We start from the raw sequence: 57671 nt of genomic DNA, 5'->3' as shown, positions 1-57671 counted from the left end.
GCGAGCTGCCATTTGCGGGCCATCCGACGCTCGGCTCGGCCCATGTCTGGCTCGCGCTGGGCGGCCGGCCGAAGGGTGAGCATGTGGTGCAGGAATGCGGCGCTGGCCTGGTGAACATCAAGCGCGATGGCGCTCGTCTCGCCTTCACCGCACCGCCGCTGCGCCGCTCCGGCGCGGTCGATGCCGAACTCACAACCAAGATCGCTGCCGCGCTCGGCATCAAGCGCGAGGCGATGCGGGCCGTGCAATGGGCCGACAACGGCCCGGGCTGGATCGGCGTGCTGCTGGACTCGCGCAAGGATCTGCTGAACATCAAGTTCAACGTGCTGGCGCTGTCGCAGCAGCCGGTCGGCGTCGTCGCGCCGTGGTCTGCAGAGGACGGGAACGACGCCAACTACGAGGTCCGCGCCTTCATGTGGAGCGGAGCCGAGGACCCGGTCACGGGCAGCCTCAATGCAAGTCTGGCGCAATGGCTGATCGGCGCCGGAATTGCTCCGAAGCAATACATCGCCGCGCAAGGCACTGTGCTCGGCCGCGCCGGCCGTGTCCATGTCACCCAGGAGGGCGAGACGATCTGGATCGGCGGCGACGTCGCGCCGGTGGTGAAGGGCACGATCGACCTGTAGGCCACTGGTCGGCTTCGATCGGCAATTGGAAGCAGACCTCCGTCATGCTTCCGCATGCCGGGCGGGTCGCCTATAGTTCTGTCATACAGGCACTCTCACATGGTCGGCCCGGCGGCGGTCACGCCCGAGCAGTTGTTGTCCTGGGTGACGGCGCAGGACGGGCGCTACGAGCTCGTCGATGGCGAGGTCATGATGATGGCCGGCGCCACGATGCCATCGTCGTGAACCTGACGGCGGCGCTGCACGCACAGACCCGCGGCGGTCCTTGCCAGACCTTTACGGGCGACACCTACGTCGTCACCACCGCTTCGACCCGCCGCATGCCGGACCTGGGCGTCGATTGCGGCAAGCCTGCCGAGGACTCGCTGGTGGCGGACCGGCCGGCGCTGCTGGTCGAGGTGCTGTCGCCGACCACAGGCGGCTTCGACGTCACCGTCAAACTGGCCGAGTATCAGGCGCTGCCGTGCCTCGACTATATCCTGTTCGTCGACACTGACAGCCCCAATGTCCACCTCTATTCGCTCGGTCCGGACAGCGCCTGGACGGACGCCGTACTGAAGGGGCTCGACGTAATCATCCGGCTCGACACGCTGAACGTCACGCTCCGCCTGCACGACGTCTATGCCGGCCTGGAATTCCGTCCACGACCACGCCTCGTCGAGTAATGACCTGAGACGCCACGGCGAGAGACGAGCCGAGAACCGGATGCGGACCTATCGTGCCCGCGTCAGGGCCAGCCACAGACCGCCGCCGATCATGAAGCCGCCCGAGATGCGCGACACCAGCCGGGTGCGCCGCGCCGAGAACAGCTTTCGCGCACGACCGGCGAGCAACGCGTAGATCGCATCCGTGAGGCCGGCGACCACCATGAAGGTGACGCCGAGCAGCGCGACCTGCGGCACGTGATCGCGGCTCATGTCCATGAACTGCGGCAGGAACGCGCCGAAGAACACCATCACCTTCGGGTTCGACAGCAGCACCAGCAGGCCCTGCAGGAAGAAGCCGCCGCGCGGCGGCGGGGGCGGCGCCTCGCCCGCGGCGATGCCCTCGACCGGCGAGCGGATCAGCTGGATGCCGAGCCACACCAGATAGGCGGCGCCGATCAGGCGCACCCATTCGAACCAATAGCCCATCGTGGCCATCAGTGTCGTCAGACCCATTGCGACGATGCCGATCGCGATCGCCAGCCCGGTCTGGACGCCCGCGATGTTGATCAGCGCGGCGCGGGTTCCATGACGCAGCCCGTTGGCGATCAGGAGCGTCACGACGGGTCCGGGCAGCAGCGCCAGCGCAACGCAGGCGGCGATGAAGGCGAGATAGACTTGCAGGGACATGAGACGCCTCGGTGCAGATGATGCGCTCACTAATGCACGGCATCTCTACGGAGGGAAGCGGTGTTCGGCTCACCACGGCGACCGCTTGACATGCAACCTTTTGGTTGCATATAATTCACTGCATGGACGAGGTCTTCAAGGCGCTGGCGGACGCATCGCGGCGCGCTCTGCTGGACAGGCTTCATGCGCGCAATGGCCAGACCCTGACCGAGCTCTGCGACGGCCTCGCAATGACGCGGCAGGCCGTGACCAAGCATCTGGCGATTCTCGAGGCCGCCAACCTGGTCACGACGCTCCGGCACGGCCGCGAGAAGCTGCATTTCCTCAATCCAGTGCCGATCCATCAGATCGGCGAGCGCTGGATCAGGAAATTCGAGCGCGCCAAGCTGACCGCGCTCAGCGAATTGAAGAAGCGATTGGAGGACGGCGATGACTGATAAGAGCAAGAGCCGAGATCTCGACATCTCGCGCTTCAAGCCGGAGACCGTCTACACGATCTACATCGCGGCCCACCCGGACAAGGTCTGGCGCGCCCTGACCTCGGCCGAGTTCAGCCGGCAGTATTTCTTCGGCTTCGCCGTCGAAGCGGACCTCAGGGTGGGCGGCGCCTTCATCGTGCGCGCCCCCGACGGCTCCGAGCACATCGGCGGCGAGGTGATCGTCTGCGAGCCGCCGCAGCGGCTGACCGTCACCTGGGACGTCAACTGGCCCGGTCTTGTCGAGGCGCTCGGACGCACGCTCGTCACCTATGAGATCGAACCGGCAGGCGACGCCGTACGGCTCACGATGACCGAAGCGCACGAGCGGCCGCTGTCGGAGGACATCCTGTCCGGCGGACGCACGGGCTGGCCCGCGATCCTGTCGAGCCTGAAGAGCGTGCTCGAGACCGGTAAACCGCTGGCGGTGAAGATGGCGCCGCCCGGACGAATGCTGGCGGCGTTGAAGACGCTGGGCGTCAAGCTGCCCGGCTAATCGAGCACTAGGACACCGCCGCGATCTGGGGAATGCACGCCAGCACGCCGCCGACCTGGACCGCGTTGCTGAGCATGCCGCCCCAATGCAACCAGCGCAGCCGGCGCACGGCGCTCGTATCGCCGCAATCCCGGTCGCGGATACGGGCGTCCATCCGCTGCAGAAACCAGCGGCGCGAAAGCAGCGCGAAGGCGGCGATCGCGCCGATGCCCAGGCCGAGAACGGGACGGCCGTCCGCCAGGACAGCGATCGTGCCAATGCCGCCGGCGATCGCCAGCGCCACAAAGTAGGAATCGAACATGCCGCGCAGCAGCTGCGTGACCTGGACGATGTCGAGCCGCACCAGCAGGAAGGCCGGCGCCGCCAGCAGCAGATAGAACATCGGCAGCAGCAGGATGATCGTGGCAAACAGCGCGATGTTGTCCGGCACGCGGCCTCTCCTGATCCGAACGGCCCTGGCGCAGCCCTTCTTCCGGCCAGGTCTAGACAATCATGCGCCGGGCCGGCCGTCCGCCGCAATCGTCCTGCTCACGCCGGTGCCACGATCCGCCGGTAGAGATGCCAAGTCGCATGCCCGAGCACGGGCGCGGTGACGAGCAGGCCGAGGAAATAGGGCAACGCCGAGACGATCAGCAGCACGGTGATGACGGCGGCCCAGCCGATCATCGGCCCCGGACTGGTCACGACCGCACGCACGCTGGTGATCATCGCGGTGACGAAGTCGACGTCGCGATCGAGCAGCAGCGGAAACGACACCACGGTGAGCGAGAACAGCACCAGCGACAGTGCCGCGCCGTCGAGATTGCCGATCACGAGAAACAACAGGCCCTCATTGGTCGTCAGCACCACCGTCATGAACTCCTTGAAGCTGGAGAACGAGGCGTTGAGCCCGAGCAGCAACGCGATCAGGAGCCTGATCTGGTACATCCAGATGACGAAGAAGAACACGGTGACGAACGCCATCCAGGCGATCTCGCCGCGCGAGGTGATGGTGCGCCAGATCGCGCCATAGGTGATCGGCTGGCCGAGCTCGCGGCGGCGGCTGACCTCGTAGAGCCCGATGGCGACGAACGGACCAAGCAGGGCAAAGCCAGCGGCGAGCGGATAAGCGAGATAGACCATGCCGAAGGCGGTCACGCACAGCACGATGCTAATGCCGCCGAGCACGTAGATCAGGCCGAAGGCGAGGCCGAACAGCGGCTGCGCCTGAAAATCGCGCAGGCCCTGCGTCAGGGCCTCGGCAATATCAGCCGTGGTGATGCGGCGCACCACAGGGTCTGTTCGTCCGGACACGGATGCGGTCATCGGCGGTCCCTCCTGCATGTTCTTGTTGGGGATGATGCTAACAGCGGGAGGGCGGGGATTTCAATTTCAACTTGCAGGCCGAGTCATGGGCGCCACCATTTGACGATCTTAAATTTGGGCTCGACTGGCTCCAAATCGTCATGGCCGGGTTCGTCCCGGCCATCCACGTGGTTCAGCATTCCAGGAAGGACGTGGATGCCCAAGCCCGGGCATGACGGAGCAACTAACCGCCAGACTTGCTCGTCGGGCCCCCTCACACCGTTATGACGCGGTGCTGCCAGTAAGGCGAGGTCTGCAAGGCGCGCCATCGCGCCCACATGAAAGGGAGCCCTACCCCTTCGCCCGGAGCTCGCGCCGAAGCACCTTGCCTGTGGCCGTCATCGGCAGGCTGTCGGTGAATTCGACATGGCGCGGATATTCATGCGCGGCGAGCTTCACCTTGACGAAGTCCTGGATCTCCCGCGACAGCGTGTCATTCGCAACGAAACCCGGCCGCAACACAATCCACGCCTTGACCGCCTCGGTGCGCACCGGATCGGGAATGCCGACGACCGCGGCGAGCGCCACGGCGGGATGCTTGAGCAGCGTGTCCTCGATCTCCGCCGGGCCGATGCGATAGCCGGCCGAGGTGATGACGTCATCCTCGCGGCTCGCATACCAGAAATAGCCGTCGGCATCCTGGGTGCCGAGATCGCCGGTCAGCAGAACGTCGCCGGCGAATTTCTTCTGGGTCGCTTCGGGATTTCGCCAATATTCGATCATGGTGCAGGGATTGGGCTGGCGCACGCCGATGATGCCCCTGACGCCACGCGGCAATTCCTCGCCCTTGTCGTTGACGATCAGCACGTCGAATCCCGGCGTGGCCTTGCCCATCGAGCCCGGCCGGATCGGAAACAGTCTGGCATTGTTGCCGACCACGAGATTGCATTCGGTCTGACCATAGATCTCGTGGGCGTCGATGCCGAAGGTGGCGCGCACCCAGTCAAGCAGTTCGGCGCCGAGCGACTCGCCGCCGGTCAGGATGCTGCGCAGCTTGACGCCGTCATGTTTGGCATTGGCCTGGCGCATCAGCTTGAGCGCGGTCGGCGGCAGGAAGACGTTGCGGATCGCACAGTCGGCCATCAGTTGCATCGCGGCCTGCGGCACGAACTTCCTGGCGCGATAGCCCACCACCGGGACCGCGTGATACCAGGCCGGAAACAGCGCATCGAACAGCCCGCCGATCCAGGCCCAGTCGGCCGGCGTCCACATCACGTCGCCCGGCTTCGGCAGGAAGCCATGCACCATCTCGACATTGGGCAGATGGCCGAGCAGCACGCGATGGGCGTGCAGCGCGCCCTTCGGATTTCCCGTTGTGCCCGAGGTGTAGATGATGATGGCCGGATCGTCGCTCGACGTGGCGACGGTCGGAAAGCGATCGGAGGCCCGCTCCAGCGTCGGCCAGAATGGCCGGGCGCCGGCACCATCGCCGTCGATGACGTAGATCGTCTTCAGCTCCGGCAAGTGGTGGCGGATTGTTGCGAGCTTGGCGAGGCCGACAGCGTCGGTGACCACGACCTTGGCGCCGGAGTTCTGCAGCCGGAATTGCAGCGCGTCCTCGCCGAACAAAGTGAACAGCGGCACGGACACGAGGCCGGCACGGAAGGCCGCGAGATGGACGATCGGCAGCTCCAGCGACTGCGAGAGGAACACCGCGACGCGATCGCCCTGGGCGAGACCATCGGCCTTCAACACGTTGGCGAAGCGGCAGGAGAAGTCGCGCAATTCATCGAACGAGACGCGGCGGGCGGCGCCGTCCTCCTCGACGACGATCAGCGCGAGGCGTCCCGAACCGTCGGCATGGCGATCACAGGTCGCAACCGCGATGTTGAACTGCGCCGGAATGTCCCAGCGGAAATCGCGATACAGTTGGTCGTAGTTGCTGGTCTCGATGAGCATGCTGTCCTCCGTCATGGCCGGGCTTGGCCCGGCCATCCACGTCTTTCTTCTTGCGAACAGTCTTAAAGACGTGGATGCCCGGGACAAGCCCGGGCATGACGACGTGGAGGCAGACTTGCCGGACGACTGCCAGGAGGCTCAGCCCGACAGCGCGGCCTTCACCAGCGCGCTGGCCTTCGCAAAATCCATCTGGCCGGTGTACTTGGCCTTCAGCACGGCGATGACCTTGCCCATGTCCTTCATGCCGGCGGCGCCGGTCTCAGAGACCGCGGCGGAAATGGCCGAGTTGACCTCGTCCTCGCTCATCTGCTTCGGCAGATAGGCCGAGATCACCGCGATCTCCTCGCGCTCGCCGGCGGCCAGCTCGGCGCGGCCGCCCTTTTCGTACAGCTCGACCGATTCCTGGCGCTGCTTGATCATCTTCTGCAGCACCGCGAGCACATCGGCGTCGGTGAGTGGCGGCTTGCCCTCACCGCGAGCGGCAATGTCGGCGTTCTTGAGCGTCGAATTCACCATGCGAAGGGTGGACAGCTTGCGCTCGTCCTTGGCCTTCATCGCCTCCTTCACCGCATTGTTGATGTCGTCGCGCAGCATGATCTCGCCCTTTCGAATTCGGTTGGCGGCTGGTCTAGGCGGTTCGCCCCCGCGAAACAACTCGGTTCCGCATCCGTTCCGGCCTTGCGGGCCGAAATTGGCCCATTCTCAGCGCAAATTGACCGAAATGGCGTGTGAATCGCCCGCTTCCCGCTTTGACGCCGAGCCCTCGCCCCACTATGTAGGGGCCTCATGACACACATCGATACTGACGCCGCCTGGCCGGACCATAAACCGACCGCGCTCCTCGTGCTCGCCGATGGAACGGTGCTGGAAGGCCACGGCCTCGGCGCCGAAGGCCACGCCGTGGGCGAGGTCTGCTTCAACACCGCGATGACCGGCTATGAGGAGATCCTGACCGATCCGTCCTATGCCGGCCAGCTCATCACCTTCACCTTCCCGCATATCGGCAATGTCGGCACCAACGACGAGGATATTGAGACGGTGAACATGGCGGCGACGCCGGGCGCCCGTGGGGTGATCCTGCGCACCGCGATCTCGGACCCGTCGAACTACCGCGCCACCCGGCATCTCGACCAGTGGCTGCGCGCCCGCGGCATCATCGGCCTGTCGGGCATCGACACCCGCGCCTTGACCGCGCTGATCCGCTCCAAGGGCATGCCGAATGCGGTGATCGCTCATTCCAAGGACGGCAAGTTCGATCTCGACGCGTTGAAGAAGGAGGCGCGGGAGTGGCCGGGATTGGAGGGCATGGACCTCGTCCCGATGGTCACCTCGGCGCAGCGCTTCACCTGGGACGAGACCCCCTGGGTGTGGAACGAGGGTTTCGGCCAGCAGACCAGACCGGAATTCAACGTCGTCGCGATCGACTATGGCATCAAGCGGAACATCCTGCGCCTGCTCGCCGGCGTCGGTTGCAAGGTGACGGTGGTGCCGGCGACGACGTCGGCCGAGGACATCATGGCGATGAAGCCGGACGGCGTGTTCCTGTCGAACGGTCCCGGCGATCCCGCCGCGACCGGCAAATATGCCGTGCCCGTCATCCAGCAGGTGATCGCCTCGGGGACGCCGACCTTCGGCATCTGCCTCGGTCATCAAATGCTCGGCCTGGCGGTCGGCGCCAAGACCAAGAAGATGCACCAGGGCCATCACGGCGCCAACCATCCGGTCAAGGACGAGACCACGGGCAAGGTCGAGATCACCTCGATGAACCATGGTTTCGCGGTCGACCAGAACACCCTGCCGGCCGGCGCGACCCAGACGCACATCTCGCTGTTCGACGGCTCGAACTGCGGCATCGCGCTCGAGGGCAAGCCGGTGTTCTCGGTGCAGTACCATCCCGAAGCCTCGCCCGGCCCGCGCGACTCGCACTATCTGTTCCAGCGCTTTGCCGAACTGATGCGCGAGAACAAGCGCAGCGCGGCGTGACGCCGCCCAGTTGATCGCAAATGCCCGGGCTGGTCCCGGGCATTTTTTTGAGCTGCGGACCAATCCCGTGTCCGACGAAGCTGGAGCGTTGACCCGGCTCTGGCGCCGGGACAGCTGATCAGGCGCAGTACAACCGATACAGGGTCTGCAGGATCTCGCGAACCTCGTGGCTCGCCAGCCGGTAATAGATGGTCTGGCCATCGCGGCGCGTCGCCACCAGATCGAGCGCCCGCATCTTGCCGAGATGCTGCGACAGAGCCGCCTGCCGCAGTCCGACCTGCTCGGCCAGATCGCCGACGGCGCGCTCGCCATCGATGAGGTTGCAGAGCACCATCAGCCGCTTGGGATTGGCCATGGCCGCGAGCAGGCCAGCCGCCTCCTCCGCCTTGTCCTCGAGACCTGCCACCGAGGCGTCCCGCCGATTCCGCGCTGTCCGACTTGACATGATCGTTACTTCTCTATTTTCGTACATAAGCAATAATGCACATGACAGCTGATTGCAACGTGCGATGCCTCGAGGAATCAGGAACACATGACGACCGAATATACAGCCATTGCCGCGCTCGCTGGCGGCGCTCTCATCGGCGCGGCGGCGGTCATGATGATGGGCCTGACCGGGCGGATCGCGGGGGTGAGCGGGATTGCCGCAAGGCTGCTGCCGCCCTGGGACGGCGCGCTTGCCGGGCGCATCGCGTTTATCGCCGGGCTGATCGTCGCGACCCTGGTGGTTCGTCTCACGACCGGACGCCTGCCGCCGCTCACGCTGGACATCGGCCCCATCGCACTGATCGTCGCCGGGCTGCTGGTCGGCTTCGGCGCGGTCTGGGGCAATGGCTGCACCTCGGGCCACGGCGTCTGCGGCATCGCCAGCCTGTCGCCGCGCTCGATGATCGCCACGCTCGTCTTCATGGCCACGGCTGTCGCAACCACCTTCCTCGTTCGGCACGTGATGTGAGGCAACAATGATCGTCGTGATTCAGTTCATGGTCGGGCTGGTGTTCGGGTGCGGATTGCTGCTGTCCGGCATGTCCAATCCGGAGAAGGTGCTGAACTTCCTCGACCTCGCCGCCATCCGTTCCGGCGGCTGGGATCCCAGCCTGCTCCTCGTGATGGCCGGAGCCGTGGGGGTGACCTTCGCGGGCTTCCAGTTCGTCCGCCGGCGGCAGCGTCCGGTTCTTGGCGAGCGCTTTCACTTGCCGCCGTCGCAAACCCTGGATTGGCGGATCGCGGCCGGACCGGCGATCTTCGGCATCGGCTGGGGGCTCGCCGGTATCTGTCCGGGTCCGGCCTTCGTGGCGCTCGGCTATGGCTCGCCCGCGATCGTGCTGTTCGTGATCGCCATGATGATCGGAATGGCTGCGGCACGCATGGTCGCGGACCGGCAACCATCACTCGCGTCTGCGCTGACAGAATGAACTACGAACAGCTTGCGCCAGAGGATCAAATGTCCAACGTTCCGCACGCGGTCGACCTGTCGGTGAAGCCCGACATCACGCCGTTCTTCGATCCGGCGACCAACACCGTCAGCTATGTGGTCAAGGATCCGAGCTCGGCGGCCTGCGCGGTGATCGATTCCGTCATGGACATCGACTATGCGTCCGGCCGGATCGCGCCGACCTCCGCTGAGACCATCATTCGCCTGATCGAGGACCGCGGCTGGTCGCTGGAATGGCTGATCGAGACCCATGTCCACGCCGATCATCTGTCGGCGGCGCCCTACATCCAGTCCAGGCTGGGCGGCAGGATCGGCATCGGCGCGGACATCCGGATCGTGCAGGAGACATTCGGCAAGATCTTCAACGAAGGCACGGAGTTTCAGCGTGACGGCAGCCAGTTCGATCGCCTGTTTCACGACGGCGACAGCTACCAGATCGGCGGCATGACCGGCTTCGCGATGCATACGCCGGGCCATACGCCGGCCTGCATGACGCATGTGATCGGCGATGCCGCCTTCGTCGGCGACACGCTGTTCATGCCCGATGGCGGATCGGCGCGGGCCGACTTTCCCGGCGGCGATGCCCGCACGCTGTATCGCTCGATCCGCCGCGTCCTGCAGCTGCCGGAGACGACACGGCTGCTGATGTGCCACGATTACGGTCCCAACGGCCGCGACATCCGCTGGGAGACCACGGTGGCCGAGCAGCGCGCCCACAACATCCATGCACGCGACGGCGTCACCGAGGACCAGTTCGTCATGGCGCGGGAAGCGCGCGACCGCACCCTGGACATGCCGCGGCTGATCATTCCCTCATTGCAGGTCAACATGAAGGCCGGGCAGCTGCCGTCTCCGGATGCCAGCGGCCGGCGCTTCCTGAAGGTCCCGCTCAACGCGCTCTGAGCGACGGCCGGCCGATCCACAAGCACAGACGATCGCAGACCGCGCGGCCTTCCGCCGCTGCGCCCGGCCCGCAACGCCTCACGACAATCCGGAGCATCGCAGGATGAATTTGCCCGCCGCCGAGCTCGCGCTCGGCTCGCTCTCCGGCTCGCTGGTCGGATTCACGCTCGGCCTGATCGGCGGCGGCGGCTCCGTGCTCGCCGTGCCGCTGATGGTCTATCTGGTGGGCGTCGGCAATCCTCATGTCGCCATCGGCACCAGCGCGGTGGCCGTGGCCGTCAATGCGGCTGCCAATCTCGTCAATCACGCCCGCTCCGGTCACGTCAAATGGCCCTGCGCGCTGATCTTCGCGGCCGCGGGCATGCTCGGCGCGCTGGCCGGCTCGACGCTGGGCAAGATGGTCGACGGTCAGAAGCTGCTGTTGCTGTTCGCCCTGGTCATGATCGTCATCGGCCTGCTGATGCTGCGCAAGCGCGGCAGTGACAGCCAATTGGATGTCAGACTGTCACGCCACAATCTGCTGCCGCTGCTGGCGTTCGGGCTGGGCACAGGAACGCTGTCGGGCTTCTTCGGCATCGGCGGCGGCTTTCTGATCGTGCCGGCCCTGATGTTCGCAACGGGCATGCCGATCCTCTCAGCGATCGGTTCATCGCTGGTCTCGGTCACAACCTTCGGCCTGACGACTGCCGCCAATTATGCGCTGTCGGGGCTGGTCGATTGGACCCTCGCGGGGATCTTCCTGGTCGCCGGCATCGCCGGTGGGCTTGCCGGCGCCAGGCTCGCGGCGCGCCTGTCCACAACGCGCGGCACCTTGAACAAGGTGTTCGCCACGATGGTCTTTGCGGTGGCGGCCTACATGATCTACCGCAGCCTGCTCGCGATGAGCGGCTCGAGCTAGAGCCGAGAAACGCGCCACTTCGTCGCAGCGCGTCTCTCCGATGATGCCAAGCGATCAGCTCAGGCGGCGTTGCTGCCTTCCTGGCGGCTGGCCTCGAACAGGAACCAGGTGCGGCGCTCGGTCTCGTCGATGAAGGTCTCCAGCAGGCCCGCGGTCGCCGGATCGTCACTGTCGTCGCACAGCTCATGCGCCTTCCGCATCGCCGCGGCGATGTGCTTGTTGTCCTCCATCAACTCCCGCAGCATCTCGCGCGGCGGCACATACTCTTCGTTGTTGTCCTTGATCGTCTGCAGCTTGCTGATCTGGCTGATCGATTTCAGCGTGGTGCCACCGAGCTTGCGCACGCGTTCGGCGAGCTGGTCGGTGGTGGCGAAGATGGCGTCCGATTGCTCGTCCAGCATCTCGTGATAGTCATGAAAATGCCGTCCACTGACATGCCAATGGAAGTTCTTGGTCTTGAGGTAGAGCGCAAAGGCGTCGGCCAGCAGCGTGTTCAGCGCCGTGGAGATCTTGTTCACCGCATCCGGCGACAGATCGGTCGGCGTATCGAGTTCGGGGGCGGTCTTGTCGGTCTTTGCTTTACTCACGGCTTAACCTTCCTGTTAGAAGCAGCAATGGACACGGGTCAACGGACCCGTTAACGCTCGCTGACCCCTGCAGTTCCGTTCAAGGAACTGTGTTTGCCGGAACCCCGCCATGGACGATTGGATCGATTATTACGATTCCACGCACACGATCTATGCGAGCAAGCTGCACCGCGACCTGCATTTCCAGGTGATTGCACGCGATATCGTCGGCTACATCCCCTCGCCCGACGCCGTGGTCCTCGACTATTCCTGCGGCGAGGCGCTGTCGGCCGCAAAGGTCGCCGAATCCTGCACGACGCTGATCCTGGCAGAGCCGGCGCCGGGCGTGCGGGGCCGGCTGATCGCGCGCTTTGCCCCGAACACCAAGATCCGCGTGCGCTCGCTCGACGAGTTGCGCAACATGCAGGAAGGCTCGGTCGACCTCGTCGTCATGAACTCGGTGGCGCAATATATGAGCGAGGCCGAGTTCGACGCCGCCCTGGCCGTGATCCGGCGCCTGCTGAAGCCCTCGGGCAAATTCGTGCTGGGCGACGTCCTGCGCCCGGACGTCGGCATGCTCCGCGACGTGCTGGCGCTGCTGATGTTCGCCGCGCGCAATGGTTTCCTGAAGGATGCCCTGGTCGGGCTGGTCGCAACAGCGCTGTCCGATTATCGGCAGCTCCGCACCAAGGTCGGCCTGCAACGCTACAGCGAGGCCGACATCCTCGCCCGGCTGAATAACGCGGGCCTCAGCGCCGTCCGGGCGCCCAAGAATATCGGTTACAATCCCTGGCGCATGACGTTCGAGGCCAGACCAGCCCCTGGCAAGGCCTGACATGGAGGCGTCGGAGGCGATCGGCCGGGGACGCCGCCAAATTCAGCAATGCAGTTAGGGTTAACTGTAACACGGGCTGGCTCACGGGCCCGTGAGAGGTAAGATCGCGCTCGGCCCGGTGGCGGAAGCTACGACGCGAAGAGCGGTGCAACGCTCTTGAACCTGGTTCAAGTCCAGGCCGGGCCTCCAGATCTCGCAGCCGTCGTCCTGCCCTCTGCCCAGAGCCCGTTTTGGCCCGCCCCGCCAAATTGGCCGTTGATTTCGACCCAAAACCCTTTTCGGTCAGCGGAAACTGGTCTAAAGACCGCTCGCGCGCGAGCACAGGTCGCGCCTTGGCCTTACGGGGACGCGCGATACGCGCGCCCTTTTTTTGTGCCCAATTCCTGCCCGTTTCTTGCCCGTGAGCTTGAATGCCGAAACGCACCGACATCTCCACAATCCTGATCATTGGCGCCGGCCCGATCGTCATCGGCCAGGCCTGCGAGTTCGACTATTCGGGCACGCAGGCGGTGAAGGCGCTGAAGGAGGAGGGCTATCGCGTCGTCCTCGTCAACTCCAATCCGGCCACGATCATGACCGATCCGGAACTGGCCGATGCGACCTATATCGAGCCGATCACGCCCGAGATCGTCGCCAGGATCATCGAGAAGGAGCGGCACGTCATCCCCGGCGGCTTCGCGCTGCTGCCCACGATGGGCGGACAGACCGCGCTGAACTGCGCGCTGTCGCTGCGCCGGCAGGGCACGCTGGAAAAGTTCGACGTCGAGATGATCGGCGCCACGGCTGACGCGATCGACAAGGCGGAAGACCGCCAGCTGTTCCGCAACGCGATGGAGAAGATCGGGCTGCAGACACCGAAGTCGCGGCTCGCCAACGCCTCCGCGCTCAAGAAGCAGTTTCGCGACAAATATCTCGCCGAGCGCGAGAAGCTGTCGGGGCCCGCGCGCGACGAGCTCGACCGGCAATGGAGCTTGGGCGAGAACGAGCGCCGCAAGCGTTATCAGGAATACGCGCTCGGCGAAGCCATGATGGCGCTGTCCGAGATCGGCCTGCCCGCGATCATCCGTCCGTCCTTCACCATGGGCGGCACCGGCGGCGGCATCGCCTACAACAAGGAAGAATTCCTCGACATCATCGAGCGTGGCCTCGACGCCTCCCCCACCAACGAAGTGCTGATCGAAGAATCGGTGCTCGGGTGGAAGGAGTACGAGATGGAGGTGGTCCGCGATAAGAAGGACAACTGCATCATCATCTGCTCGATCGAGAACCTCGATCCGATGGGTGTGCACACCGGCGACAGCATCACGGTTGCACCGGCGCTGACCTTGACCGACAAGGAATATCAGATCATGCGCGACGCCTCGCTGGCGGTGCTGCGCGAGATCGGCGTCGAGACCGGCGGCTCCAACGTGCAGTTCGGCGTCAACCCGGCGGACGGCCGCATGGTCGTGATCGAGATGAATCCGCGGGTGTCGCGCTCCTCGGCACTGGCTTCCAAGGCGACCGGCTTCCCGATCGCCAAGGTCGCAGCCAAGCTCGCCGTCGGCTACACGCTCGACGAGATCGCCAACGATATCACCGGCGGCGCGACGCCGGCGTCGTTCGAGCCGACCATCGACTATGTCGTCACCAAGATCCCGCGCTTTGCCTTCGAGAAATTCCCGGGCGCCTCGACCACGCTGACCACCTCGATGAAGTCGGTCGGCGAGGTCATGGCGATCGGACGGACATTCCAGGAGAGCCTGCAGAAGGCGCTCCGAGGTCTGGAGACGGGCCTGACCGGCCTCGACGAGATCGAGATCGACGGGCTCGGCCGCGGCGACGACAAGAACGCGATCCGCGCCGCCCTGGGCACGCCGACGCCGAACCGGATCCTGCAGGTGGCCCAGGCCATGCGCCTCGGCTGGTCGGACGAGGAAATCTTCAACTCCTGCAAGATCGATCCCTGGTTCCTGGCGCAGATGCGCGGCATCGTCGAAATGGAAGACAAAGTACGACGGCACGGCCTGCCGCCGAACGCGAACGGGATGCGCACCCTGAAGGCGATGGGCTTCTCCGACGCGCGCCTTGCCGTGCTGGCCAACACGACAGAAGCCGAGGTCGCAGCCAAGCGGCACGCGCTCGGCGTGCGTCCGGCGTTCAAGCGCATCGACACCTGCGCGGCGGAATTCGCTTCGCCCACGGCCTACATGTATTCGAGCTACGAGACGCTGTTCGCAGGCAACCTCGCCGACGAAAGCGCTCCGTCCGACAAGAAGAAGGTCGTCATTCTCGGCGGCGGACCGAACCGCATCGGCCAGGGCATCGAGTTCGATTATTGCTGCTGCCATGCCTGTTTCGCGCTGGCCGACGCCGGCTATGAGACCATCATGGTCAACTGCAATCCGGAGACCGTGTCGACCGACTATGACACGGCGGATCGTCTGTATTTCGAGCCGTTGACGGCCGAGGACGTGCTGGAAATCATCGCGACCGAGCGCAAGAACGGGACCTTGCACGGGGTCATCGTGCAGTTCGGCGGCCAGACGCCGCTCAAGCTGGCGCGCGCGCTGGAAGCGGCCGAGGTGCCGATCCTAGGCACCTCGCCCGAGGCGATCGACCTCGCCGAGGACCGCGACCGTTTCAAGCGCGTCCTCGACAAGCTGCATCTGAAACAGCCGAAGAACGGCATCGCCTATTCGGTCGAGCAGGCCCGCCTCGTCGCCGCCGATCTCGGCCTGCCGCTGGTGGTGCGTCCGTCCTATGTGCTCGGCGGCCGCGCGATGCAGATCATCCGCGAGGACAACCAGCTCAGCGATTACCTGCTCGGCACCCTGCCCGAGCTGGTGCCGGCCGATGTCAAGGCGCGCTATCCGAACGACAAGACCGGCCAGATCAACACGGTGCTCGGCAAGAACCCGCTGCTGTTCGACCGCTACCTTTCCGATGCCACCGAAGTGGATGTCGACTGCCTCTCCGACGGCAGGGACACCTTCGTGGTCGGCATCATGGAGCACATCGAGGAGGCCGGCATCCATTCCGGCGACTCCGCCTGCTCGCTGCCGCCGCATTCGCTCGACGCGGCCACGATCGCCGAGCTGGAGCGCCAGACGCGCGAGCTCGCACTCGGGCTCGACGTGGTCGGGCTGATGAACGTGCAATATGCCATCAAGGACGGCACCATCTACGTGCTCGAAGTGAACCCGCGCGCGTCACGCACGGTGCCCTTCGTCGCCAAGGTGGTCGGTACGCCCGTGGCCAAGATCGCGGCCCGAATCATGGCCGGCGAGAAGCTCGCCGATTTCGGCCTGACCAAGCGCGCGCTCAAGCATGTCGGCGTCAAGGAATCGGTGTTTCCGTTCGCCCGCTTCCCCGGCGTCGACACCGTGCTCGGCCCGGAGATGCGTTCGACCGGCGAGGTCATGGGCATTGACCGCTCCTTCGAGGTGGCCTTCGCTAAAAGTCAGCTTGGCGGCGGCACGCGGGTCCCGCGCAAAGGCACGGTGTTCGTCTCCGTGCGCGAGAGCGACAAGGCCCGAATCACCGAGGTGGTGCGGATGCTGCACGAGCTCGGCTTCAAGGTCGTCGCGACCTCCGGCACCCAGCGCTACCTCGTCGATCAGGGTGTCCCGACCGAGAAGATCAACAAGGTGCTGGAAGGCCGTCCGCATATCGTGGACGCCATCACCAATGGCGATATCCAGCTGGTCTTCAACACTACGGAAGGCCCGCAGGCGCTCGCGGACAGCCGCTCGCTGCGGCGCGCTGCCCTCTTGCATAAAGTGCCGTATTACACCACTCTTTCGGGTGCTGTGGCGGCCGCGCAAGGCATCCGCGCCTATCTCGGGGGAGACCTTGAGGTCCGCACCTTGCAGAGTTACTTTTCCGAAAACTAATCGCGTCGCGCGGGCAACCGCCGGCTAAGCGATTGGCAATAATCGGCAATAAAGCCTCACGGCAGGAACTCGCCGCCCCGTTCGATGTTGGTCCGGCCTTTCATGGTCCGGTATGATCGGGGTTTCGGGCTTTGCATTGGGCCGCAAAGGCCTATTCTGAAGATGCTGATCGTGCGCGCCCCTTGCCCGCACGACTGAAGGACGAGAAGAAATGGTCGAAAAGGTTCCCATGACCTCGGGCGGCTACGCCGCGCTTGAGAACGAGCTGAAGCAGCGCCAATCGGTGGACCGCCCGCGCATCATCGAGCACATCGCCGAGGCGCGCTCGCATGGCGACCTGTCGGAGAACGCGGAATATCACGCCGCCAAGGAAGAGCAGTCTCACAATGAGGGCCGCATCGCGGAGCTCGAGGACAAGCTCGCGCGCGCGGACGTGATCGACGTCACGAAGCTCTCCGGCGAAACGATCAAGTTCGGCGCGACCGTGACCCTGATCGACGAGGACACCGAGAAGAAGACGGTCTGGCAGATCGTCGGCGAGGTCGAAGCAGACGCCAAGAAGGGCAAGATCTCCATCACCTCCCCGCTCGCCCGCGCCCTCATCGGCAAGAAGATGGGCACCACGGTCGAGGTCATGGCGCCCGGCGGGGCCAAGTCCTACGAAATCGCCAAAGTCGAATGGCGCTGAGGCGCGGCCGCATCGCGGTCACGAAACCCAGGGCCGTGCGGATCGCGCGGCCCTTTGTCGTTTCAGCCCTGGGTCGTTTCAGCCCTGGCAACGACCGAGACCGCCAGTTCGACAGTACACGTTCAATTCATCGCAGGTGGCGACACACCCGCGTGACGCAGTACCGCTCATGGGCTAATTCATGGCAGACGGCCGCCGCAACGATCGGTCCGGCCGCCACATCATGATTTTTCTGGTTGGGGGACAATCACACATGGAGCAGATGCTCTCGAAATGGCAGCCGGCTGTGCTCAGCCTGTTTCGCTTCATCACCGGCCTGCTGTTGTTTCAATACGGCGTGGCCAAGATCTTCAAGTTTCCGGTCATCCCGTACTTCGCCAACATCCCGCCTCTGATCTACACGGCAGGCATGCTCGAACTCGTGCTTGGCGCGCTGCTCATCGTCGGCCTGTTCACCAGGCCCGTCGCGTTCATCCTCTCGGGCGAGATGGCCTTCGCCTATTTCATGGGCCACATGTTCAAGACCGGAGAGCCTGTCTGGCTGCCGCTCCTGAACAACGGCACCGCGGCGATCGCGTTCTGCTTCTCCTGCCTCTACCTTGCGACCGCGGGCGGCGGCCCGATCAGCCTGGATGCGCTGCTGCGCAAGAAGAGCTGAGCTGCCGCTCCGTCGATTTCAATCCGGGGCGTCGCAACAGCCGTCCCCGGAATGACAGACCGGTCCAGGTCATGATGCGTTTTCACGGAACCGCATCATGACCTTATCTCTTTGTTTGAGCATGATCTTTTCGGAAAACCGGCTGCCACATTTGCGGATCGCGCGCTAGCTGCGCACCTTCACCTCGAGCGGCACCGCGGCAGCATATTTAGAATTGTGCAGCACCAGCGAGGTCCGGACGTTGCGCACGTGGGGCGCCGCGGTCAGGTGCGTTACGAACTCCTGAAAGGTCGCCATGTCAGGTGCCACGCATTTCAGGATGAAATCGACCTCGCCGGACAGCATCCAGCATTCCCGCACCAGGGGCTCGGCGCGAACGAACTCCTCGAAGGCCTTCAGGTCGGGATCAGCCTGACTCGACAGATGCACCGAGGCGAAGACGGTGACGTCGAAGCCAAGCTTGCGCGGATCGAGCAGACCTCGATAACCGGTGATATAGCCCTCTTCCTCCAGGGTCCTCACACGCCGCAGACAGGGCGGCGGCGAAATGCCGACGCGCTTGGCCAGTTCCACATTGGTGATCCTGCCATCGGCCTGGATCTCGCTCAGGATTTTGAGGTCGATTTCGTCAAGATTCTTGGACACGGGGCGCGGGGGGCTGGCGGGAACAAGCGGGAGACGTGATCCGCGGGTGGGTGGCAACTCTCTTAGCGCAAGCCGGTCAATTTGCGCAATTTTATTACTCTAGATTTCCCCTGTTGACCGGCTCGTGAAGGGAAAATTCGCCGAGATGCGTTGCAATTCTTGCATAGCTTGCCAGATGGCTTAGACTTGGATTTGACATTTTCGAATGGGGCTTCGGGGGCGTTCTTTGCGCATTCCGCTCGCTGCGTCGTCAATCTCCCCCTTTTCCAGCGAGTCATCGTCCCCATGCAAGCTCCGATCCATGCCAAAGTCGTCATCATCGGGTCCGGCCCTGCCGGCTACACGGCGGCGATTTACGCGGCACGGGCGATGCTTGAGCCGGTGCTCATCCAGGGCATCCAGCCGGGCGGTCAGCTAACCATCACGACCGACGTCGAGAACTATCCGGGCTTTGCCGACGTCATCCAGGGCCCCTGGCTGATGGAGCAGATGGAAAAGCAGGCGACCCATGTCGGGGCGCAGATCAAGATCGACCTCGTGACCAAGCTGGAGCTGGCGCAGCGCCCGTTCCGCCTGACCTGCGATTCCGGCGACATCTATCTCGCCGAAACGGTCATCCTGGCCACCGGCGCCCAGGCGCGCTGGCTGGGGCTCCCCTCCGAGGAGACGTTCAAGGGATTCGGCGTCTCGGCCTGCGCCACCTGCGACGGCTTCTTCTATCGCGGCAAGGAAGTCATCGTCGTCGGCGGCGGCAATACGGCGGTCGAAGAAGCGCTGTTCCTGACCAATTTTGCCTCGACCGTCACGGTCGTGCACCGGCGCGATCATTTCCGCGCCGAGCGGATCCTGCAGGAGCGCCTGTTCAAGCATCCCAAGATCAGGGTCGTCTGGGACAGCGCGCTGGACGAAATCTGCGGCGCCAGCAATCCGTCCAAGGTCACGCATGTCCGGCTCAAAAACGTCAAGACCGGCGCCGTCTCCGAACTGCCGGCCGACGGCGTCTTCGTCGCCATCGGCCATGCACCGGCGACGGAGCTCGTCGCCGGCCAACTCAAGCTGAAGCCGTCCGGCTATGTCGAGGTCGTGCCAGGCACGACTGCGACCTCCGTCCCCGGGGTGTTCGCGGCCGGCGACGTCGCCGACGAAACCTATCGGCAGGCGATCACCGCTGCCGGCATGGGATGCATGGCCGCGCTCGAGGCCGAACGCTTCCTCGCCCACGCAGCGAGCGAACGCGCCGCTGCTGAATGAACTGAAGATGCCACGATCACGGGATGGATTTACGGATATGGATTGGGACAAGCTGAAGGTGTTTCACGCAGCGGCGGAAGCTGGCAGCTTCACGCATGCCGGGGAGCAGCTCGGACTGTCGCAATCGGCAGTGTCACGCCAGGTCAGCGCGCTCGAGCAGGAACTGGCGGTCTCGCTGTTTCATCGTCACGCCCGCGGGCTGATCCTCACCGAACAAGGCGACCTCTTGTTCCGGACCGCGCATGACGTCTTCATGCAGTTGCAGGCGGCGCGGGCCAAGCTCACCGACAGCCGAGAGCGGCCGAGCGGCGATCTCAAGATCACCACCACGCCGGGCGTCGGCATCAACTGGCTGATCCCACGGCTCGGCGAATTCACCTCACTCTATCCGGAGATCCGGATCTCGCTGATCGTCACCGACGAAGAGCTCGATCTCTCGATGCGCGAGGCCGACGTTGCGATTCGCACCCGCAAGCCGACGCAGCCCGACCTGATTCAGCGCAAGCTGTTCGCGATCAGCTTCCACGCTTACTGCTCCCCGGAATATGTGAAGCGGTTCGGCACGCCGCGGACACTCGACGAACTCGACGACCACCGCATCATCATGCTTGCGGACGGCCAGGTCGCCCCGCATCTGCAGAACCGCAGCTGGCTTGTCGATGCCGGGCGTAACGGCTCCGGTCCTCGCGAAGCCTATTTCAGGGTCAACAATATCCTCGGACTGGTGCGCGCCTGCCAACAGGGTCTCGGCATCGCCGCGCTGCCCGACTATCTGGTCGAAGAAAACAGCCGGCTGGTGCAGCTGTTCGGCGAGTCCGATTCAATCCAGCTCGACACCTACTTCGTCTATCCCGAGGAATTGAAAACGGTGGCGCGCGTGCAAGTGTTCCGTGACTTCGTCGTAAGCAAAGCGCAGCGCTGGCCGGCCTGAAATTGTGCATGTCTGACATGCGACCTACATGGTTGCTGCAACGCCGTGTCGAAGCCCATACTGCAATTGTGCTGAGCGTTGGCGTTGCGCATTGTCCCCCTCCTCCAGTGGCGCGAACGCTCAGAATCCCTCTTGGAAGGTGATTGTGTCGGCCGCGTTGGCCAATACCTCCAGCCGGGCTCATTGGGCCCGGCTATTTTTTTGCTCAGCTCGTTTTCTGCTCAGCTGTTTTGCTACTTGTTTCTGCGTGTCCGCCAATGCCGCATTGACAGCATCGGCGGCTCCGCGCATGTAGGTGGCATGTCCACATTTTCGAGCGCAACGTTGTCGTCGAAAAAAGCTCCCCTTCCGGGGACATGTGGACGCGCGCGCTAGAATCGTTCGAAACTTCACCGCCGCATCACCAAGCCCCGCCGCTCAGACGGGGTTTTTTCATGTCCCGTCTCCGGCACTCAGACCCAGGGAGATGGACCATGACCACGACGCGAACGCAATTGCAGGGACTTTGGCTGCCACTGATCACGCCGTTTCGCAACGGCGCGCTCGATGAAGCATCGCTGCGTGGCCTGATCCGCCACTACGCCGCCAAGCCCATCGACGGCGTGGTGCTCGGCGCGACCTCGGGCGAAGGACTGACACTGTCTTGGGACGAGCGCATGCGTGTGGTCAGCGTGGTCCATGACGAGGTCGCCGCGGCTGGCCGGCCGCTGCCGCTCTGCCTCGGGATTGGCGGGGTGGCGACATCCGATCTGATCGAGGCGCTCGATCGCACCACCTCATGGCCGATCGATTTCTATCTGATCTCGAGCCCGCCTTATGTGCGCCCGTCGCAGCGCGGACTGCTGGCGCATTTCACGGCGCTGGCTGATCATGCTGCGCACCCGATCATCCTCTACAACATTCCCTATCGGTCGGCGGTCGGGATCGACAATGACACAATGCTCCGGCTCGCCGAACATCCGATGATCGCGGGCCTGAAGGATTGCTGCGCCAACCGCGCGCAAACGCGCGACCTGATCGCGCGCCGGCCAGCGCAGTTCCGGATCCTGACCGGGGAGGACGCTCAGAGCTTCGATGCCGTGCAGGCCGGCGCGGACGGCGCCATCCTGCTCTCGGCCCATCTGGAGACAGAGACATTTGCCGCGATCCTGCGGCACGTGAAGGACGGTCGACATGATGACGCGGCGGCGGGCTGGGCACAGGTCGAGGATCTCACACGCCTGCTGTTCACAGAGCCGAGCCCTGCGCCTGCCAAGTACTGGCTGGCGCGGACGGGTGTGATCGCCAGCGCCGAAGTGCGGCTGCCGATGGTGGAGGTGAGCACCGAGCTCGCCGCCCGGCTGGACCAGGAGATCCGGCACCGCACGGCGATGGCGCAAAGCCGCGGCGCCTGACGCGTCTCCGCCGCGTTCGTCGGCTCTGCCGCGAACGCGGCGCGGATGCGCGGCCATGGCCGCGCGCCACGGCGGAGTCGACGACAACGAGCGGCGACGACTTGCGTGGTTAATCCGAACTAACGGCCACGATCAAATGCCGCGCCGCCGGCAACCTGATGTTTAAAGATGTTCGGCTATGGATGTTGAAAACGTCAGAGAACGCGGGGGCGTCGTGGCTTTGCAGGATCATCCATACCCTGAGCAGCAGGGGTTCAGCACCGAAGACATTCTTTGGGCCGTCGGGATCTGGTCCGTCATCCTGACCCTGACGCCAGCGATCGCCTTCTATCTGCTGATGATCGCCTGAGCGTCATTTTGCGGCGCTGAGCGGCACATCGTCGGCCCTCGCGAGACTGCGGATTCCCCCGAAAGGGACGAAAGTCATCCGACACGAAAAACGCGCGGAAGTCCGCGCGTCGACGCGTGATGGCAGGCCGCGATCAGGCCGCCTGCTTGTGCATGGCGCCATTGGCCGACACGGTGCCGCGAATCGCCTTCACCGAACGCTCGATGGCCGCCCAGAGACGAGCGATCTCGGCAGCAGCCCGCCCTTCGGCGTAGTATTCGCGTACGCCTTCACCCTGCCCCAGCGCCATCAGCAGATCGGCACGGTTGGTGATCTGCCCACCCCACACCGGCGCCTTGAACTTCGCCAAGGCCTCGCGGGCGATGGTGACGATCGGGCTCTCGGCGTCGTCACGGCGTGCCGGCGCTCCGTTGAGAACGACAGCATAGGGCTTGCGCGCCGAGCGGCAGGTCTGAATGGTTTCCTGAACCGCATTGACGTCGAACACACCGGGACGGGCCGGGATGATCACCATGGTCGCGTTCTTGATCGCATCTTCGACGACGGCCGATACGGTCGGAGGCGTATCGATCAGCACCCATTCGACGCCATCGCGGCGGGCCGCGGCGACGATCGCGCTCACCGAGTTCACTGCCGTCTTGATCGGCGGCTCATTGGTGCCGCGCAGCTTGTGCCAGAGCGTCAGCGACCCCTGAGGGTCAGCATCGATGAGCAGACAAGACTTGCTCGCCTTGATCTGCGCAGCGAGATGGGCGGCCAGGGTGCTCTTGCCTGAACCGCCCTTACGCGATGCGAAAACAATAACGTTCATACCTTGGCCTCCAGATTGACCCCGGCAGCGAAAATGAATCAGCGGACTGATTCGCGGAAGATAAATTTAGCGATTGTTAAGGCGTAACTCCTGATTGCCGAAACGGATTGGTTTTTGAGTCACACCATCAGCAGAAAACACAGCAGGTCGTACCGTGTCTTCGGCAACATCTGATCCTCACCGACCGCATTTGCATGCTGAGGCTGCACGCCTGGGTGCGCATTGACCGGCTTCCTCGTCAACAACAGCCGGTCGGATGCTCATGGGCTTGTCGGCGCGCGCTGCCGACGCGGCCTGGACTGCGGCGCCCCGGACTCGGCGCGACAGGGCGGCGACAGTTCAGACTTGCGCCGGACCATGCAGGCGGTGACGCGATCGACGTCGGGAATCTCGGAACTACAAAGCCGGAAGGCGTCGCCCGTGCAAGCCTGCTCCTGTTCGGCGGTATACGCATACACGGAAACTGGAACCGTCGTCAGGACCGGCAGCGCCGCTCCCAGGACGCCCCCTCATCGTGCCTCCTCGGTTCGCCAACACTAGTTGCAATCTCGACGGATTCGCAAGCGGCACAAGTTCACGCGGCCAGATGATCCAGCAGCGCCATCATGACGGGCGCGTCGGGCATCGGCAGCACCGCATCGATGCGGTCGAGCAGGCGCGATTGCAGCAACGGATTGCGCGCCTTGCCGATGGTACCGAGGGGCCCGCGAAAACCGTGATCCTCCCAGGCCAGTTCGAGCAATGCCTCGCTGGTGAGCGCCTCGATGAGATCGTCGGCGCCCCGGTCGAGGCTGATCAGCGGATGCGCCGAGAACACCGTCGGCTTCGGATAGATGATCACGGGCTTGGCCGGCGCATTCGCCTCGACGCGCGTCCAGCGCTCCGGATCCTGAAGCACCCATTCGACCAGCTGATTCTCGTAGCCGACGATCAACGGCTGGGCGCCGCCGCCGCCGGCGATGTAATCGTCGAACAACTTGCCGGAGGATGGCGGCTTGAAGCCCATCCGTTTGAATATGGTGGCGACGTCGCCATCGATCCTGGGCAGCGCGTCGAGCGCGATCACGTCGCCGCTCAAGAGGTTCGCTGCAAGGCCAGCGAACATGAAGCCGGAGTTGGACCTGTTGGGATCCGTGGAGACGATCCGCGCGCGGCCGAACAAATCGGCAACTCCGATCTGCGCCCAGCTCTCGCCGGCGATGATCGCCTTGAGAAGCTTCGAGAGATCGGCCGTATAGCGCGGTCCGCCCGCGGGCTCGGCGATACCGGCCTTCACGAGCCCGTCGGCGATGCGATCCCAGGAATAGAGCACGATCGGCGAATTGAAGATCACCTGGTCGCGCGAGATCTTCACGCCGGCGCCGCGGGCGACCTCGACGAGCACGGATGAGGACGGCCACAGGAATTGCGGCTTCTGATCGAGCAGCGTCCGCTCGCGCACCATCTCGACCGAGCCGGCCCGGCGCGCATCGAGCACCATGCCGAACCGCCGCTCCAAGAGATTGCGCACGCGCGCGTTGGCGAGGAAGCCCTCCTTCTCGCCGCCGGCAAAGCCGAACAGCTGCTTGGGCTGGCCGAACTTGCCGGCAATCTCCGGATGCTGGCTCAGATACAGATAGCCGCCGGTGGCCGCTGCCGACGTCGCCAGCAGGCCGATCCCGAGAGCGCGGCGCGACATGGGCATCAGCCCCTCCTAGACCTTGTCCCGCCCCCGCTCGAGCGAGACGGCCTGCGGCGCAGCCGGGCCGAGATCCTCGTCGAGGGCGCTCTTGAGAAGTTTGAGCTCGATGTCGAGCTTGTCGAGGTCGGCATCCTGCAGGCTCACCGCGTAGCGGGTAAACGCCGCATCGAGCCGGTCGATCAGTTCGCGGGTCGAGGTCAGCCGCCCCGTGTCGGCGACGGGCGCATGCTCCAGCTCGGCATAGGCTTCGGCGATCTCGGCGGCGCGCGGGAGATAGTAGGTCAGAAAGCGCCTGACGCGATCGAGCCGCAGCGGGTCCTTCTCGATTGCCGCAAAGATGCGCCGCGCGATCACCGCGAGGTGGCGGACACCGTCGGCGACCTTGCGCTCACGGATGCGCCCCGCGGCTTGCTCCAACCGCTCGGCGCAGGGCGCCGCCTCGCCCAGGAGCTCGCGCGCGAGCTGCACCTTGCCGCGCGCGGCGCCGCTGGCATCGAGCAGCGGAAAGGCGGAGCGCGGCGCCAGCACCGCGATGGCGCCGCCGCCGGCGCCGAGACCGATCACGCATGCGAGCCAGAACGGCATACCGGCGCCGATAGCGAGCGCAGGGATCGCCGCGGCGGCGATGAGGCCGCCGACGATCCACCCGGTCTCTGACGACGCACTCGGCATCTAATTATATCCACGCACCGCGCGGAAGGCTTCGGTGAGATTCTTGGTGCCGTCGAAGACGCGGCCGCCGGTCAGCTTGGCCAGGGCATCCAGCTGCTTGCGGTCGGCCTCGTCGCCGAACGTCACGCCGAACACCGGCACGCGGCCGCCGTCGGCGCGCCAGGGCAGCTCGAAGGTCGCGCGCTCGCCATAGCTCTTCCCGTCGGTCATGATCACGATGGCCGCAAGATGAGAGCCCTTGTCCAAGATCGGCTTCATCGCTGACAATGCCCGCGCACCGCATGTATAGAAATCCGTTCCGCCGCCGGCGCGAAGCTCGAGAGTCTGCTTCAACAGCCCCTCCTGCTCCTGCTCGTCGCCACTGGCGCTGGAAACCCACAGGACATGATCGTTGAAGGGCAGCACCAGAATTTCGTCCTGCTTCGACCATTGCACCAGCATCTCACGCGTCCGGGCCGGCGTCAGCAGAAAACGCATCGCCTCCAGCAGCTGCGTCTCGCCGTGGCCCTGCATGCTGCCGGAGAGATCGAGGCACAGCGCCGTCAGCGACGGCCGCCGCAGCGCGTCCTGATAGGCAGCCAGCGCGATCTGGATCACCTTCGGCTCGGGCGGCCGCACCACCGTGACCGCCCGCGACGGATCGATATTGGTCGTGGCATCGCCGGCGAGCTGGGCCGCGCGGGCCAGCTCCACCCGCCGTCCGGTCTTGGCGATGCGGGCCTGGGTTTCCGGCGTCAGCAGGAAGGCCTGCAGCGCGTCGAAGAAGGCCTGGACCTCCTTGCCGCGGCCGCGCTCGACGAAGCCTAACGGCGAATCCGCCACCGACACGCCATCCTCGGGATAGACAGCGTAGAGCGGCTCGAAGCCGTCGGCCTTGAGCTTGTCGTTGGTTTCCTTGATGACCGCCTCGTAGTTCCACATCGCCTGATAACGCGCGCCGTTGCGCTCGCCCTCGCGATAGAGGTCAGCCAGCCAGCCGCTCGACCCGGAGGACCGTTCGACGCCGCGCAACAGCGCGCGCACCGTGGTAACGACGCCCTCGCGTTCGAGATCGCCGGCCTCGATCAGGTCGGGCTTGCCGATCGCCGAGGCCAGCATGGCGAGATAGGCCGAGGCGCCGGAATTGTACTGCGTCGCCGAGGTCATCAGGAATTTCAGCCGCCCGGCCTCGACGGCCGCCAGAATGTCCTTCGTGGTCACCTTGGCACCGATCCAGCCGAGCTCCTGCGCCTTGGAGCGGCGCACGCCGAGGATCACCGGCATCTGGGTGATCGACTTGACCGACTTCACCCGGCGTCCGGTGTCGAACATGTCGATCCAGATCGAGGCCGCCGGCCACACCGCATCGGCCTTCGCCTCGCCGCCGGGCTTGAGCGACAGCGCGATGTCGAGCGAGCCCTGATAGCTCATGTCGCAGGTCGCGCCGCGCGACCTGCAGAACTCCTGGACCAGCGGCTCCAGCACGTCATTCTCGGACCCCGACAGAATCGAGAATTGCGGCCCGCTCTGGCCGCAGCCTGCGAGCCAGATCGCGCTCAGAACGATCGCGAGCATCCGCCACATGGCTGCCACACTCACACCGGCGCCTTCGACAGCACCGCCTTCAACTCCGCCGTCTGCTGCGCCATGCGCTGCTCGACCTCCTCGCGCTTCTTGCGGCCCTCCTGCTGGGTGGTCAGCACGCCGGCAATGGTATCGATCAGATCGCGGTTGGTCTTGTCCAGGGTCTCGATGTCGACGATGCCGCGCTGCGACTGCTGCTCGATCGCGATCGCCTGGGTCTTCATCATCTCGGACGCCTGGCGCATCATCTCGTTGGTCGCGTCGGTGACCGTCTTCTGCAGTTCGAGCGCCGCTTTCTGCCGCTGCAGGCCGAGCAGCAGGATCATCTTCTGCTTCCAGACGGGGATCGTGAGCTCGGTGGTGGCCTGGAGATTCTCGATCAGCGTCTCGTCGCCGGACTGCACGATGCGGATCTGCGGCAGCTGCTGGATGCCGATCTGGCGGGCCTGCTGCAGATAGAAGATGCGCTTCTCCAGCCGGTCGAGCGCCTGCACCGCGTCCTGGTAGGTCTGCGCCGCCATCAGCGCGTCGCTGCCCTCCGCGGAGGCCTTCGCGGCGCGCTCCAGTTCGAGCAGCGGCCCGCGGCGATAATCATCGACAAAGGCCTTGCCGGCCGCGATATGCGCGTCGAGTTCGGCGAGCGCGGTCTTGGTCTGCTCGTGCAGGTCGTCGAGCAGCGCGATGTCGCGCCGCAACGTCTCCTTGTTGCGGTCGAGTTCGATGCAGATGCGGTCGATCTGCGAGGCAACATCGTCAAAGGCGTCGCCGAAGCGCCGCACCCGCGCCTCCATCGACGAGAACATCCGCGTAAGCAGCCCGGCATCCTTGAGCGCCGCCGGGTCGAGCTCGCGGGCCTTGCCGAGGATGTCGGACAGCAATTTTCCGGTCGTCCCCATCTCCCGGTTCTGGGTCTGGGCCAGGATGCGGTCGGCGAACTCGACGACGGAGCGCTGCGCGCGGTCACCGAACGTCACGAGGCGCGACCGATCGGAAATGTCGATCTCGGAGCGGATACGGGCGACCACGGACCGGTCGGCTTGAACCGCCGGCAGGTTGACGGTGTCGGACATCAGGATACCTCAGGGGATGGGCCAAGAGCGACCGAGCAGAAGGGCGGCGACTGTACGGACGCTTTTCAATGGTTCGATGACAGCGGACGAAAAACCGAATGCGACGCATGTTCAGGAACATGGCGCTGGCGACCATTAGCCGCAGATCGGAGCGGGCGAAGAACTCCGGCCTCGCCGCGCGACCGATGGATTCGTCGGTCAGACGGCCATTCGGTTCACCGCGAAGTCAAGGGGCTGCGGACGAGTGCGCGCGCGGCCCGCCTCGCTGCCGTCCCGGCCGCGTAAGCAATTGCGCGCCAGGCCGGAACGACAGCGGAGGTTGAGCAGACGCTGGCGAACATTGTGTCGAGCGCAATCCGATCGCCCGTCGGGGTCAAGTCCTTTGACGCGCCCAACAGACATGATTGCCGCGGACGATGTTTGGCATCCGGGACCGCTTTGAACTATCGCGGTCGGGATGACTGACGTCGACGGTGCACGGTGACGTGGTGATCTCTTCTGCCATGGCCGGGATCAATCGCCTCAAAGCGAGCCGAAGGGACCCGCAAGCCCGACCGCCGCTCGATCAATTCTGCGTAGGTGCCCAGCCGTTCCTTGCATCGATGCTGTTCAATCTGCTCGATATGGCAGGATCAGCAGAGAGCCATCACCGCTTTATCAAATAGCCGGCGCTTCTTCGTGTTTCGATGATGTGATGGCCGATCTTTCGACGCAGGCGGCTAATCGTGGCCTCTACCGCATTCGTCGTGCGTGACGAATCGTGGAATGTGCTTTCCGCGAGTTCGTGGCTGGATACGATTGCTCCTCGCTTATACATCAGTTGAGAGAGGACGGAAAACTCTCTTGCTGTGAGGTTGACCACCCGCCCGGAGACTGTCACGACCATTTTTCTCCGGTCGAGTTGCACTTCATTGGCTGTGAGCCGTGATGACAGATGCCCATAGGACCGCCGCACAATGGCTTCCAGCCGTGAAAGTAGTTCGTCCCGGACAAAGGGCAGCGGCAGAAAAGCATCTGCGCCTCGATCAATGACGTCAATCCAAGTGTCCAAGTTGGTGTTTCGACCAAGAGCCAATATGGGCAAATATCGATGAGATCGTCGCCAGCGCTGCAACAGCTCGCGGTACGCTCCACCCGACCGGACACCGAGTATCGTGGCAGAATACTCTTCGGTGTCGCCCAAGAACCATGCATCGTCTGGCGTGGAGGCGTTTTCGGCGACAAACCCCGCAGAGTGTAGCGCTGGCGCGAGCAGCCGGGTGGTCGCTGGATCGCAGTCCGCAATGAGAATGCGCATCTTTGGTGCTGGTATTGGAGGGGAGTTGTTTGATCGTCAGGTCAGGGATGGCATGCTGCGTGAGGCTCGGCAGGGCAAGAGGGTCCCGACTGGCGAGAATTCGCTGAATTCGACGTGGGGTGATCGATTACGTAGTAGCCGGCACCTCTTTGCGTCTTGATGAAGTCGTGCCCGACTTTTCGTCTGAGTCGCGCGACAAGCATTTCGGCTGCCCCCGGGGGGACTCGTGAGTCTTCTCCATATATTTCCCTGCGAAGCTCTTTGATCGACAGAATCGAATTTGGTCGCTGCATGAGTGCGAGGAGGAGACGATATTCGAACGGAGTGACGTGAATATGAATTCCGCTGACGATAACCTGCATTTGATCTTCGTCCAGGCTCACGCGGTCGATCGTGCGAATGAGTTTTCGGGTTGATCTGCACCGGCGGAGCATTGCGCTCAACCGCGTCGCCAGCTCCATTAATCCGCATGGCAGCGATATGTAGTCGTCAGCGCCATGATCGATCGCATCAACGATCTGTTGCTTGGTGCATGATGTGCCTGCCGCAAGAACGGGATGGTCGATCGATGCGCCTCTCCAGTGCTCGATCAGGGCGATACCCTCGGCTGTTCGGTGATCCAGCTGAATGATCAGTGCGTCGATGTCGGTCAGGGCGGGCGGCTTGATCGTCCACCCGATGTCGTAGCAGCAGTGATGAATCGTGCTGCAATGGAGTGAATTCAACTGGTCTTGTATGAGAGACGATGTGGAGGTGTTGCTGGAGAGGACCATTACGGCTGGCATCGGTTCATTCCAGAGTGTGGCGAGTCTCGTTGGTCGGGAGAGCGCCGTGTTGCTGATCGCCTTGTTGGGGGGGAGTTAGTTGGCCAGAGAGCGGATTGCCTCTGCTTGCGAGCCGTTTAGCGGTTGCTGCATATCTTTGTGCATCTGGTGCAGACCACACGGTGATGCATGTGTTTGGCTGAAGGATGCTACTTATGGGGCCGCGCATATCCGTCGGCAACCGGTGAAAATTCTATATTGACAGATTGGAATTGGCTGAAGAATCGGCATCTGACCGCAATGCAGGTTCTGCATTGTGGTCAGGGGATGGATGATGTTCGAGGGCAATCTTATTCCAGGTTTGGACGGGTGTTCGTAACGATCGTCCTCTTGCCGGGCGCACGCCTGCTACGTCCTTCTGTTCGCCCGATCGCGACGTCCTGCTTCCCGAGACGCATGTGGGCGATGGGCTCGCCAGAACGCGAGCAAGGTCAACAGCACGTAGGCCAGCCATAGGGGCGAATATTTGTGTCTTTCTTGTTCGTTGAGGGAGCGATGTCTTTTGGCAAGAGAGTTGTGATGAAGAATCTCACAAATAACAATTGCGAATAGCGTGCGAAATTGGTTGGCTGCTTGCCTTACACAAGGTTGCCCTCGATCGTGTGCTATGAATGATTAGGTTAAATAAGTGTCGGTCTGTTATAGGAGCAGAAACAGGTCAATGATGGGCAAGTGCCCTGCGGTGACCGAGTGGTGTGGGTTCCTTGCGGGGGCGAGTGCGTGTGTCTGCTTGAGCGAGTGAGCTCTGACTCGTTGAATTGCGAAGCTCTGCAACGCCATGCGCAATCGTTGGGTGCCGGATCTCGGTGGCGTTGCCGAAAGCCTGCTTGCATGTCGTTCGTGATCGAAAGCGACACTAGGGTTCGGTCATGGAAGTGTTGAGGGGATGGATGCTGGCTCAGATTACGATCCTGCTCGACGAGGTGGATTGGCGACTCGGTCATCGAGCATGCGTCGCAAGGGAATACGGAACTGGCGAGCAGGTTGCGCGGCCCCCCCTTGAGCGCGGCGGCCAAGTCGCTGGTGTTGCGGGCACGCAATGGCAAGAAGTCGGCGCGGAAGTACGCGCTCACGGTGATACCGGGCGATCGATTGCTGGATATGCCATCGGTCGCCAGGCTGCTCGACGTGCGAAAGGTCGAGTTCGTCGATTCGAAGAAACTGCTCGAGTTGATCGGGTGTGTCTCGGGTTCAGTCCCGCCCTTTTGTTTCAATAGTCAGGTGCGTCTCATCGCCGACAGCAGGCTGAGGGAAAGCCCCAGGATGGTGTTCAACGCCGGGCGACTCGATGTCTCGTTGGAGATTTCGGCGGCTGATTATTTTGAGAAGTTGGACGTCGCGGAACATGAGATTTCGAGAGACGTTGAGGCCATCATCCAGAATGAGCAGGGGTTGCGTGAGAAGTGCTGAACGCTTCGAGGATCGATATTCGCGGCCTGTTTGACGCGGCGGCGGGGCAATATCTGCTGGGATAGCAAGATAGCCGCTGACACTGAGTCAGCCAGTTCGACGCTGAGAGTTGGCGCTACCGCGGGGCGCGGTATCCAGATTACTCCGCGCAAGTCAAGCCGCCGGGTCCCGATGATTCTATCGTAAAGCTCACCGAGAACATGCCAGTTTGCTGAAAAACTCAGCCTATCTGCCCCGTCTCATCGTACTTCAGCAATTGCTCGCTCAAACTCTGCACCAGCACCTCAATGTTGCCATCAGACATGACATCATCGTGTGCCCCAGGTATCTGAATGGTAACAATCTGTTCCTCAGGCAACACTTCTTTCCACCCTCTATGCGCATCTTCATTCGGGGCCTCCTGGGCCACAAATAGACATATCTTGATCGGAATATATTTGCCCTCATAGACATTATCGGCGTGCATCAATCGGCGGGTCGTCTCCCTTGGCTGCGGACTGAGCGATGAAAGAAGACGATCAGCCACCTCATCGGAAACCCAAGTAGCTCTCCTGTAATAGGTATCTATCAGGCCGACAAATTGAACGTCGTCATTGGCCGACAGAAGTTGACAGGCGATTTCGTAGGCCAGCTTGCCCCCGAACGACCACCCTACCAGCCGGTAAGGGCCGGCGGGTTGGATTTGCTTGATGATAGCCACAAAGCAGGTTGCGATATCTTCCACCGTTCGCAGATGATCCCGTCTTTTTCCGTCGCTTGTCAGACCGTAAATCGGAAAGCCATCGGGAAGTCGTGCTGCCAGCTTAGCTCCGTACAACAAGCTTCCCTGGCCCTGGCTCATGATGAAGAGTGGCTTGGCCTCCATAGCCGCGGGCGAGCGAAGCTCAACCAGATGCGATTCGAAATCGAGAGTGGGTGAATTGCCGTCGTTCTGGAGGAGACTGGCGATCGTTGGATTTGCAAAAATTCGCGGGATCGATAGGGACAAACCGGCTTGACTTAATCTCACCTGCATCCTGGCCAGAAGCAGCGAGTGTCCGCCGAGCGCGAAGAAATTGTCGTGGCGCCCGATCCGCTCAACGCCCAGCAGCTCCGACCAGATTCGGGCGATGGCCTCCTCGGTCTCGCCCTGCGGCGGCTCATAGGCCTGCGCCGCGAACGCAGCGCCCTCCGGCGCCGGCAGCGCCTTGCGGTCCAGCTTCCCGTTCGGCGTCAGCGGCAGCCGATCCAGATGGACATACGCCGCAGGCACCATGTAGTCCGGCAGCCGCGCCGCAAGATGGCCCCGCAGTTGCTCCGCCCCGATCTCAGCATCGCCCGCATAATACGCCACCAGGCGCTTGTCGCCTGCCACATCCTCACGCGCGACCACGGCGACATCGCTGATCCCGGCACGCTCCAACAACCGGGCCTCGATCTCACCGAGTTCGATCCGGAAGCCGCGGATCTTCACCTGGAAGTCGTTGCGACCGAGATACGCGATCGTCCCGTCGCTAAGCCAGCGCCCGAGATCCCCGGTCCGGTACAGCCGCGCCCCGGCCTCGCCCGAGAAGCGATCCTCCACGAACCGCTCCGCCGTCAGCTCGGGACGGTTCAGATAGCCCCGCGCAACTCCGGCCCCGCCGATGTAGATCTCGCCCGCGACACCGATCGGCGCCGGCTCCCCATACGCATCCAATATGTAGATATGCGTGTTCGAGATCGGTCGACCCAGAGGAATGCTGCTCGCACGTTCATCGACCTCGGTGATCTCATGCGTAATGGCAAAGGTCGTCGTCTCCGTCGGTCCATAGCAGTGAATGAAATGCCGGGGTGCCGCGCCGCTGATGACTTTGCGGAAACATTGAGGATCGGCACGCTCGCCACCCGTCAACAGGAAACGTAACCCGGCGAACAGTTGCGGAGCCACTTTGACATAGTGGTTGAACAAGGACGTCGTCACGAAGAATGCCGTAACACGCTGCTGTTGGAAAGCACCCGACAACTGGAGGGGATCCAGCACCGCTTCCTGCTCGATCACGACGATGCAGCCGCCGTTCAGCAGCGGCGCCCAGACCTCCATCGTCGTCGCGTCAAAGGCAGGATTGGCGGCAAAGGCAACGCGATCCGACGCATTGAAGTCCGCATAGCCGTTGTTGATCACCAGCCGCCCGATCGCCCGATGCGGAATCACCACGCCCTTGGGCGTCCCCGTCGAGCCCGACGTGTACATGATGTAAGCATCGCTGCCGCTGTCCCGCGACACACCGGGATTGGAGTCGTCTCCGGCACCTCGCAGGACATCCCCGACATCGATGCTGTGAACCTCAAGCCCTTCCGGCAGCACCGCGCCTCGTGCCGTCAGCACGAGGGATGCTTCACAATCCTCGATCATGAACGCCAGCCGCTCCGCCGGATAGGCCGGATCCAGCGGCACATAGGCTGCGCCGCATTTGAGGATCGCAAGTTCCGCAGCGACCAGGTCGATCGAACGTTCGATGCAGATCGCCACCCGGTCATCCGGCCTGACGCCGAGCCCGCGCAGATGATGCGCCAGCCGGTTCGCCTGCGCGTTCAGCTCCGCATAGCTCAGGTGCCGATCCTCATGCACCACCGCCACCGCAGCCGGCGTCCGCGCCGCCTGCGCCTCGAACAGCTCGTGCACGCAAACATCCTGCGGATACTCCGCCGACGTCGCATTCCACTCTACCAACACACGATGACGCTCCGCGTCCGGCAGCACATCGATCTGCCGCAGCGGCCGCTCCGGTGTTCGCTCCAGCGCCTCAACCAGCCCTTCCAGCGCCGTCGCCATGAACGCACAAACCCGCGCCGCCGCGACCGACGCCACAACCTGGGCCGTCAGCGCAAAGCCCCCGCCCAGATCGTCCACCGACAGCGTCAGCGGATAGTTCGTCCGCTCCTCACCCCAGAGCCCCTCGATACCCTCCAACACCCCCGATCCGGTCCCCGAACCCGATCCGCTGTGCCGGTAGTTCAACAGCGCCGAGAACAGCGGCGCCGGCGCCGCCACCCCGCTGCAGCGCTGCGCCAGCGCCAGCGGCGCATGCTCGTGACGCAGCAGCTCCGCGAGGTGCCGCTGCACCTCGCGCACGCTCGCCACCACGCCCTGCTCGCCAACCTCAACCCGCAGCGGCAGCGTGTTGATGAACAGTCCCAGCGCGCGATCGGCCCCATCCCCGCCCTGCAGCCGCCCGAACAGCACGGTGCCGAACACCACCTCGCTACGCCCGCAGCTCCGCGCAAGCAGCTGCGCAAACGCCACATGGAACAGGCTCGCCGCGCTCACGCCCAGTGCCCGCGCCAGTGATCGCAGCCGCTCCGCAAGCTCAGGCGCCAGCTCGATACGCGCCTCCGCGATCTCAGACCCGTCGCCCTGCGCGTCCAACAGCCCGAACGGCGCCGTCGGCTCCTCGACCTTGCCCAGCATCCCGCGGAAGAACGCCTCGTGCTGCTCACGGCTCATCCCCAGCCGCGCCTGCGCCACATAGGTCCGGAACGGCAGCGGCGCCGCAAGACGCTCCGCCTCGCCCGCGAGATGCGACGCGATCTCCTCCAGCACGATCTCCAGCGTGGTATGGTCCATCACCAGATGATGGAACTGCAGCAGCAGCAGCCAGCCTCCGCTCCGCGGGTCACGCGCGATCACAACCCGCAGCAACGGCGCCCGCCGCACATCCAGCCGGCAACGCCGCGCATCGAACCGCGCGCGCAGCTGCGCCGCTCCGTCCCCGCCGTCCGCATCCAGCTCGACCTCTTCCACCGGAAGCGGCGCATGCCGCAACACCACCTGCACCGGCTCCGGCAGGTCCTCCCACAGCACCGCCGTCCGCAGGATGTCGTGACGGCCGATCACGGCATCGAACGCCGCCAGGAAGCCGTCCAGCCGCGCCCGGCTGTCAAATCCGAGCAAGCCGGACAACAGATAGACGTCCCCCTCTCCACCCATCAGATGATGGAACAGAATGCCCTCCTGCAGCGGCGCCAGCGGATAGATGTCCTGGATGTTGGCCCAGCCGCCCGGCACTACCGCAGCGATCTGATCGATCTCCTCCTGGCTCAACGCCACCAGCGGCAGCATCTCCGGCGTGATCCGCCCACATCCCGCAGGGATCAGGTTGGCCGGCACCGCAACCGTGGCCGCGCCACCACCACCGGCCGCCGCCAGCGCCGCAAGGCTCGGCGTCGCGAACAGGGTGCGGATGTCAGCCGCGATCCCCTCCCGCCGCATCCGCTCCACCAAGGTCACCGCCAGCAGCGAGTGCCCGCCGAGTGCGAAGAAATTGTCGTGGCGCCCGATCCGCTCGACACCCAGCAGCTCCGACCAGATCCGGGCGATCGCCGCCTCGGTCTCGTCCTGCGGCGGCGCATAGGCCTGCACCGCAAACGCTGCGCCCTCCGGCGCCGGCAGCGCCTTGCGGTCCAGCTTGCCGTTCGGCGTCAGCGGCATCAGTTCCAGATGCACATAGGCCGACGGCACCATGTAGTCCGGCAGCCGCGCCGCAAGATGGCTCCGCAGCTGCTCCGCCCCGATCGCCGCATCGGCCACGTAGTAGGCCACCAGACGCTTGTCGCCCGGAGCATCCTCCCGCGCGATCACCGCGGCATCGCGCACACCTGCATGCTCCGACAGCCGCGCCTCGATCTCCCCGAGCTCGATCCGGAAGCCGCGGATCTTCACCTGGAAGTCATTGCGGCCGAGATACGCGATCGTTCCGTCGCCAAGCCAGCGCCCGAGATCCCCGGTCCGGTACAGCCGCGCTCCCGCCTCGCCCGAGAACCGGTCCTCCACGAACCGCTCCGCCGTCAGCTCGGGACGGTTCAGATAGCCCCGTCCCACCTGGACGCCACCGATATGGATCTCTCCGGCAACCCCGACCGGCACCGGCTCGCCATGCTCATCCAGAATATAGATCTGCGTGTTCGAGATCGGTCGGCCGATTGGAACGCTCGCATCCGACGCTTCCCTTTCACAGCGCCACGCCGTCACATCCACCGCAGCTTCCGTCGGACCGTAAAGGTTATGCAGCTCCGTTCCTTCAAACCGCTCCAGTAACCGCGCCGCCAAAACCGGGGGCAGCGCCTCGCCGCTGCACATCACTCGCTTCACGCTCGTGCAACTGCCGGCTTCTTCATGCTCCAGGAATATCTGCAGCATCGATGGCACGAAGTGCAGCGTCGTGATCCGCTCCCGCCGGATCACATCCACCAGATAGGCCGGATCCTTGTGGCCCCCCGGCCGCGCCATCACCAGGCGCGCTCCCGCGAGCAACGGCCAGAAGAACTCCCAGACCGACACGTCGAAGCTGAACGGCGTCTTCTGCAGCACCGCGTCGTCACCATCGAGAGCGTAGGCGTCCTGCATCCACAGCAGACGGTTCACCACCGCGCGATGACCGTTCATCGCGCCCTTGGGCTGACCGGTCGACCCGGAGGTGTAGATCACATAAGCGAGATGGTCCGCCGCGAGCCCGACCTCGCTCCGCTCCGGATCGTGCGCGGGCGCCTCCGCCCATTGCGACGCATCCGCGCCGATGTCCAGCACGGGCACGCCGTTCTCGGCGAGCCCGGAAGCGGCGACGGCCAACGCCGCCTGCGCGCCGCCGCCCACCAGCAGCGCCACCGGCGCGCTGTCCTGAAGCATGAACGCCAGCCGCTCCGGCGGATAGGCCGGATCCAGCGGCACATAGGCCCCGCCCGCCTTCAGGATCGCCAGCAATCCCACGATCATCTCCGGGCTGCGCTCGATGCAGATCGCAACACAATCGTCCGGCCTGACGCCGAGTCCACGCAGATGATGCGCCAGCCGGTTCGCCTGCGCATTCAGCTCCGCATAGCTCAGGTGCCGATCCTCATGCACCACCGCAACCGCAGCCGGCGTGCGTTCGGCCTGCGCCTCGAACAACTGGTGCACGCAAACATCCTGCGGATAATCCGCTGTCGTCGCGTTCCACTCCATCACGACACGATGACGCTCCGCTTCGGGCAGCACATCGATCTGCCGCAGCGGCCGCTCCGGTGTTCGCTCCAGCGCCTCAACCAGCCCTTCCAGCGCCGTCGCCATGAACGCACAGACTCGCTGCGCACCAACCGCCGCCTCGACCTGCGCCGTCAGCGCAAAGCCCGCGCCCAGATCGTCCACCGACAGCGTCAGCGGATAGCTCGTCCGCTCCTCACCCCCGAGCCCCTCGATGCCCTCCACCCCCCCCGATCCGGTCCCCGAACCCGATCCGCTGTGCCGGTAGTTCAACAGCGCCGAGAACAGCGGCGCCGGCGCCGCAACCCCGCTGCAGCGCTGCGCTAACGCCAGCGGCGCATGCTCGTGACGCAGCAGCTCCGCCAGCCGGATCTGCACAGCTCGCGTCGCATCCGCAGCTCCTGTCTCGTCGATGCAGATCCGCACCGGCAACGTGTTGATGAACACTCCGGGCGTACGCTCCGCCCCCTCTCCGCCCTGCAGCCGCCCGAACAGCACCGTCCCGAACACCACCTCGCTGCGCCCACAGCTGCGCGCAAGCAGCTGCGCAAACGCCACATGGAACAGGCTCGCCGCGCTCACGCCCAGCGCCCGCGCCTGCGACCGCAGCCGCTCCGCAAGCTCAGGCGCAAGCTCCAGATGCGCCTCCGCGATCTCGGACCCGTCGCCCTGCACGTCCAGCAGCCCGAACGGCGCCGTCGGTTCCGAGACCTTGCCCAGCATCCCGCGGAAGAACGCCTCGTGCTGCTCCCGGCTCATCCCCAGCCGCGCCTGCGCTACATAGGTCCGGAACGGCAGCGGCGCCGCAAGCCGCTCCGCCTCGCCCGCGAGATGCGACGCGATCTCCTCCAGCACGATCTCCAGCGTGGTATGGTCCATCACCAGATGATGGAACTGCAGCAGCAGCAGCCAGCCTCCGCTCCGCGGATCACGCGCGATCACGACCCGCAGCAGCGGCGCCCGCCGCACATCCAGCCGATCGTGCCGCGGATCGAACCGTGCGCGCAGCTGCGCCGCCCCGTCGTCCCCACCGCCTGCCTCCAGCGCGACCTCTTCCACCGGCAGCGGTGCATGCCGCAACACCACCTGCACCGGCTCCGGCAGGTCCTCCCACAGCACCGCCGTCCGCAGGATGTCGTGACGGCCGATCACGGCATCGAACGCCGCCAGGAAGCCGTCCAGCCGCGCCCGGCTGTCAAAGCCCAGCAAGCCGGACAACAGATAGACGTCGCCCTCGCCACCCAGCAGATGGTGGAACAGGATGCCCTCCTGCAACGGCGCCAGCGGATAGATGTCCTGGATGTTGGCGCTGCCGCCCGGAACTACCGCCGCGATGCGATCGATCTCCGCCTGGCTCAGTGCGACCAGCGGCAGCATCTCCGGCGTGATCCGCCCGCAATCTGCAGGGATCAGGTTGGCTGGCACGGTCACCGTGGCTGCACCACCACCGCCGACTGCCGCCAGCGCCGCAAGGCTCGGCGTCGCGAACAAGGTGCGGATATCCGCCGCGATCCCCTCCCGCCGCATCCGCTCCACCAAGGTCACCGCCAGCAGCGAGTGCCCGCCGAGCGCGAAGAAGTTGTCGTGGCGCCCGACACGTTCAACGCCGAGCAGCTCCGACCAGATCCGAGCCAGTCGCTCCTCGGTCTCGTCCTGCGGCGGCGCATAGGCCTCCACCGCATAGGCTGCGCCCTCCGGCGCCGGCAGCGCCTTGCGGTCCAGCTTGCCGTTCGGCGTCAGCGGCATCAGTTCCAGATGCACATAGGCCGACGGCACCATGTAGTCCGGCAGCCGCGCCGCAAGATGGCTCCGCAGCTGCTCCGCCCCGATCGCCGCATCGCTCGCATAGTAAGCCACCAGACGCTTGTCGCCCGGAGCATCCTCCCGCGCGATCACCGCGGCGTCGCGCACATCCGCATGCTCCGACAGCCGCGCCTCGATCTCTCCGAGTTCGATCCGGAAGCCGCGGATCTTCACCTGGAAGTCATTGCGGCCGAGATACGCGATCGTCCCATCGCTAAGCCAGCGACCGAGGTCTCCGGTCCGGTACAGCCGCGCTCCCGCCTCGCCCGAGAACCGGTCCTCCACGAACCGCTCCGCCGTCAGCTCAGGACGGTTCAGATAGCCCCGCGCAACGCCGGCGCCACCGACGTAGATCTCGCCGGCAACACCGATCGGCACCGGCTCGCCATGCTCATCAAGAATATAGATCTGCGTGTTCGAGATCGGACGGCCGATATGAAGGACCTCTCCTGCCGGATCCAGCAAACCGGACGTGGCCACCACCGTCGTTTCCGTAGGACCGTAATTGTTGACCAGCGCGAACGGCAGGTCTTTCGGACATTTGCGCAGACGATCGCCGCCCGTCAGCAAACATCGAAGATCTCGATGTGTGGCCCCCTGTGAGAAGGCGAACTCCGCTATCGGTGTCGGCAAGAAGCTCACGTCCAGCGGTTGCGCTTGCCACCAGCCAAGCAGCGCCTCCGGATTCCGCGCGATCTCCGGCCGCGGCACGGCAAGCGTTCCACCGCAGCAAAGCGGAGGCCAGGTTTCCCAGGTCGCCGCATCAAAGCCTGAACCGGCCACCAAGGAGCTCCGCGTCCCTGCCTGGAGATCGAACGCGGCGCAATGCCAATGCACCAGGTTGGCGAGACCGCGATGCTCGACCATCACCCCCTTGGGCCGACCGGTCGACCCGGAGGTGTAGATCACATAAGCGAGATGGTCCGCCGCGAGCCCGGCCTCGCTCCGCTCCGGATTGCGCGCGGGCGCCTCGGCCCATTGCGCCGCATCCGCGCCGATGTCGAGCACGGGCACGCCGTTCTCGGCGAGCCCGGCACCGGCGGCAGCCAACGCCGCCTGCGCGCCGCCGCCCACCAGCAGCGCCACCGGCGCGCTGTCCTGAAGCATGAACGCCAGCCGCTCCGGCGGATAGGCCGGATCCAGCGGCACATAGGCTCCGCCCGCCTTCAGGATCGCCAGCAGACCCACGATCATCTCCGGGCTGCGCTCGAGGCAGATCGCAACACGGTCATCCGGCCTGACGCCGAGTCCGCGCAGATGATGCGCCAACCGGTTCGCCTGCGCGTTCAGCTCCGCATAGCTCAGGTGCCGATCCTCATGCACCACCGCAACCGCAGCCGGCGTGCGTTCGGCCTGCGCCTCGAACAGTTCGTGCACGCACACATCCTGCGGATAATCCGCAGCCGTCGCGTTCCACTCCACCACAATACGATGACGCTCCGCGTCATCCTGCAGCGGCAAACGATCCACCGGCACGCGCTCATCCGCCACCATGCCTTCCAGCAGCCGGACAAAGTACCCGACCCAGCGCTCGACCGTCCCGCGATCGAACAGCGCAGTCGCATATTCCAGCCCGCCGCTGATCGTCCCGCCTGTCTCCGCCAGGCTCAGCGTCAGGTCGAACTGCGCGCTCACCCGCGGCACCTCCACCGCTTCCAGCCGCAGCTCCCCAAGGTCGAGACGTTCTGCCGACATGCTCTGCCAGGCCAGCGCTACCTGGAACAGCGGCGCGTGGCTCAGGCTGCGCGACGGTTGCAACAGTTCCACCACCTGCTCGAACGGCAAATCCTGGTGCTCCTGCGCCGCCACCGTCTGCGCCTTCACCCGTGCCAGAAGCTCGCCCACCGATGGCGAGCCGGACACGTCGACACGCACCGCCAGCGTGTTCACGAAGAACCCGATCAGCCCTTCGATCTCGCCACGTCCCCGGTTCGCAACCGGGCTGCCGATCACCACATCCTGCTGCCCCGACAGCCGCGACAGCAGCGCCGCCCAGCCCGCCAGCAGCGTCATGTACAACGTCGTGCCGTAACGATGGCTCAGCGCCCTCAGGGCCCCGGTCAGCTCTCCATCCAACCACATCGGCACCATCGCCCCGGCATAATTCTGCTCCGCCGGACGCGGCCGGTCCCATGGCAGCTCCAGAAGCGCAGGCGCTCCCGACAGCGCCTCCTTCCAATACGCTCCCTGACGCGCCAGACCCTCGCCCGACAGCCAGCGCCGCTGCCACACCGCGTAGTCCGCATATTGGATCGCCAGCGCCGGCAGCGGATCAGCCTCGCCGCGCGCAAACGCCCCATACAGCACGCTCAGCTCGCGCGTCAGCACCCCCATCGACCAGCCGTCCGACACGATGTGGTGCATCGTCAACAGCAGCACATGCTCGTCGACATCCAGACGCACCAGCCGCCCCCGGATCAGCGGACCACGCTCAAGATCGAATGGCGCTGTCGCTTCCACAGCCGCCAATCGCTGCAACTCGCCTGCCGCATCCGACGTGCCCCGCAGGTCGTGCTGCATCAAGGCAAAGCCTGCATCCGCCGCGCCGACCTGCTGCACCGGCACGCCATCATCACGTTGCGCAAACACCGTCCGCAGCGCCTCATGCCGCGCCACGATCCGGTCCAGCGCGCGCAACAGCGCCTCTCGCTCCAACCGCCCGATCAGCCGCAATCCACCAGCAATGTGATAGGCCGAGTTCGCTCCCTCGAAGCGAGACAAAAACCACAGCCGCTGCTGCGCAAACGACAGGGGAATCACTCCAATTCGTTCAGTCGAACTTATCGGCGGCAGTGCATTTTGGCGCTTTAAGCCTCTTGATCGTGCCCGCCGAACTAATTCTTCTCGCTGTGAACGGCTCGACCGATATAGTTCTGTCGTGAGGACTGACATCTTAGCAACTCACTTCATCCTGGAAGACCACTGTCAGTTCGCTTTGGTCAAACTGAGCGAGTTGTGCATTCACAACTCTATCGGCCAATTGACTTATCCCGTCGTTTAAGAAGATTTCGGACAGAGCTAGTTCTACATCAAGGCTTCTCCTTAGTCGGGCGACCAACATGACCGCCAGCAGCGAGTGTCCGCCGAGCGCGAAGAAATTGTCGTGGCGCCCGATCCGCTCAACGCCCAGCAGCTCCGACCAGATTCGGGCGATGGCCTCCTCGGTCTCGCCCTGCGGCGGCTCATAGGCCTGCGCCGCGAACGCAGCGCCCTCCGGCGCCGGCAGCGCCTTGCGGTCCAGCTTCCCGTTCGGCGTCAGCGGCAGCCGATCCAGATGGACATACGCCGCAGGCACCATGTAGTCCGGCAGCCGCGCCGCAAGATGGCCCCGCAGTTGCTCCGCCCCGATCTCAGCATCGCCCGCATAATACGCCACCAGGCGCTTGTCGCCTGCCACATCCTCACGCGCGACCACGGCGACATCGCTGATCCCGGCACGCTCCAACAACCGGGCCTCGATCTCACCGAGTTCGATCCGGAAGCCGCGGATCTTCACCTGGAAGTCGTTGCGACCGAGATACGCGATCGTCCCGTCGCTAAGCCAGCGCCCGAGATCCCCGGTCCGGTACAGCCGCGCCCCGGCCTCGCCCGAGAAGCGATCCTCCACGAACCGCTCCGCCGTCAGCTCGGGACGGTTCAGATAGCCCCGCGCAACTCCGGCCCCGCCGATGTAGATCTCGCCCGCGACACCGATCGGCGCCGGCTCCCCATACGCATCCAATATGTAGATATGCGTGTTCGAGATCGGTCGACCCAGAGGAATGCTGCTCGCACGTTCATCGACCTCGGTGATCTCATGCGTAATGGCAAAGGTCGTCGTCTCCGTCGGTCCATAGCAGTGAATGAAATGCCGGGGTGCCGCGCCGCTGATGACTTTGCGGAAACATTGAGGATCGGCACGCTCGCCACCCGTCAACAGGAAACGTAACCCGGCGAACAGTTGCGGAGCCACTTTGACATAGTGGTTGAACAAGGACGTCGTCACGAAGAATGCCGTAACACGCTGCTGTTGGAAAGCACCCGACAACTGGAGGGGATCCAGTACCGCTTCCTGCTCGATCACGACGATGCAGCCGCCGTTCAGCAGCGGCGCCCAGACCTCCATCGTCGTCGCGTCAAAGGCAGGATTGGCGGCAAAGGCAACGCGATCCGACGCATTGAAGTCCGCATAGCCGTTGTTGATCACCAGCCGCCCGATCGCCCGATGCGGAATCACCACGCCCTTGGGCGTCCCCGTCGAGCCCGACGTGTACATGATGTAAGCATCGCTGCCGCTGTCCCGCGACACACCGGGATTGGAGTCGTCTCCGGCACCTCGCAGGACATCCCCGACATCGATGCTGTGAACCTCAAGCCCTTCCGGCAGCACCGCGCCTCGTGCCGTCAGCACGAGGGATGCTTCGCAATCCTCGATCATGAACGCCAGCCGCTCCGCCGGATAGGCCGGATCCAGCGGCACATAGGCTGCGCCGCATTTGAGGATCGCAAGTTCCGCAGCGACCAGGTCGATCGAACGTTCGATGCAGATCGCCACCCGGTCATCCGGCCTGACGCCGAGCCCGCGCAGATGATGCGCCAGCCGGTTCGCCTGCGCATTCAGCTCCGCATAGCTGAGTTGCCGATCCTCATGCACCACCGCAACCGCATCCGGCGTGCGTTCGGCCTGCGCCTCGAACAGTTCGTGCACGCACACATCCTGCGGATAATCCGCAGCCGTCGCGTTCCACTCCACCACAATACGATGACGCTCCGCGTCCGGCAGCACGTCGATCTGCCGCAGCGGCCGCTCCGGTGTCCGCTCCAGCGCCTCGGCCAGCCCTTCCAGCGCCGTCGCCATGAACGCGCAGATCCGCGCCGCACCCACCGCTGCCTCCACCTGCGCCGTCAGCGTGAAGCCCTCGCCCAGATCGTCCACCGACAGCACCAGCGGATAGTTCGTCCGCTCCTCCGCGTGCAGGAGCTCGATCCCTTCCCACGCCCTGCGATCCGCAGATCCGTCCATCGCGCTGTGCCGGTAGTTCAGCAGGGACGAGAACAGCGGCACCGGCGCCGCAACCCCGCTGCAACGCTGTGCCAGCGCCAGCGGCGCATGCTCGTGACGCAACAGCTCCGCTAGATGCCGCTGTACCTCGCGCACGCTCGCCGCCACGCTTTGCTCGCCGACCTCCACCCGCAGCGGCAGCGTGTTGATGAACAGGCCCAGCGCGCGCTCCGTCCCCTCGCCGCCCTGCAGCCGCCCGAACAGCACCGTCCCGAACACCACCTCGCTGCGCCCGCAGCTGCGCGCAAGCAGCTGCGCAAATGCCACGTGGAACAGGCTCGCCGTGCTCACGCCCAGCGCCCGCGCCTGCGACCGCAGCCGCTCCGCAAGCTCAGGCGCAAGCTCCAGATGCGCCTCCGCGATCTCGGACCCGTCGCCCTGCACGTCCAGCAGCCCGAACGGCGCCGTCGGTTCCGAGACCTTGCCCAGCATCCCGCGGAAGAACGCCTCGTGCTGCTCCCGGCTCATCCCCAGCCGCGCCTGCGCTACATAGGTCCGGAACGGCAGCGGCGCCGCAAGCCGCTCCGCCTCGCCCGCGAGATGCGACGCGATCTCCTCCGACAAAACCTCCAGTCCGGTATGGTCCATCACCAGATGATGGAACTGCAGCAACAGCAGCCAGCCTCCGCTCTGCGGATCACGCGCGATCACAACCCGCAGCAACGGCGCCCGCCGCACATCCAGCCGGCAACGCCGCGCATCGAACCGCGCGCGCAGCTGTGACGCGCCGTCCTCGCCGTCCGCATCCAGTTCGATCTCTTCCACGGGCAGCGGCGCATGCCGCAACACCACCTGCACCGGCTCCGGCAGGTCCTCCCACAGCACCGCCGTCCGCAGGATGTCGTGACGGCCGATCACGGCATCGAACGCCGCCAGGAAGCCGTCCAGCCGCGCCCGGCTGTCAAATCCGAGCAAGCCGGACAACAGATAGACGTCCCCCTCTCCACCCATCAGATGATGGAACAGGATGCCCTCCTGCAGCGGTGCCAACGGATAGATGTCCTGGATGTTGGCCCAGCCGCCCGGCACTACCGCAGCGATCTGATCGATCTCCGCCTGGCTCAGCGCCACCAGCGGCAGCATCTCCAGCGTGATCCGCCTGCAGCCCGCCGGGATCAGGTTGGCCGGCACCGCAACCGTGGCCGCGCCACCACCGCCGGCCGCCGCCAGTGCGGCAAGGCTCGGCGTCGCGAACAGGGTGCGGATGTCAGCCGCCAGACCCTCCCGCCGCATCCGCTCCACCAAGGTCACCGCCAGCAGCGAGTGCCCGCCGAGTGCGAAGAAATTGTCGTGACGCCCGATCCGCTCGACACCCAGCAGTTCCGACCAGATCCGGGCGATCGCCGCCTCGGTCTCGTCCTGCGGCGGCGCATAGGCCTGCACCGCAAACGCTGCGCCCTCCGGCGCCGGCAGCGCCTTGCGGTCCAGCTTGCCGTTCGGCGTCAGCGGCATCAGTTCCAGATGCACATAGGCCGACGGCACCATGTAGTCCGGCAGCCGCGCCGCAAGATGGCTCCGCAGCTGCTCCGCCCCGATCGCCGCATCGGCCACGTAGTAGGCCACCAGACGCTTGTCGCCCGGAGCATCCTCCCGCGCGATCACCGCGGCATCGCGCACACCTGCATGCTCCGACAGCCGCGCCTCGATCTCCCCGAGCTCGATCCGGAAACCGCGGATCTTCACCTGGAAGTCGTTGCGACCGAGATACGCGATCGTCCCGTCTTCAAGCCAGCGACCGAGGTCTCCGGTCCGGTACAGCCGCGCTCCCGCCTCGCCCGAGAACCGGTCCTCCACGAACCGCTCCGCCGTCAGCTCGGGACGGTTCAGATAGCCGCGCCCCACCTGGACGCCACCGATATGGATCTCGCCGGCAACCCCGACCGGCACCGGCTCGCCATGCTCATCCAGAATGTAGATCTGCGTGTTCGAGATCGGTCGGCCGATTGGAACGCTCGCATCCGACGCTTCCCTTTCACAGCGCCACGCCGTCACATCCACCGCAGCTTCCGTCGGACCGTAAAGGTTATGCAGCTCCGTTCCTTCAAACCGCTCCAGTAACCGCGCCGCCAAAACCGGGGGCAGCGCCTCGCCGCTGCACATCACTCGCTTCACGCTCGTGCAACTGCCGGCTTCTTCATGCTCCAGGAATATCTGCAGCATCGATGGCACGAAGTGCAGCGTCGTGATCCGCTCCCGCCGGATCACATCCACCAGATAGGCCGGATCCTTGTGGCCCCCCGGCCGCGCCATCACCAGGCGCGCTCCCGCGAGCAACGGCCAGAAGAACTCCCAGACCGACACGTCGAAGCTGAACGGCGTCTTCTGCAGCACCGCGTCGTCACCATCGAGAGCGTAGGCGTCCTGCATCCACAGCAGACGGTTCACCACCGCGCGATGACCGTTCATCGCGCCCTTGGGCTGACCGGTCGACCCGGAGGTGTAGATCACATAAGCGAGATGGTCCGCCGCGAGCCCGACCTCGCTCCGCTCCGGATCGTGCGCGGGCGCCTCCGCCCATTGCGACGCATCCGCGCCGATATCCAGCACGGGCACGCCGTTCTCGGCGAGCCCGGAAGCGGCGACGGCCAACGCCGCCTGCGCGCCGCCGCCCACCAGCAGCGCCACCGGCGCGCTGTCCTGAACCATGAACGCCAGCCGCTCCGGCGGATAGGCCGGATCCAGCGGCACATAGGCCCCGCCCGCCTTCAGGATCGCCAGCAATCCCACGATCATCTCCGGGCTGCGCTCGATGCAGATCGCAACACGGTCATCCGGCCTGACGCCGAGCCCGCGCAGATGATGCGCCAACCGGTTCGCCTGCGCGTTCAGCTCCGCATAGCTGAGTTGCCGATCCTCATGCACCACCGCAACCGCAGCCGGCGTCCGCGCCGCCTGCGCCTCGAACAGTTCGTGCACGCACACATCCTGCGGATAATCCGCAGCCGTCGCGTTCCACTCCACCACAATACGATGACGCTCCGCGTCATCCTGCAGCGGCAAACGATCCACCGGCACGCGCTCATCCGCCACCATGCCTTCCAGCAGCCGGACAAAGTACCCGACCCAGCGCTCGACCGTCCCGCGATCGAACAGCGCAGTCGCATATTCCAGCCCGCCGCTGATCGTCCCGCCTGTCTCCGCCAGGCTCAGCGTCAGGTCGAACTGCGCGCTCACCCGCGGCACCTCCACCGCTTCCAGCCGCAGCTCCCCAAGGTCGAGACGTTCTACCGACATGGTCTGCCAGGCCAGCACCGCCTGGAACAGCGGCGCGTGGCTCAGGCTGCGCGACGGTTGCAACAGTTCCACCACCTGCTCGAACGGCAGATCCTGGTGCTCCTGCGCCGCCACCGTCTGCGCCTTCACCCGTGCCAGCAGCTCACTCACCGACAGCGAGCCGGACACATCGACACGTAGCGCCAGCGTGTTCACGAAGAACCCGATCAGCTCCTCGATCTCGGCACGTCCACGGTTCGCAACCGGGCTGCCGATCACCACATCCTCCTGCCCCGACAACCGCGACAGCAGCGCCGCCCAGCCCGCCAGCAGCGTCATGTACAACGTCGTGCCATGACGATGGCTCAGTGCCCTCAGGGCCCCGGTCAGGTCTCCATCCAGCTGCACCGGCACCATCGCCCCGGCATAATTCTGCTCCGCCGGACGCGGCCGGTCCCATGGCAGCTCCAGAAGCGCAGGCGCTCCCGACAGCGCCTCCTTCCAATACGCTCCCTGACGCGCCAGACCCTCGCCCGACAGCCAGCGCCGCTGCCACACCGCGTAGTCCGCATATTGGATCGCCAGCGCCGGCAGCGGATCAGCCTCGCCGCGCGCAAACGCCCCATACAGCACGCTCAGCTCGCGCGTCAGCACCCCCATCGACCAGCCGTCCGACACGATGTGGTGCATCGTCAACAGCAGCACATGCTCGTCGACATCCAGACGCACCAGCCGCCCCCGGATCAGCGGACCACGCTCAAGATCGAATGGCGCTGTCGCTTCCACAGCCGCCAATCGCTGCAACTCGCCTGCCGCATCCGACGTGCCCCGCAGGTCGTGCTGCATCAAGGCAAAGCCTGCATCCGCCGCGCCGACCTGCTGCACCGGCACGCCATCATCACGTTGCGCAAACACCGTCCGCAGCGCCTCATGCCGCGCCACGATCCGGTCCAGCGCGCGCAACAGCGCCTCTCGCTCCAACCGCCCGATCAGCCGCAATCCACCAGCAATGTGATAGGCTGAGTTCGCTCCCTCGAAGCGAGACAAAAACCACAGCCGCTGCTGTGCAAACGATAATGGCAGCGCTCCGTCATGCCCCGCTGGCGTGATTGACGGCAACTCGCTCGGGGCTGCGTCCTTCAGACCGGCTGCCAGTTCTGACAGCGTCGGACGCGCAAAAACTGCTGACAACGCCGCTTCCAATGCCAGCGCCTGCCGCAAACGTGACACCACCTGTATCGCCAGCAGCGAGTGCCCGCCGAGTGCAAAGAAGTTGTCGTGGCGCCCGATCCGCTCGACACCCAGCAGTTCCGACCAGATCCGGGCGATCGCCGCCTCGGTCTCGCCCTGCGGCGGCGCGTAGGCCTGCACCGCAAACGCAGCGCCCTCCGGCACCGGCAGCGCCTTGCGGTCCAGCTTGCCGTTCGGCGTCAGCGGCAGCCGCTCCAGATGCACATAGGCCGCAGGCACCATGTAGTCCGGCAGGCGCGCCGCAAGATGGCTCCGCAGTTCCTCCGCCCCGATCGCCGCTTCGCTCACATAATACGCCACCAGACGCTTGTCGCCCGGACCATCCTCCCGCGCGATCACCGCGGCATCGCGCACACCTGCATGCTCCGACAGCCGCGCCTCGATCTCGCCGAGCTCGATCCGGAAGCCGCGGATCTTCACCTGGAAGTCATTGCGTCCGAGATACGCGATCGTTCCGTCTTCAAGCCAGCGACCGAGGTCTCCGGTCCGGTACAGCCGCGCTCCCGCCTCGCCCGAGAACCGGTCCTCCACGAACCGCTCCGCCGTCAGCTCGGGACGGTTCAGATAGCCCCGCGCAACGCCGGCGCCACCGACGTAGATCTCGCCGGCAACACCGATCGGTGCAGGCTCGCCATGCTCATCAAGAATGTAGACCCGCAGATCAGGAATCGGCCGGCCGATCGGGCTCGCGCCGCGCCTCATGGTGTCGCTCGATGCGAGGGCGCAATAGGTGACATGGACCGTCGTCTCGGTGATCCCGTACATGTTGATGAGTGTCGTCGCCTGATTGGCTGTGTGCCGATACCAGGGCTGCAGGGCGCCAAGCTCCAGCGCTTCGCCCCCGAAAATCACACAACGCAGACCATGACCTGCGCCGGAGGCTGCCTGAGCCACCATCAATTGCCGGAACGCGCTCGGCGTCTGGTTCAGGACCGTCACCCCCTCACGACAGAGAAGATGATAGAAGTCGTCCGGAGATCGCGCTGTCAGCTGCGGCACCACCACCAGCCGACCGCCATAAAGCAGCGCTCCCCAGATCTCCCACACCGAGAAGTCGAACGCATAGGAATGAAACAAGGTCCAGACATCGGCTGGACCGAACTGGTACCAGTGCTCCGTCGCGTGGAAGAGCCGGGCAACGTTCCGATGCTCGACCATCACCCCCTTGGGCTGACCGGTCGATCCGGAGGTGTAGATCACGTAAGCGAGATGGTCCGCCGCGAGCCCGACCTCGCTCCGCTCCGGATCGTGCGCGGGCGCCTCCGCCCATTGCGACGCATCCGCGCCGATATCCAGCACGGGCACGCCGTTCTCGGCGAGCCCGGAAGCGGCGACGGCCAACGCCGCCTGCGCGCCGCCGCCCACCAGCAGCGCCACCGGCGCGCTGTCCTGAAGCATGAACGCCAGCCGCTCCGGCGGATAGGCCGGATCCAGCGGCACATAGGCTCCGCCCGCCTTCAGGATCGCCAGCAGACCCACGATCATCTCCGGGCTGCGCTCGATGCAGATCGCAACACGGTCATCCGGCCTGACGCCGAGCCCGCGCAGATGATGCGCCAGCCGGTTCGCCTGCGCGTTCAGCTCCGCATAGCTGAGTTGCCGATCCTCATGCACCACCGCAACCGCATCCGGCGTGCGTTCGGCCTGCGCCTCGAACAGCTCGTGCACGCACACATCCTGCGGATAATCCGCTGTCGTCGCGTTCCACTCCACCACGACACGATGACGCTCCGCTTCGGGCAGCACATCGATCTGCCGCAGCGGCCGCTCCGGTGTTCGCTCCAGCGCCTCAACCAGCCCTTCCAGCGCCGTCGCCATGAACGCACAGACTCGCTGCGCACCGACCGCCGCCTCGACCTGCGCCGTCAGCGCAAAGCCCCCGCCCAGATCGTCCACCGACAGCGTCAGCGGATAGTTCGTCCGCTCCTCACCCCAGAGCCCCTCGATACCCTCCAACACCCCCGATCCGGTCCCCGAACCCGATCCGCTGTGCCGGTAGTTCAACAGCGCCGAGAACAGCGGCGCCGGCGCCGCCACCCCGCTGCAGCGCTGCGCTAACGCCAGCGGCGCATGCTCGTGACGCAGCAACTCCGCGAGGTGCCGCTGCACCTCGCGCACGCTCGCCACCACGCCCTGCTCGCCAACCTCAACCCGCAGCGGCAGCGTGTGTTGATGAACAGTCCCAGCGCGCGATCGGCCCCATCCCCGCCCTGCAGCCGCCCGAACAGCACCGTCCCGAACACAACGTCGCTGCGCCCGCAGCTGCGCGCAAGCAACTGCGCAAACGCCACATGGAACAGGCTCGCCGCGCTCACGCCCAGTGCCCGCGCCAGTGATCGCAGCCGCTCCGCAAGCTCAGGCGCCAGCTCGATACGCGCCTCCGCGATCTCAGACCCGTCGCCCTGCGCGTCCAACAGCCCGAACGGCGCCGTCGGCTCCTCGACCTTGCCCAGCATCCCGCGGAAGAACGTCTCGTGCTGCTCACGGCTCATCCCCAGCCGCGCCTGCGCCACATAGCTCCGGAACGGCAGCGGCGCCGCAAGACGCTCCGCCTCGCCTCGCAGATGCGACGCGATCTCCTCCAGCACGATCTCCAGCGTGGTATGGTCCATCACCAGATGATGGAACTGCAGCAGCAGCAGCCAGCCTCCGCTCCGCGGGTCACGCGCGATCACAACCCGCAGCAACGGCGCCCGCCGCACATCCAGCCGGCAACGCCGCGCATCGAACCGCGCGCGCAGCTGCGCCGCTCCGTCCCCGCCGCCCACCTCCAGCTCGACCTCTTCCACCGGAAGCGGCGCATGCCGCAACACCACCTGCACCGGCTCCGGCAGGTCCTCCCACAGCACCGCCGTCCGCAGGATGTCGTGACGGCCGATCACGGCATCGAACGCCGCCAGGAAGCCGTCCAGCCGCGCCCGGCTGTCAAATCCGAGCAAGCCGGACAACAGATAGACGTCCCCCTCTCCACCCATCAGATGATGGAACAGAATGCCCTCCTGCAGCGGCGCCAGCGGATAGATGTCCTGGATGTTGGCCCAGCCGCCCGGCACTACCGCAGCGATCTGATCGATCTCCTCCTGGCTCAGCGCCACCAGCGGCAGCATCTCCGGCGTGATCCGCCCACATCCCGCAGGGATCAGACTTCCAGACACCGCTCTCTCTTCAGAGCGCAGTATATCGATCAAAGGCTCCCTATTCCTTCGAATAAAGTCCAACGTTTCTTTGCTCAGACTCTCTCTCTCACCCCGGAGAATAATATGAGCCCCATTTTCAGAAAGGCTGATAGATACATTCTTAGCTTGTAGCTCTCTCAGCAAATTCACGAGCCTCATAGATATATCTCCTCAATCACGCCGCTCGCCGCCGCTAGCGCCGCAAGGCTCGGCGTCGCGAACAAGGTGCCGATATCTGCCGCCAGACCCTCCCGCCGCATCCGCTCCACCAAGGTCACCGCCAGCAGCGAGTGCCCGCCGAGCGCGAAGAAATTGTCGTGGCGCCCGACACGCTCGACACCGAGCAGTTCCGCCCAGATCCGGGCGATCGCCTCCTCGGTCTCGCCCTGCGGCGACTCGTAGGCCTGCACCGCGAACGCAGCGCCCTCCGGCGCCGGCAGCGCCTTTCGGTCCAGCTTCCCGTTCGGCGTCAGCGGTATCAGCTCCAGATGCACATAGGCCGACGGCACCATGTAGTCCGGCAACCGCGCCGCGAGATGGCTCCGCAACTGCTCCGCCCCGATCGCCGCATCGCCCACATAGTAGGCAACTAGACGCTGGTCGCCCGCGACATCCTCCCGCGCGATCACCGCGGCATCGCGCACACCCGCCTGCTCCGACAACCGCGCCTCGATCTCCCCGAGCTCGATCCGGAAGCCGCGGATCTTCACCTGGAAGTCGTTGCGACCGAGATACGCGATCGTTCCGTCGCTAAGCCAGCGCCCGAGATCCCCGGTCCGGTACAGCCGCGCCCCGGCCTCGCCTGAGAACCGGTCTTCCACGAACCGCTCCGCCGTCAGCTCGGAACGGTTCAGATAGCCTCGCGCGACTCCGGCCCCGCCGATATAGAGCTCGCCCGCAACACCGATCGGTGCAGGCTCACCATATGCATCAAGAATGTAGACCCTGAGATCCGGGATCGGTTGTCCGATCGGGCTCGCACCGTGCCTGTCCGCATCGGCTGCCTTGAGCGCATAGTATGTGACATGCACTGTCGTCTCGGTGATCCCGTACATGTTGATCAGGCTCGTCGCCTGATTGGCTTCGCGACAGTACCAAGGCTTCAGGGCCGCAGGCTCCAGCGCCTCGCCGCCAAAGATCACGGTGCGCAGATGATGCGTCCCCACCGTTTCAGCTTGAGCGGCTACCAATTGCCGGAAGGCGCTTGGCGTCTGGTTCAGGATAGTGACTTCCTCTCGGCACAGCAGATGATAGAAGTCATGTGGAGATCTCGTCGTCGCTTGTGGCACCACCACCAGCCGGCCCCCATGGAGTAGCGCACCCCAGATCTCCCAGACCGAGAAGTCGAACGCATAGGAATGGAACAGCGTCCAGACATCGTCGGCGCCGAACTGGTACCAGTGCTCCGTCGCGAGGAAGAGCCGGGCAACGTTCCGATGCTCGACCATCACCCCTTTCGGCGTGCCGGTCGATCCGGAGGTGTAGATCACATAAGCGAGATGGCTCGCCGCGAGCCCGACCTCGCTCCGCTCCGGATCGTGCGCGGGCGCCTCGGCCCATTGCGCCGCATCCGCGCCGATATCCAGCACGGGCACGCCGCTCTCGGCGAGCCCGGAAGCGGCGACGGCCAACGCCGCCTGCGCGCCGCCGCCCACCAGCAGCGCCACCGGCGCGCTGTCCTGAAGCATGAACGCCAGCCGCTCCGGCGGATAGGCCGGATCCAGCGGCACATAGGCTCCGCCCGCCTTCAGGATCGCCAGCAGACCCACGATCATCTCCGGGCTGCGCTCGATGCAGATCGCAACACGGTCATCCGGCCTGACGCCGAGCCCGCGCAGATGATGCGCCAGCCGGTTCGCCTGCGCGTTCAGCTCCGCATAGCTGAGTTGCCGATCCTCATGCACCACCGCAACCGCATCCGGCGTGCGTTCGGCCTGCGCCTCGAACAGTTCGTGCACGCACACATCCTGCGGATAATCCGCAGCCGTCGCGTTCCACTCCACCACAATACGATGACGCTCCGCGTCATCCTGCAGCGGCAAACGATCCACCGCCGCGTGCTCATCCGCCACCATGCCTTCCAGCAGCCGGACAAAGTACCCGACCCAACGCTCGACCGTCCCGCGGTCGTACAGCGCAGTCGCATATTCCAGCCCGCCGCTGATCGTCCCGCCTGTCTCCGCCAGGCTCAGCGTCAGGTCGAACTGCGCGCTCACCCGCGGCACCTCCACCGCTTCCAGCCGCAGCTCCCCAAGGTCGAGACGTTCTGCCGACATGCTCTGCCAGGCCAGCGCTACCTGGAACAGCGGCGCGTGGCTCAGGCTGCGCGACGGCTGCAACAGTTCCACCACCTGCTCGAACGGCAGATCCTGGTGCTCCTGCGCCGCCACCGTCTGCGCCTTCACCCGCGCCAGCAGCTCGCCCACCGATGGCGAGCCGGACACGTCGACACGTAGCGCCAGCGTGTTCACGAAGAACCCGATCAGCTCCTCGATCTCGGCACGTCCACGGTTCGCAACCGGGCTGCCGATCACCACATCCTCCTGCCCCGACAGCCGCGACAGCAGCGCCGCCCAGCCCGCCAGCAGCGTCATGTACAACGTCGTGCCATGACGATAGCTCAGTGCCCTCAGGGCCCCGGTCAGGTCTCCATCCAGCTGCACCGGCACCATCGCCCCGGCATAATTCTGCTCCGCCGGACGCGGCCGGTCCCATGGCAGCTCCAGAAGCGCAGGCGCCCCCGACAGCGCCTCCTTCCAATACGCTCCCTGGCGCGCCAGACCCTCGCCCGACAGCCAGCGCCGCTGCCACACCGCGTAGTCCGCATATTGGATCGCCAGCGCCGGCAGCGGATCAGCCTCGCCGCGCGCAAACGCCCCATACAGCACGCTCAGCTCGCGCGTCAGCACCCCCATCGACCAGCCGTCCGACACGATGTGGTGCATCGTCAACAGCAGCACATGCTCGTCGACATCCAGACGCACCAGCCGCCCCCGGATCAGCGGACCACGCTCAAGATCGAATGGCGCTGTCGCTTCCACAGCCGCCAATCGCTGCAACTCGCCTGCCGCATCCGACGTGCCCCGCAGGTCGTGCTGCATCAAGGCAAAGCCTGCATCCGCCGCGCCGACCTGCTGCACCGGCACGCCATCATCACGTTGCGCAAACACCGTCCGCAGCGCCTCATGCCGCGCCACGATCCGGTCCAGCGCGCGCAACAGCGCCTCTCGCTCCAACCGCCCGATCAGCCGCAATCCACCAGCAATGTGATAGGCTGAGTTCGCTCCCTCGAAGCGAGACAAAAACCACAGCCGCTGCTGTGCAAACGATAATGGCAGCGCTCCGTCATGCCCCGCTGGCGTGATTGACGGCAACTCGCTCGGGGCTGCGTCCTTCAGACCGGCTGCCAGTTCTGACAGCGTCGGACGCGCAAAAACTGCTGACAACGCCGCTTCCAATGCCAGCGCCTGCCGCAAACGTGACACCACCTGTATCGCCAGCAGCGAGTGCCCGCCGAGTGCAAAGAAGTTGTCGTGACGCCCGACACGTTCAACGCCGAGCAGCTCCGACCAGATTCGGGCGATCGCCGCCTCGGTCTCGCCCTGCGGCGGCTCGTAGGCCTGTACCGCGAACGCATCGCCGTCCGGCGCCGGCAGCGCCTTGCGGTCCAGCTTGCCGTTCGGCGTCAGCGGCATCAGTTCCAGATGCACATAGGCCGACGGCACCATGTAGTCCGGCAGCCGCGCCGCAAGATGACCCCGCAGTTCCTCCGCCCCGATCTCCGCATCGCTCACATAATACGCCACCAGACGCTTGTCGCCCGGACCATCCTCCCGCGCGATCACCGCGGCATCGCGCACACCTGCATGCTCCGACAGCCGCGCCTCGATCTCCCCGGGCTCGATCCGGAAGCCGCGGATCTTCACCTGGAAGTCATTGCGGCCGAGATACGCGATCGTCCCGTCTTCAAGCCAGCGACCGAGATCCCCGGTCCGGTACAGCCGCGCTCCCGCCTCGCCCGAGAACCGGTCCTCCACGAACCGCTCCGCCGTCAGCTCGGGACGGTTCAGATAGCCGCGCCCCACCTGGACGCCACCGATATGGATCTCGCCGGCAACACCGACCGGCACCGGCTCGCCATGCTCATCCAGAATGTAGATCTGCGTGTTCGAGATCGGTCGGCCGATTGGAACGCTCGCATCCGACGCTTCCCTTTCACAGCGCCACGCCGTCACATCCACCGCAGCTTCCGTCGGACCGTAAAGGTTATGCAGCTCCGTTCCTTCAAACCGCTCCAGTAACCGCGCCGCCAAAACCGGGGGCAGCGCCTCGCCGCTGCACATCACCCGCTTCACGCTCGTGCAACTGCCGGCTTCTTCATGCTCCAGGAATATCTGCAGCATCGATGGCACGAAGTGCAGCGTCGTGATCCGCTCCCGCCGGATCACATCCACCAGATAGGCCGGATCCTTGTGGCCCCCCGGCCGCGCCATCACCAGGCGCGCTCCCGCGAGCAACGGCCAGAAGAACTCCCAGACCGACACGTCGAAGCTGAACGGCGTCTTCTGCAGCACCGCGTCGTCACCGTCGAGAGCGTAGGCGTCCTGCATCCACAGCAGACGGTTCACCACCGCGCGATGACCGTTCATCGCGCCCTTGGGCTGACCGGTCGACCCGGAGGTGTAGATCACATAAGCGAGATGGTCCGCCGCGAGCCCGGCCTCGCTCCGCTCCGGATTGCGCGCGGGCGCCTCCGCCCATTGCGACGCATCCGCGCCGATGTCGAGCACTGCCATGCCGCCCGCCGCAAGCTCGGCCTCCACCACCGCCAACGCCGCATGCGCCCCGCCGCCCACCAGCAGCGCCACCGGCGCGCTGTCCTGAAGCATGAACGCCAGCCGCTCCGGCGGATAGGCCGGATCCAGCGGCACATAGGCCCCGCCCGCCTTCAGGATCGCCAGCAGCCCAACGATCATCTCCGGGCTGCGCTCGAGGCAGATCGCAACACGATCATCCGGCTTCACGCCGAGCTTACGCAGGTGATGCGCCAGCCGGTTCGCCTGCGCATTCAGCTCCGCATAGCTGAGTTGCCGATCCTCATGCACCACCGCAACCGCAGCCGGCGTCCGCGCCGCCTGCGCCTCGAACAGCTCGTGCACGCAAACATCCTGCGGATAATCCGTAGCCGTGGCGTTCCACTCCACCACCACACGCCGCCGCTCCGCGTCCGGCAGCACGTCGATCAGCCGCAGCGGCCGCTCCGGTGTCCGCTCCAGCGCCGTGACCAGCCCTTCCA

Annotated in this window: 36 protein-coding genes, 1 tRNA gene and 1 pseudogene (2 of these 38 only partly in view); 19 read left to right on the top strand and 19 right to left on the bottom strand. The window is 65.1% G+C overall.

The genetic code is table 11. From position 1 onward, the window contains the following. Nucleotides 1–626, top strand: partial view of a PhzF family phenazine biosynthesis protein gene (locus ACVIJ6_RS17190; protein ID WP_456773632.1) — the 3' portion only. 208 nt of this gene lie to the left of the window's left edge; the window shows 626 of its 834 coding nt (coding positions 209–834); its start codon lies off the left edge, out of view; its stop codon occupies nucleotides 624–626. 99 nt (nucleotides 627–725) lie between these two features. Then, nucleotides 726–1291 (top strand): annotated as a pseudogene (locus ACVIJ6_RS17185) (Uma2 family endonuclease). Nucleotides 1292–1339: 48 nt separating this feature from the next. Here ACVIJ6_RS17185 and ACVIJ6_RS17180 read toward each other — a convergent pair. After that, nucleotides 1340–1960: a LysE family translocator gene (locus ACVIJ6_RS17180; protein WP_456773631.1), complete on the bottom strand. Its 621-nt coding sequence runs from the start codon at nucleotides 1958–1960 to the stop codon at nucleotides 1340–1342. Nucleotides 1961–2082: 122 nt separating this feature from the next. Here ACVIJ6_RS17180 and ACVIJ6_RS17175 point away from each other — a divergent pair, with 122 nt between their 5' ends. Together ACVIJ6_RS17175 and ACVIJ6_RS17170 are read left to right on the top strand one after the other, a co-directional pair. Beyond that, nucleotides 2083–2397, top strand: a complete 315-nt coding sequence (locus ACVIJ6_RS17175; RefSeq protein WP_456773630.1) for an ArsR/SmtB family transcription factor — start codon at nucleotides 2083–2085, stop codon at nucleotides 2395–2397. Next, nucleotides 2390–2932 carry an SRPBCC family protein gene (locus ACVIJ6_RS17170; RefSeq protein WP_456773629.1) on the top strand — a complete coding sequence of 181 codons (543 nt, stop codon included), beginning with the start codon at nucleotides 2390–2392 and terminating at the stop codon, nucleotides 2930–2932. The genes ACVIJ6_RS17175 and ACVIJ6_RS17170 overlap by 8 nt, the downstream gene beginning before the upstream one ends. Before the next feature lie 7 nt (nucleotides 2933–2939). Here the strand turns inward: ACVIJ6_RS17170 and ACVIJ6_RS17165 are convergent, their stop codons facing one another. The 4 genes from ACVIJ6_RS17165 to ACVIJ6_RS17150 form a co-directional block, all read right to left on the bottom strand. After that, the gene (locus ACVIJ6_RS17165; protein ID WP_456773628.1) at nucleotides 2940–3362 is read right to left on the bottom strand and encodes a hypothetical protein; all 423 of its coding nucleotides are present in this window, start codon (nucleotides 3360–3362) and stop codon (nucleotides 2940–2942) included. Between the two features lie 98 nt (nucleotides 3363–3460). Continuing rightward, nucleotides 3461–4237, bottom strand: a complete 777-nt coding sequence (locus ACVIJ6_RS17160) for a DUF2189 domain-containing protein (protein ID WP_456773627.1) — start codon at nucleotides 4235–4237, stop codon at nucleotides 3461–3463. Nucleotides 4238–4567: 330 nt separating this feature from the next. Continuing rightward, nucleotides 4568–6175: an acyl-CoA synthetase gene (locus tag ACVIJ6_RS17155; protein WP_456773626.1), complete on the bottom strand. Its 1608-nt coding sequence runs from the start codon at nucleotides 6173–6175 to the stop codon at nucleotides 4568–4570. 138 nt (nucleotides 6176–6313) lie between these two features. After that, a complete protein-coding gene (locus ACVIJ6_RS17150) occupies nucleotides 6314–6769 on the bottom strand; it encodes a GatB/YqeY domain-containing protein (protein ID WP_456773625.1) in 456 nt (151 codons plus the stop codon). 192 nt (nucleotides 6770–6961) lie between these two features. Here ACVIJ6_RS17150 and carA point away from each other — a divergent pair, with 192 nt between their 5' ends. Next, nucleotides 6962–8158 (top strand): glutamine-hydrolyzing carbamoyl-phosphate synthase small subunit, encoded by a 1197-nt coding sequence (gene carA / locus ACVIJ6_RS17145; protein ID WP_456773624.1) that lies wholly within the window; start codon nucleotides 6962–6964, stop codon nucleotides 8156–8158. A 118-nt stretch (nucleotides 8159–8276) separates the two neighbouring features. Here carA and ACVIJ6_RS17140 read toward each other — a convergent pair whose 3' ends face one another. Further along, a complete protein-coding gene (locus ACVIJ6_RS17140) occupies nucleotides 8277–8603 on the bottom strand; it encodes an ArsR/SmtB family transcription factor (protein WP_012046618.1) in 327 nt (108 codons plus the stop codon). Nucleotides 8604–8690: 87 nt separating this feature from the next. Here ACVIJ6_RS17140 and ACVIJ6_RS17135 point away from each other — a divergent pair, with 87 nt between their 5' ends. The 4 genes from ACVIJ6_RS17135 (at nucleotide 8691) to ACVIJ6_RS17120 (ending at nucleotide 11394) form a co-directional block, all read left to right on the top strand. Beyond that, nucleotides 8691–9113 carry a YeeE/YedE family protein gene (locus ACVIJ6_RS17135; RefSeq protein WP_456773623.1) on the top strand — a complete coding sequence of 141 codons (423 nt, stop codon included), beginning with the start codon at nucleotides 8691–8693 and terminating at the stop codon, nucleotides 9111–9113. Nucleotides 9114–9120: 7 nt separating this feature from the next. Next, the gene (locus tag ACVIJ6_RS17130; protein WP_456773622.1) at nucleotides 9121–9573 is read left to right on the top strand and encodes a DUF6691 family protein; all 453 of its coding nucleotides are present in this window, start codon (nucleotides 9121–9123) and stop codon (nucleotides 9571–9573) included. Between the two features lie 29 nt (nucleotides 9574–9602). Further along, a complete protein-coding gene (locus tag ACVIJ6_RS17125; protein WP_456773621.1) occupies nucleotides 9603–10496 on the top strand; it encodes an MBL fold metallo-hydrolase in 894 nt (297 codons plus the stop codon). A 103-nt stretch (nucleotides 10497–10599) separates the two neighbouring features. Continuing rightward, nucleotides 10600–11394, top strand: coding sequence for a sulfite exporter TauE/SafE family protein (locus ACVIJ6_RS17120; protein WP_456773620.1), 795 nt, complete (start codon nucleotides 10600–10602; stop codon nucleotides 11392–11394). Nucleotides 11395–11453: 59 nt separating this feature from the next. On the opposite strand, the gene ACVIJ6_RS17115 is transcribed toward ACVIJ6_RS17120, so the two are convergent. Further along, on the bottom strand, nucleotides 11454–11981 hold the full coding sequence (locus tag ACVIJ6_RS17115) for a Dps family protein (RefSeq protein ID WP_456773619.1): 528 nt from the start codon (nucleotides 11979–11981) through the stop codon (nucleotides 11454–11456). Between the two features lie 109 nt (nucleotides 11982–12090). On the opposite strand from ACVIJ6_RS17115, the gene ACVIJ6_RS17110 reads away from it, so the two are divergent. From ACVIJ6_RS17110 to ACVIJ6_RS17090, 5 genes are all read left to right on the top strand, one after another. Continuing rightward, a complete protein-coding gene (locus ACVIJ6_RS17110; protein WP_456773618.1) occupies nucleotides 12091–12795 on the top strand; it encodes a class I SAM-dependent methyltransferase in 705 nt (234 codons plus the stop codon). A 112-nt stretch (nucleotides 12796–12907) separates the two neighbouring features. Further along, nucleotides 12908–12984 (top strand) — tRNA-OTHER (locus ACVIJ6_RS17105). A 221-nt stretch (nucleotides 12985–13205) separates the two neighbouring features. After that, nucleotides 13206–16670 carry a carbamoyl-phosphate synthase large subunit gene (gene carB / locus ACVIJ6_RS17100; RefSeq protein WP_456773617.1) on the top strand — a complete coding sequence of 1155 codons (3465 nt, stop codon included), beginning with the start codon at nucleotides 13206–13208 and terminating at the stop codon, nucleotides 16668–16670. Between the two features lie 211 nt (nucleotides 16671–16881). Next, nucleotides 16882–17358, top strand: coding sequence for a transcription elongation factor GreA (gene greA / locus ACVIJ6_RS17095; protein ID WP_012046626.1), 477 nt, complete (start codon nucleotides 16882–16884; stop codon nucleotides 17356–17358). A gap of 253 nt (nucleotides 17359–17611) precedes the next feature. Then, nucleotides 17612–18016 carry a DoxX family protein gene (locus ACVIJ6_RS17090; protein ID WP_012046627.1) on the top strand — a complete coding sequence of 135 codons (405 nt, stop codon included), beginning with the start codon at nucleotides 17612–17614 and terminating at the stop codon, nucleotides 18014–18016. 165 nt (nucleotides 18017–18181) lie between these two features. Here the strand turns inward: ACVIJ6_RS17090 and ACVIJ6_RS17085 are convergent, their stop codons facing one another. After that, entirely contained in the window at nucleotides 18182–18661 is a 480-nt protein-coding gene (locus ACVIJ6_RS17085) for an Lrp/AsnC family transcriptional regulator (protein ID WP_456773616.1), read from the bottom strand. A gap of 285 nt (nucleotides 18662–18946) precedes the next feature. On the opposite strand from ACVIJ6_RS17085, the gene trxB reads away from it, so the two are divergent. The 4 genes from trxB (at nucleotide 18947) to ACVIJ6_RS17065 (ending at nucleotide 22586) form a co-directional block, all read left to right on the top strand. After that, on the top strand, nucleotides 18947–19912 hold the full coding sequence (gene trxB / locus ACVIJ6_RS17080) for a thioredoxin-disulfide reductase (RefSeq protein WP_456773615.1): 966 nt from the start codon (nucleotides 18947–18949) through the stop codon (nucleotides 19910–19912). Nucleotides 19913–19919: 7 nt separating this feature from the next. After that, on the top strand, nucleotides 19920–20843 hold the full coding sequence (locus tag ACVIJ6_RS17075) for a LysR family transcriptional regulator (protein ID WP_012046630.1): 924 nt from the start codon (nucleotides 19920–19922) through the stop codon (nucleotides 20841–20843). A 473-nt stretch (nucleotides 20844–21316) separates the two neighbouring features. After that, entirely contained in the window at nucleotides 21317–22237 is a 921-nt protein-coding gene (gene dapA, locus ACVIJ6_RS17070; protein WP_456773614.1) for a 4-hydroxy-tetrahydrodipicolinate synthase, read from the top strand. 178 nt (nucleotides 22238–22415) lie between these two features. Further along, the gene (locus ACVIJ6_RS17065) at nucleotides 22416–22586 is read left to right on the top strand and encodes a hypothetical protein (protein WP_168167853.1); all 171 of its coding nucleotides are present in this window, start codon (nucleotides 22416–22418) and stop codon (nucleotides 22584–22586) included. A gap of 133 nt (nucleotides 22587–22719) precedes the next feature. On the opposite strand, the gene ACVIJ6_RS17060 is transcribed toward ACVIJ6_RS17065, so the two are convergent. The 7 genes from ACVIJ6_RS17060 to ACVIJ6_RS17030 form a co-directional block, all read right to left on the bottom strand. Continuing rightward, on the bottom strand, nucleotides 22720–23397 hold the full coding sequence (locus ACVIJ6_RS17060; RefSeq protein ID WP_012046633.1) for a ParA family protein: 678 nt from the start codon (nucleotides 23395–23397) through the stop codon (nucleotides 22720–22722). Nucleotides 23398–23971: 574 nt separating this feature from the next. After that, nucleotides 23972–25081: a hypothetical protein gene (locus tag ACVIJ6_RS17055; RefSeq protein ID WP_456773613.1), complete on the bottom strand. Its 1110-nt coding sequence runs from the start codon at nucleotides 25079–25081 to the stop codon at nucleotides 23972–23974. Nucleotides 25082–25090: 9 nt separating this feature from the next. After that, on the bottom strand, nucleotides 25091–25750 hold the full coding sequence (locus ACVIJ6_RS17050; RefSeq protein ID WP_456773612.1) for a 5-bromo-4-chloroindolyl phosphate hydrolysis family protein: 660 nt from the start codon (nucleotides 25748–25750) through the stop codon (nucleotides 25091–25093). Further along, nucleotides 25751–27313, bottom strand: a complete 1563-nt coding sequence (locus ACVIJ6_RS17045) for a substrate-binding domain-containing protein (RefSeq protein WP_456773611.1) — start codon at nucleotides 27311–27313, stop codon at nucleotides 25751–25753. A gap of 11 nt (nucleotides 27314–27324) precedes the next feature. Then, nucleotides 27325–28383, bottom strand: coding sequence for a toxic anion resistance protein (locus ACVIJ6_RS17040; protein ID WP_456773610.1), 1059 nt, complete (start codon nucleotides 28381–28383; stop codon nucleotides 27325–27327). A 646-nt stretch (nucleotides 28384–29029) separates the two neighbouring features. Further along, nucleotides 29030–29680: a response regulator transcription factor gene (locus ACVIJ6_RS17035; RefSeq protein ID WP_456773609.1), complete on the bottom strand. Its 651-nt coding sequence runs from the start codon at nucleotides 29678–29680 to the stop codon at nucleotides 29030–29032. Between the two features lie 41 nt (nucleotides 29681–29721). Continuing rightward, on the bottom strand, nucleotides 29722–30465 hold the full coding sequence (locus tag ACVIJ6_RS17030; RefSeq protein ID WP_456773608.1) for a response regulator transcription factor: 744 nt from the start codon (nucleotides 30463–30465) through the stop codon (nucleotides 29722–29724). A gap of 966 nt (nucleotides 30466–31431) precedes the next feature. On the opposite strand from ACVIJ6_RS17030, the gene ACVIJ6_RS17025 reads away from it, so the two are divergent. Next, nucleotides 31432–31914 (top strand): YbaK/EbsC family protein, encoded by a 483-nt coding sequence (locus ACVIJ6_RS17025; protein WP_456777009.1) that lies wholly within the window; start codon nucleotides 31432–31434, stop codon nucleotides 31912–31914. A 220-nt stretch (nucleotides 31915–32134) separates the two neighbouring features. On the opposite strand, the gene ACVIJ6_RS17020 is transcribed toward ACVIJ6_RS17025, so the two are convergent. From ACVIJ6_RS17020 to ACVIJ6_RS17005, 4 genes are all read right to left on the bottom strand, one after another. Next, on the bottom strand, nucleotides 32135–42454 hold the full coding sequence (locus tag ACVIJ6_RS17020; RefSeq protein WP_456773607.1) for an amino acid adenylation domain-containing protein: 10320 nt from the start codon (nucleotides 42452–42454) through the stop codon (nucleotides 32135–32137). A 133-nt stretch (nucleotides 42455–42587) separates the two neighbouring features. Continuing rightward, complete coding sequence (locus tag ACVIJ6_RS17015; protein ID WP_456773606.1) at nucleotides 42588–51326, bottom strand: amino acid adenylation domain-containing protein; 8739 nt, start codon at nucleotides 51324–51326, stop codon at nucleotides 42588–42590. After that, the gene (locus ACVIJ6_RS17010; RefSeq protein WP_456773605.1) at nucleotides 51254–52354 is read right to left on the bottom strand and encodes a condensation domain-containing protein; all 1101 of its coding nucleotides are present in this window, start codon (nucleotides 52352–52354) and stop codon (nucleotides 51254–51256) included. Before ACVIJ6_RS17010 ends, ACVIJ6_RS17015 begins: the two co-directional genes overlap by 73 nt. 176 nt (nucleotides 52355–52530) lie before the next feature. Next, nucleotides 52531–57671, bottom strand: partial view of an amino acid adenylation domain-containing protein gene (locus tag ACVIJ6_RS17005; protein ID WP_456777008.1) — the 3' portion only. The gene runs 9619 nt beyond the window's last position; the window shows 5141 of its 14760 coding nt (coding positions 9620–14760); its start codon lies beyond the right edge, outside the window; it ends in the stop codon at nucleotides 52531–52533.

It is taken from the genome of Bradyrhizobium sp. USDA 4369 (assembly GCF_054056435.1).
This window is presented reverse-complemented; position numbering and strand designations above follow the sequence as displayed.

Excerpts from the sequence above, each read along its gene's own strand:
- ACVIJ6_RS17180 (WP_456773631.1), bottom strand. The coding sequence starts at position 1,960 with ATGTCCCTGCAAGTCTATCTCGCCTTCATCGCCGCCTGCGTTGCGCTG.
- ACVIJ6_RS17175 (WP_456773630.1), top strand. The coding sequence starts at position 2,083 with ATGGACGAGGTCTTCAAGGCGCTGGCGGACGCATCGCGGCGCGCTCTG.
- ACVIJ6_RS17170 (WP_456773629.1), top strand. The coding sequence starts at position 2,390 with ATGACTGATAAGAGCAAGAGCCGAGATCTCGACATCTCGCGCTTCAAG.
- ACVIJ6_RS17160 (WP_456773627.1), bottom strand. The coding sequence starts at position 4,237 with ATGACCGCATCCGTGTCCGGACGAACAGACCCTGTGGTGCGCCGCATC.
- ACVIJ6_RS17155 (WP_456773626.1), bottom strand. The coding sequence starts at position 6,175 with ATGCTCATCGAGACCAGCAACTACGACCAACTGTATCGCGATTTCCGC.
- ACVIJ6_RS17150 (WP_456773625.1), bottom strand. The coding sequence starts at position 6,769 with ATGCTGCGCGACGACATCAACAATGCGGTGAAGGAGGCGATGAAGGCC.
- carA (WP_456773624.1), top strand. The coding sequence starts at position 6,962 with ATGACACACATCGATACTGACGCCGCCTGGCCGGACCATAAACCGACC.
- ACVIJ6_RS17140 (WP_012046618.1), bottom strand. The coding sequence starts at position 8,603 with ATGTCAAGTCGGACAGCGCGGAATCGGCGGGACGCCTCGGTGGCAGGT.
- ACVIJ6_RS17135 (WP_456773623.1), top strand. The coding sequence starts at position 8,691 with ATGACGACCGAATATACAGCCATTGCCGCGCTCGCTGGCGGCGCTCTC.
- ACVIJ6_RS17130 (WP_456773622.1), top strand. The coding sequence starts at position 9,121 with ATGATCGTCGTGATTCAGTTCATGGTCGGGCTGGTGTTCGGGTGCGGA.
- ACVIJ6_RS17125 (WP_456773621.1), top strand. The coding sequence starts at position 9,603 with ATGTCCAACGTTCCGCACGCGGTCGACCTGTCGGTGAAGCCCGACATC.
- ACVIJ6_RS17120 (WP_456773620.1), top strand. The coding sequence starts at position 10,600 with ATGAATTTGCCCGCCGCCGAGCTCGCGCTCGGCTCGCTCTCCGGCTCG.
- ACVIJ6_RS17110 (WP_456773618.1), top strand. The coding sequence starts at position 12,091 with ATGGACGATTGGATCGATTATTACGATTCCACGCACACGATCTATGCG.
- carB (WP_456773617.1), top strand. The coding sequence starts at position 13,206 with ATGCCGAAACGCACCGACATCTCCACAATCCTGATCATTGGCGCCGGC.
- greA (WP_012046626.1), top strand. The coding sequence starts at position 16,882 with ATGGTCGAAAAGGTTCCCATGACCTCGGGCGGCTACGCCGCGCTTGAG.
- ACVIJ6_RS17090 (WP_012046627.1), top strand. The coding sequence starts at position 17,612 with ATGGAGCAGATGCTCTCGAAATGGCAGCCGGCTGTGCTCAGCCTGTTT.
- trxB (WP_456773615.1), top strand. The coding sequence starts at position 18,947 with ATGCAAGCTCCGATCCATGCCAAAGTCGTCATCATCGGGTCCGGCCCT.
- ACVIJ6_RS17075 (WP_012046630.1), top strand. The coding sequence starts at position 19,920 with ATGCCACGATCACGGGATGGATTTACGGATATGGATTGGGACAAGCTG.
- dapA (WP_456773614.1), top strand. The coding sequence starts at position 21,317 with ATGACCACGACGCGAACGCAATTGCAGGGACTTTGGCTGCCACTGATC.
- ACVIJ6_RS17065 (WP_168167853.1), top strand. The coding sequence starts at position 22,416 with ATGGATGTTGAAAACGTCAGAGAACGCGGGGGCGTCGTGGCTTTGCAG.
- ACVIJ6_RS17060 (WP_012046633.1), bottom strand. The coding sequence starts at position 23,397 with ATGAACGTTATTGTTTTCGCATCGCGTAAGGGCGGTTCAGGCAAGAGC.
- ACVIJ6_RS17055 (WP_456773613.1), bottom strand. The coding sequence starts at position 25,081 with ATGCCCATGTCGCGCCGCGCTCTCGGGATCGGCCTGCTGGCGACGTCG.
- ACVIJ6_RS17050 (WP_456773612.1), bottom strand. The coding sequence starts at position 25,750 with ATGCCGAGTGCGTCGTCAGAGACCGGGTGGATCGTCGGCGGCCTCATC.
- ACVIJ6_RS17045 (WP_456773611.1), bottom strand. The coding sequence starts at position 27,313 with ATGTGGCGGATGCTCGCGATCGTTCTGAGCGCGATCTGGCTCGCAGGC.
- ACVIJ6_RS17040 (WP_456773610.1), bottom strand. The coding sequence starts at position 28,383 with ATGTCCGACACCGTCAACCTGCCGGCGGTTCAAGCCGACCGGTCCGTG.
- ACVIJ6_RS17035 (WP_456773609.1), bottom strand. The coding sequence starts at position 29,680 with ATGCGCATTCTCATTGCGGACTGCGATCCAGCGACCACCCGGCTGCTC.
- ACVIJ6_RS17030 (WP_456773608.1), bottom strand. The coding sequence starts at position 30,465 with ATGCCAGCCGTAATGGTCCTCTCCAGCAACACCTCCACATCGTCTCTC.